Annotated in this window: 39 protein-coding genes and 4 pseudogenes (1 of these 43 only partly in view); 26 read left to right on the forward strand and 17 right to left on the reverse strand. The window is 71.2% G+C overall.

Annotated elements, in window-relative coordinates:
• Nucleotides 1–1574, reverse strand: partial view of an MFS transporter gene (locus tag ACFU8W_RS27120; RefSeq protein ID WP_384042169.1) — the 5' portion only. It extends 16 nt beyond the left edge of the window; the window shows 1574 of its 1590 coding nt (coding positions 1–1574); the start codon lies at nt 1572–1574; its stop codon lies off the left edge, out of view.
• Between the two features lie 342 nt (nt 1575–1916).
• Here ACFU8W_RS27120 and ACFU8W_RS27125 point away from each other — a divergent pair, with 342 nt between their 5' ends.
• Nucleotides 1917–2615, forward strand: a complete 699-nt coding sequence (locus tag ACFU8W_RS27125; RefSeq protein WP_384042172.1) for a TetR/AcrR family transcriptional regulator — start codon at nt 1917–1919, stop codon at nt 2613–2615.
• 28 nt (nt 2616–2643) lie between these two features.
• Here ACFU8W_RS27125 and ACFU8W_RS27130 read toward each other — a convergent pair.
• Nucleotides 2644–2724, reverse strand: a pseudogene (locus ACFU8W_RS27130) (transcriptional regulator); the annotation flags it as partial.
• A gap of 222 nt (nt 2725–2946) precedes the next feature.
• Here ACFU8W_RS27130 and ACFU8W_RS27135 point away from each other — a divergent pair.
• Nucleotides 2947–3930 (forward strand): NAD(P)/FAD-dependent oxidoreductase, encoded by a 984-nt coding sequence (locus ACFU8W_RS27135; RefSeq protein ID WP_384042175.1) that lies wholly within the window; start codon nt 2947–2949, stop codon nt 3928–3930.
• Nucleotides 3931–4053: 123 nt separating this feature from the next.
• Here the strand turns inward: ACFU8W_RS27135 and ACFU8W_RS27140 are convergent, their stop codons facing one another.
• Both ACFU8W_RS27140 and ACFU8W_RS27145 read right to left on the reverse strand, forming a co-directional pair.
• Entirely contained in the window at nt 4054–4653 is a 600-nt protein-coding gene (locus ACFU8W_RS27140; RefSeq protein WP_384042178.1) for a helix-turn-helix domain-containing protein, read from the reverse strand.
• 318 nt (nt 4654–4971) lie between these two features.
• Nucleotides 4972–5709: a glucose 1-dehydrogenase gene (locus tag ACFU8W_RS27145; RefSeq protein ID WP_384042181.1), complete on the reverse strand. Its 738-nt coding sequence runs from the start codon at nt 5707–5709 to the stop codon at nt 4972–4974.
• Nucleotides 5710–5907: 198 nt separating this feature from the next.
• On the opposite strand from ACFU8W_RS27145, the gene ACFU8W_RS27150 reads away from it, so the two are divergent.
• Nucleotides 5908–6672, forward strand: a complete 765-nt coding sequence (locus ACFU8W_RS27150; RefSeq protein WP_384042184.1) for a glucose 1-dehydrogenase — start codon at nt 5908–5910, stop codon at nt 6670–6672.
• The gene (locus ACFU8W_RS27155) at nt 6669–7583 is read left to right on the forward strand and encodes an alpha/beta hydrolase (RefSeq protein ID WP_384042187.1); all 915 of its coding nucleotides are present in this window, start codon (nt 6669–6671) and stop codon (nt 7581–7583) included. Before ACFU8W_RS27150 ends, ACFU8W_RS27155 begins: the two co-directional genes overlap by 4 nt.
• Nucleotides 7584–7662: 79 nt before the next feature.
• On the opposite strand, the gene ACFU8W_RS27160 is transcribed toward ACFU8W_RS27155, so the two are convergent.
• Both ACFU8W_RS27160 and ACFU8W_RS27165 read right to left on the reverse strand, forming a co-directional pair.
• Nucleotides 7663–9282, reverse strand: a complete 1620-nt coding sequence (locus ACFU8W_RS27160) for a flavin-containing monooxygenase (RefSeq protein WP_384042191.1) — start codon at nt 9280–9282, stop codon at nt 7663–7665.
• Nucleotides 9279–10859 carry a FadD3 family acyl-CoA ligase gene (locus ACFU8W_RS27165; protein WP_384042194.1) on the reverse strand — a complete coding sequence of 527 codons (1581 nt, stop codon included), beginning with the start codon at nt 10857–10859 and terminating at the stop codon, nt 9279–9281. Before ACFU8W_RS27165 ends, ACFU8W_RS27160 begins: the two co-directional genes overlap by 4 nt.
• A 301-nt stretch (nt 10860–11160) precedes the next feature.
• Here ACFU8W_RS27165 and ACFU8W_RS27170 point away from each other — a divergent pair.
• Nucleotides 11161–11790, forward strand: a pseudogene (locus ACFU8W_RS27170) (acetyl-CoA C-acyltransferase); the annotation flags it as partial.
• 236 nt (nt 11791–12026) lie between these two features.
• Here the strand turns inward: ACFU8W_RS27170 and ACFU8W_RS27175 are convergent.
• The 5 genes and pseudogenes from ACFU8W_RS27175 to ACFU8W_RS27195 all read right to left on the reverse strand — a co-directional run.
• Nucleotides 12027–12581: a VOC family protein gene (locus ACFU8W_RS27175; RefSeq protein ID WP_384042197.1), complete on the reverse strand. Its 555-nt coding sequence runs from the start codon at nt 12579–12581 to the stop codon at nt 12027–12029.
• Between the two features lie 122 nt (nt 12582–12703).
• Entirely contained in the window at nt 12704–13300 is a 597-nt protein-coding gene (locus tag ACFU8W_RS27180) for a Dabb family protein (protein WP_384042200.1), read from the reverse strand.
• On the reverse strand, nt 13297–13629 hold the full coding sequence (locus ACFU8W_RS27185) for an NIPSNAP family protein (RefSeq protein ID WP_345516967.1): 333 nt from the start codon (nt 13627–13629) through the stop codon (nt 13297–13299). Before ACFU8W_RS27185 ends, ACFU8W_RS27180 begins: the two co-directional genes overlap by 4 nt.
• Before the next feature lie 87 nt (nt 13630–13716).
• Nucleotides 13717–14649 (reverse strand): tyrosine-protein phosphatase, encoded by a 933-nt coding sequence (locus tag ACFU8W_RS27190; RefSeq protein ID WP_384042204.1) that lies wholly within the window; start codon nt 14647–14649, stop codon nt 13717–13719.
• Between the two features lie 61 nt (nt 14650–14710).
• A pseudogene (locus tag ACFU8W_RS27195) lies at nt 14711–15244 on the reverse strand (nitronate monooxygenase); the annotation flags it as partial.
• A gap of 324 nt (nt 15245–15568) precedes the next feature.
• Between ACFU8W_RS27195 and ACFU8W_RS27200 the strand changes: the two are divergent.
• From ACFU8W_RS27200 to ACFU8W_RS27235, 8 genes are all read left to right on the forward strand, one after another.
• On the forward strand, nt 15569–16351 hold the full coding sequence (locus ACFU8W_RS27200) for a 2-keto-4-pentenoate hydratase (protein WP_345516973.1): 783 nt from the start codon (nt 15569–15571) through the stop codon (nt 16349–16351).
• A gap of 7 nt (nt 16352–16358) precedes the next feature.
• Entirely contained in the window at nt 16359–17270 is a 912-nt protein-coding gene (locus ACFU8W_RS27205) for an acetaldehyde dehydrogenase (acetylating) (RefSeq protein ID WP_384042302.1), read from the forward strand.
• A 12-nt stretch (nt 17271–17282) separates the two neighbouring features.
• Nucleotides 17283–18305 (forward strand): 4-hydroxy-2-oxovalerate aldolase, encoded by a 1023-nt coding sequence (dmpG, locus tag ACFU8W_RS27210; protein WP_345516974.1) that lies wholly within the window; start codon nt 17283–17285, stop codon nt 18303–18305.
• A 38-nt stretch (nt 18306–18343) separates the two neighbouring features.
• Entirely contained in the window at nt 18344–19504 is a 1161-nt protein-coding gene (locus ACFU8W_RS27215; RefSeq protein WP_384042209.1) for a Rieske 2Fe-2S domain-containing protein, read from the forward strand.
• Between the two features lies 1 nt (nt 19505).
• Nucleotides 19506–19733, forward strand: coding sequence for a hypothetical protein (locus tag ACFU8W_RS27220; RefSeq protein ID WP_266991953.1), 228 nt, complete (start codon nt 19506–19508; stop codon nt 19731–19733).
• Nucleotides 19726–20796, forward strand: coding sequence for a 2Fe-2S iron-sulfur cluster-binding protein (locus ACFU8W_RS27225; protein WP_384042213.1), 1071 nt, complete (start codon nt 19726–19728; stop codon nt 20794–20796). Before ACFU8W_RS27220 ends, ACFU8W_RS27225 begins: the two co-directional genes overlap by 8 nt.
• A gap of 84 nt (nt 20797–20880) precedes the next feature.
• A complete protein-coding gene (locus ACFU8W_RS27230; protein ID WP_384042216.1) occupies nt 20881–21657 on the forward strand; it encodes an SDR family oxidoreductase in 777 nt (258 codons plus the stop codon).
• Nucleotides 21658–21680: 23 nt separating this feature from the next.
• Nucleotides 21681–22124, forward strand: a complete 444-nt coding sequence (locus ACFU8W_RS27235; protein ID WP_384042220.1) for an SRPBCC family protein — start codon at nt 21681–21683, stop codon at nt 22122–22124.
• An 84-nt stretch (nt 22125–22208) separates the two neighbouring features.
• On the opposite strand, the gene ACFU8W_RS27240 is transcribed toward ACFU8W_RS27235, so the two are convergent.
• A complete protein-coding gene (locus ACFU8W_RS27240; RefSeq protein ID WP_384042223.1) occupies nt 22209–23087 on the reverse strand; it encodes an IclR family transcriptional regulator in 879 nt (292 codons plus the stop codon).
• Between the two features lie 170 nt (nt 23088–23257).
• Between ACFU8W_RS27240 and hsaA (ACFU8W_RS27245) the strand changes: the two genes are divergently transcribed.
• Together hsaA (ACFU8W_RS27245) and ACFU8W_RS27250 are read left to right on the forward strand one after the other, a co-directional pair.
• Nucleotides 23258–24427, forward strand: coding sequence for a 3-hydroxy-9,10-secoandrosta-1,3,5(10)-triene-9,17-dione monooxygenase oxygenase subunit (gene hsaA / locus ACFU8W_RS27245; protein ID WP_384042226.1), 1170 nt, complete (start codon nt 23258–23260; stop codon nt 24425–24427).
• 373 nt (nt 24428–24800) lie between these two features.
• A complete protein-coding gene (locus tag ACFU8W_RS27250) occupies nt 24801–26366 on the forward strand; it encodes an FAD-binding protein (protein WP_384042229.1) in 1566 nt (521 codons plus the stop codon).
• 159 nt (nt 26367–26525) lie between these two features.
• Here the strand turns inward: ACFU8W_RS27250 and ACFU8W_RS27255 are convergent, their stop codons facing one another.
• Nucleotides 26526–27980 (reverse strand): FAD-dependent oxidoreductase, encoded by a 1455-nt coding sequence (locus ACFU8W_RS27255; protein ID WP_384042232.1) that lies wholly within the window; start codon nt 27978–27980, stop codon nt 26526–26528.
• A gap of 312 nt (nt 27981–28292) precedes the next feature.
• Between ACFU8W_RS27255 and hsaA (ACFU8W_RS27260) the strand changes: the two genes are divergently transcribed.
• From hsaA (ACFU8W_RS27260) to ACFU8W_RS27290, 7 genes are read left to right on the forward strand one after another with little or no spacing between them, the layout of a single operon-like run.
• Nucleotides 28293–29459 carry a 3-hydroxy-9,10-secoandrosta-1,3,5(10)-triene-9,17-dione monooxygenase oxygenase subunit gene (hsaA, locus tag ACFU8W_RS27260; protein ID WP_345516983.1) on the forward strand — a complete coding sequence of 389 codons (1167 nt, stop codon included), beginning with the start codon at nt 28293–28295 and terminating at the stop codon, nt 29457–29459.
• The gene (gene hsaD, locus ACFU8W_RS27265; protein WP_384042235.1) at nt 29459–30337 is read left to right on the forward strand and encodes a 4,5:9,10-diseco-3-hydroxy-5,9,17-trioxoandrosta-1(10),2-diene-4-oate hydrolase; all 879 of its coding nucleotides are present in this window, start codon (nt 29459–29461) and stop codon (nt 30335–30337) included. Before hsaA (ACFU8W_RS27260) ends, hsaD begins: the two co-directional genes overlap by 1 nt.
• A 50-nt stretch (nt 30338–30387) precedes the next feature.
• Nucleotides 30388–31281, forward strand: a complete 894-nt coding sequence (locus ACFU8W_RS27270; RefSeq protein WP_384042238.1) for a VOC family protein — start codon at nt 30388–30390, stop codon at nt 31279–31281.
• Nucleotides 31269–31769 carry a flavin reductase family protein gene (locus ACFU8W_RS27275; protein ID WP_384042241.1) on the forward strand — a complete coding sequence of 167 codons (501 nt, stop codon included), beginning with the start codon at nt 31269–31271 and terminating at the stop codon, nt 31767–31769. The genes ACFU8W_RS27270 and ACFU8W_RS27275 overlap by 13 nt, the downstream gene beginning before the upstream one ends.
• Before the next feature lie 39 nt (nt 31770–31808).
• Complete coding sequence (locus tag ACFU8W_RS27280) at nt 31809–32693, forward strand: MaoC/PaaZ C-terminal domain-containing protein (RefSeq protein ID WP_384042244.1); 885 nt, start codon at nt 31809–31811, stop codon at nt 32691–32693.
• Between the two features lie 34 nt (nt 32694–32727).
• Nucleotides 32728–34389, forward strand: coding sequence for an FAD-dependent oxidoreductase (locus ACFU8W_RS27285; RefSeq protein WP_384042246.1), 1662 nt, complete (start codon nt 32728–32730; stop codon nt 34387–34389).
• A gap of 39 nt (nt 34390–34428) precedes the next feature.
• Nucleotides 34429–35238, forward strand: a complete 810-nt coding sequence (locus ACFU8W_RS27290; protein WP_384042252.1) for an SDR family NAD(P)-dependent oxidoreductase — start codon at nt 34429–34431, stop codon at nt 35236–35238.
• A 276-nt stretch (nt 35239–35514) separates the two neighbouring features.
• Here the strand turns inward: ACFU8W_RS27290 and ACFU8W_RS27295 are convergent, their stop codons facing one another.
• A complete protein-coding gene (locus ACFU8W_RS27295; protein WP_384042256.1) occupies nt 35515–36591 on the reverse strand; it encodes an Lrp/AsnC family transcriptional regulator in 1077 nt (358 codons plus the stop codon).
• Between the two features lie 121 nt (nt 36592–36712).
• Here ACFU8W_RS27295 and ACFU8W_RS27300 point away from each other — a divergent pair, with 121 nt between their 5' ends.
• The gene (locus tag ACFU8W_RS27300; RefSeq protein ID WP_384042260.1) at nt 36713–37936 is read left to right on the forward strand and encodes a M20 family metallopeptidase; all 1224 of its coding nucleotides are present in this window, start codon (nt 36713–36715) and stop codon (nt 37934–37936) included.
• Nucleotides 37937–38081: 145 nt separating this feature from the next.
• Nucleotides 38082–39500, forward strand: coding sequence for an MFS transporter (locus ACFU8W_RS27305; RefSeq protein ID WP_384042263.1), 1419 nt, complete (start codon nt 38082–38084; stop codon nt 39498–39500).
• 143 nt (nt 39501–39643) lie between these two features.
• Here the strand turns inward: ACFU8W_RS27305 and ACFU8W_RS27310 are convergent, their stop codons facing one another.
• Nucleotides 39644–40294: a CGNR zinc finger domain-containing protein gene (locus ACFU8W_RS27310; RefSeq protein WP_384042266.1), complete on the reverse strand. Its 651-nt coding sequence runs from the start codon at nt 40292–40294 to the stop codon at nt 39644–39646.
• 94 nt (nt 40295–40388) lie between these two features.
• Here ACFU8W_RS27310 and ACFU8W_RS27315 point away from each other — a divergent pair, with 94 nt between their 5' ends.
• Together ACFU8W_RS27315 and ACFU8W_RS27320 are read left to right on the forward strand one after the other, a co-directional pair.
• Nucleotides 40389–41300: an arginase family protein gene (locus ACFU8W_RS27315; RefSeq protein WP_384042269.1), complete on the forward strand. Its 912-nt coding sequence runs from the start codon at nt 40389–40391 to the stop codon at nt 41298–41300.
• Entirely contained in the window at nt 41297–41806 is a 510-nt protein-coding gene (locus ACFU8W_RS27320; RefSeq protein ID WP_384042272.1) for a hypothetical protein, read from the forward strand. The genes ACFU8W_RS27315 and ACFU8W_RS27320 overlap by 4 nt, the downstream gene beginning before the upstream one ends.
• Before the next feature lie 393 nt (nt 41807–42199).
• On the opposite strand, the gene ACFU8W_RS27325 is transcribed toward ACFU8W_RS27320, so the two are convergent.
• Complete coding sequence (locus ACFU8W_RS27325) at nt 42200–43108, reverse strand: aminoglycoside phosphotransferase family protein (protein WP_384042275.1); 909 nt, start codon at nt 43106–43108, stop codon at nt 42200–42202.
• 19 nt (nt 43109–43127) lie between these two features.
• Nucleotides 43128–44519, reverse strand: a pseudogene (locus ACFU8W_RS27330) (transposase); the annotation flags it as partial.

Genomic DNA, 44519 nt, shown 5'->3' on the forward strand with positions numbered 1-44519 from the left:
GATTCCCCCGCCCGGTCCCCGTCGTGGTGCTCCGCTGCGGATCGGGGGGCCTCGGGTCCGGGTCGTGTGCGTGCGGTGCGGAGCAGGGTGGCGATGAGGACCGCTGCGCCCGTCATCAGGACGGCACTGACCACCGAGGCGATCCTGGCCTCCCGGGCGAAGGCGTCGAAGGCCGCGTTCCGCAGGGATTCGGCGGTGCCCCTCGGGAGGGCGGCGGCGGTCTCGACGGCGCCGCCGAGTGTGCTCCTGGCCGCCTCCAACTCCTTGGACGTCAGCTCGTCAGGAGCACTGACCGCCAGTTCCGAACGGTAGACGGCGGTGCCGATACTGCCCAGGAGCGCGATGCCCAGTGCCCCGCCGAACTCGGCAGAGGTCTCGGCCATGGCTGAGGCCGCCCCGGCCCGCTCCGGTGGTGCGGCAGAAAGGATCACCTCGGTGACGACCGCGGAGACGGCGCCGATGCCGATCGAGACGACGGTCATGCCGCTGACGAGGTGGACGATTCCCGAATCGGCTCGGAGCAGGGCCAGCATGACGTAGCCGGCAGTCGCCACGAGCAGCCCGGCGGCGATCACGTTGTGTTTACCGATGCGGGGGGCGAGCGCGGTGGCCAGCGCGATACCCAGGGGCATCACGAGGAAGGTGGGCAAGGACCACACGGCCGACTCCAACGGACCCATGCCCAGGACGAGTTGCATGAACTGCCAGTTGAACAGGCTGAAGCCGACCAGTCCGAACGTCGCCAGCGCGTCGATGAGAAGGGGCACGTTGAACCGGCGTGTGCGGAACAGCATCATGTCGATCACCGGGTTCGTGGCCCCGTGCTGGCGGCGGAGGAATGCCGCTCCCACAGCGAGTCCGGCGGCACAGCACATCAGGGGAATCCACCCGAAGCCGTGCTCCGCCATTGTCTTGATGCCGTAGATGACGCCGAGCACGGCCACGAGGGACATGGCGGCGCCGAGCAGGTCGAACCGGCCCGGCTCGGGGTCGCGGTATTCGGTGAGCAGCAGCGGGCCGAGGATCAGCAGCAGGACCATCACCGGCACGTTGACCAGGAAGACCGACCCCCACCAGAAGTGCTCCAGGAGCAGACCGCCGATGATCGGGCCGAGCACAGCGCCGCCCGCGAAGCCCGCTGTCCAGATGCCGACTGCGGTGGCCCGCTGTGCGGCGTTGTGGAACATGCTCCGGATCAGGGAAAGGGTGGAGGGGGCCAGTGTGGCTCCGGCAATGCCCAGGAGCACGCGGGCCGCGATGAGTGTCTCGGGGCTGGTCGAGCAGGCCGCCAGGACCGAGGCGGCGCCGAAGGCCGCGGCGCCCGTGAGCAGCACCCTCCGCCGCCCGAAGCGGTCACCGAGTGTGCCCATCGTGATGAGCAGACCGGCGAGGAGGAAGCCGTAGGCGTCCATGATCCACAGTTGCTCGGAACTGCTCGGGCCGAGGTCGGCCGACAGGGACGGGAGCGTGATGAACATGACGGACATGTCCATGGACGCCAGGAGGCAGGGCAGCACCAGGACGGCGAGACCGACCCATTCCCCGGCTCCGGCTCTTTTCTCTTCTTCAGTCATGCCCTCTCCTGGGCCGTGCAGGTCCGGATGGACTCAATCATCCGGATGCGTACTTTGTACGCAACGACGCGTGCAGAGTACGCATGCACGCCGAAGCGAGACAATGGCTTTTTTGACGTGCCTATTTATCTTCGTCTGCGCATGCGCTCGTGTCGGCGGGCTAGAATTTCGACACAACTCTGAGGTGTGACGAAAGGGAGTTCGTTGATGTCCGTCCAGCTGGCATGCGCGTCGTGCGGAAGGGCGCTGGAGCCCGCAGACCGGGGGCGGCCGAGGGTCTACTGTTCCCGTGCGTGCCAGGCGAGGGCCTATCGGGCACGCAGGGCGGAAACGCCGGCCCGCGTGCCGGAGGGCGACGACGGCGCGCGACATCTCACCGTCGAGCGCATCGTGCGGGCCGGGATCGTCGTCGCGGACGCGGAGGGGCTCGACGCGCTGTCGATGCGCCGGGTCGCCACGGAACTCGGCACCGGCACGATGTCCCTGTACCGCCATGTGGCGTCCAAGGACGATCTGGTGACCCTGATGGTGGAAGCCGCTATGGCCGACGTGCCGCTGCCCGACTTGCTGCCGCGGAACTGGCGTCACGGCCTCGAACGCGCCGCGTACCGCGACTGGGAGCTGTATCACCGCCACCCTTGGGTACTGCCGAGGGTCATGGTGACGACCCGCGCGTATTTCAGCCCGGCTCTCGCGGCGGACAGCGAAAGCGCCTTCTCCTCGTTCGACGGGCTCGACCTCGAACCCGCCGATGCCTTCCGGTACATGTTCATGTTCGCCTCCTACGTGCAAGGCGTGGCGCTGATCCTCGTCAGCGATGCGGAGGCGGAGCGGCAGTCGAAGATCGCCGCGAAGCAGGGGACGAAAGCCTCGGGCCACGCACAGGACCCGCTGTACGAACCCGGGGCGTATCCCCGGCTCGCCCGCGCGATGCGCGCGGGCGCCGACCCCTGGGACCTCGACGCCTTGTTCGCCTCAGGTCTTGCCGGTGTCCTGGACGGCATCGCAGCCGATCTCACGCGACGGGGCATCGACGCCTGAGCTTCGTGCTGCCCGGAGCCCGCAGGAATCGAGAGATTCCCAGCGTGTCGGCGAGGCCGAAGGGGCAAGCCGGAGCCTCGCGCAGCGCGAGCAGGAGGCGGAAACGGATCGGGTCGGCCGGCGCCCGGCCGAAGCCGCTCCCAGCTCGGGGGCCGGGAAGTACCCGGAAGCAACGCCGGCCGCACCCGGACCGGGCTCACCGCTTCCATGCCGATCCCGGACGGCCTCGCCGCCCTGCTCGGCGAGGCCGGCGTCGTGCCGTCCCGGAAATGGCAACAGAAGTTGCTCGTGGTGCGGCGCTGGAGCACTTTGGGGGCCGGAGGTGATCGTAGTGATCAAGACGACGGTGAATACGCGCGACGGCGCGGCGCCGACTGGTGACGAGGTCCATGACGTGGTGGTGATCGGTGCCGGAGCATCCGGCCTGAGTGCCGCGCTCCTGCTGGGGCGGGCCCGTCGCAGGGTGGTGGTGATCGATGCCGGCGAGCCGCGTAACGCGCCTGCCGCGCACATGCACGGTTTCCTGTCCCGTGACGGCCTGCCTCCGGCGACCCTGCTCGACCTGGGGCGGGCCGAGATCGACCGCTACGGAGTCGATGTCGTCCGAGGCCGGGTGGAACATGTCGAGCCGGGCTACGACGTGCGCCTGGAGGGCGGCCCCGTGATCAGGGCCCGCCGTCTTCTGGTCGCCACCGGGCTGCGCGACGAACTGCCCGACCTCCCCGGTGTCCGGGAGCGTTGGGGCAAGGACGTTCTGCACTGCCCGTACTGCCATGCCTACGAGGTCCGTGACCAGCCCCTTGCCGTCCTCGGCACACACCCGGGGGCTGTGCACCAGGCTCTGCTGCTGCGTCAGTGGAGCGAGGACATCGTCCTCCTCACGCACGCCCTCGAACTCTCCCTGCAGGAGCGGGAACAGCTGGAGGCGTTCGGCGTGAGGATCGTGGAGGGCAGGGCCGTGCGGCTCGTCGTCGACGACGACCGCCTGCGTGGTATCGAGCTCACCGACGGCAGGGTGATTCCCCGGACCGCGGTTTTCCTGTTTCCCCGGCCCGCGCCGCGCGACGACCTCCTGGCTCTGCTCGGCTGCGCCAAGGACGACCAGGGCTGGGTAGTGACGGACCGGACCGGCCGCACCAGCGTGCCCGGGGTGTGGGCTGTCGGAAATGTCGTCGACCCACGCGCCCAGGTCATCGCCGCCGCCGGCATGGGCTCCACCGCCGCGTTCGCCATCAACACGGACCTGCTCCACGAGGACGTGGAGCGCGCCGCCGTACGGCACCGCGCACACCGTGCCACGGCTGCCCTGACATGACGATTCGGCAGGCCATGGGCGATGTCGTCGTGGCAGCCCGTACTGCCCCCGCGAGGGGCCCGGCCGTCCAGCTGCCGTTCGCCGTGTCTTCCGAAGGGCGGCCCCGGAAGCGGGCCTTTCCGGTCAGGCCGACGGCTCCGCGCGGGACGTGGGCTTGGCCCGGACGTGCACGCGTTCCCCCTGGGGGCCGAACAGGTTGAGCACCTCCACGGGCGACTCGCCCGTGGAGCCGAACCAGTGCGGCAGGCGGGTGTCGAACTCGGCCGCCTCACCCGGCCCCATGATCAGGTCGTGGTCGGCCAGGATGAGCCGCACCCGTCCGGACAGCACGTACAGCCACTCGTGCCCCTCGTGCGTGACCGGATCAGGCCGGTTGTGTTCTGCAGGGATGACCGACTTCCAGGCTTGCAGGCGCCCCGGCTGCGTCGACAGCGGAATCACCGTACGACCGTGGTGGACGCGGGGCTTGCAGCGGACCCGCGGGTCGCCGACCTCCGGCGCCCCGACGAGTTCGTCCAGGGGCACCTGGTGGACCTGCGCGATGGGCAGCAACAGCTCCAGGCTCGGGCGGCGCTGCCCCGACTCCAGCCTCGACAGTGTGCTCTTGGAGATGCCAGTGGCCTCGGTCAGCGCCGACAGGGACATGCCGCGCTGGGCGCGGATGCGCCTGAGGCGGGAACCGACCTGGGCCAGCGTGGCGGCGATCGGTGATTGTTCGTCCATACCCCCATTCCACCTCTCGCGTCCCAGAAATGGCAACAGAAGTTGTCACTCCAGTGCCAGGCGCGCACTGTCGCGGCAGGAGGTCGGATGCGCGACGTCCACGCGGTGGGCGCCGAGACGGACGACTTCGAGACCTTCCTGCGGACCGGCGCCGAACCTCGATCGCGCGCAGAGTGGCCCTCCTGCGTCGCGACGGCGCCTACCCGAGCGCGGCGGCTCGTGCCTTCACCCGACTCGTGGGCCGTCCGGTGCGGGACCGCGGCTACGCGCCGGGCTGATCGTCCGCTCCGTCGAGGGGGCGTGCTGCCCGGCAGCCGCTCACTGGCTGGCGTATCCACCGTCCACCACGAACTCCGAGCCCGTCGAGTAGCTGGCCTCGTCCGACAGCAGGTACAGCACCATGTTCGAGATCTCGGCGGGCTGCGCCTCCCGCTGGATCGGCTGGCGCTTCACCGTCTCGTGCGAGCGCTCCGAGTCCGCCGTCATCTCGGTGGCCACGACGCCGGGGTGCACGGAGTTGACGCGGATGTTGTACGGGGCGAACTCCTGCGCCGCCGCCTTCGTCATGCCGCGCACCGCCCACTTGGAGGCCGTGTAGCTGAGGATGTACGGGAACGCGATGATCCCGCACAGCGAGGAGATGTTGACGATCGAGCCGCCGCCGGCCGCCCGCATCGACGGCAGCACGGCCTTCATGCCGAGGAAGACGCCGATCTCGTTGACGTCGATGACCCGCCGGTAGTCGGCCTCGGTGAGCTCCTCGATGGGGCAGCGGTGGACCAGGCCGGCGTTGTTCACCAGGCCCGTGACCTTGCCCCACACCTCTTCCGTGCGTGCGACGGCCGCCTGCCAGGACACCTCGCTGGTGACGTCCAGTTCCACGAACAGGGCGTTCTGGGCGCCCAGTTCCGCCGCGAGGGCCTCGCCCTCCTGCACGAGGACGTCGCCGATCACCACCTTCGCGCCCTCCGCGACCAGTCGGCGTGCGTGCGCGGCGCCCAGGCCGCGTGCCCCGCCCGTCACGACGACCACTTTGCCGTCCGCCCGTCCGCTCATGCCGGAACCTCCCGTATGCCGGTGTATGCAGGTGGCAGCGATGCTGGCAGCGGATCCGGCCCGGCGGCACGCGGAGCTTCCCACTCACCGGGAAACGACGCTGCCGCCGTAGGGCCTGGTACGGGCAGGCTCGACGGGTACCCCGTGTCGGCGCGACACGAGGCCCCTTCCGAGCATCCGCAACCAGGAGAACCGCTGATGTCCGTCGATCTGACAGGAAAGGTCGCGCTCGTCACCGGCGCGGCACGCGGCATGGGCGAGGCCGAGGCCCGCCTGCTCGCCGCCCGCGGGGCGAAGGTCGTCCTCACCGACGTACTGGAGACGGAGGGCGAGGCGACGGCCGCCTCCATCGGCTCCGCCGCCCGTTTCATACGGCACGACGTGACCGACGAGAAGGCATGGGAGGCGGCTGTGGCCGCCGCCGTGGACGGCTTCGGCCGGCTCGACGTACTCGTCAACAACGCCGCGATCTACACCACCTCGCCCATCCTCGAGGAGGACCCGGCCCGCCTGGAGGCGGTCCTCCGGGTCGACCTGATCGGCCCGTTCCTCGGCATCCGCGCCGTCGCCGGGGCGATGAAGGCGCACGGCGGCGGATCCATCGTCAACATCTCCTCGCAGGCCGGCCTGCAGGGCATGTGGGGACACGGCGCGTACGGGGCCGCGAAGTGGGGGCTGCGCGGCCTCACCAAGACGGCCGCCCTGGAGCTCGGCGCGGACGGCATCCGTGTCAACTCCGTCCACCCGGGGGCCATCGCCACGGCGATGACCGCCCACCTGGGGACCAAGGAGCACGCGGGCGCGCCCCTCGGACGGGTGGGGGAGCCGGAGGAGGTCGCCCGCCTCGTCGCGTTCCTCGCCTCCGACGACTCGTCGTACCTGTCCGGTGCCGAGCTCGCCGTGGACGGAGGGGCGTCGGCCGGACGGATGCCGGTCTTCCCCCAGAGGGGAGGCGACGCGTGACCAGGCCCGGCGCCGAGGTCCAGGCGGTCATCGACCTGGCCACCGCCAACTTCCCCCCGCTGGGAACGGAGATGACGGACATCGCCGAGGTGCGCGCCTTCTTCGCCGCCCGCCCCAGGGCGGCCGTCCCCGCGCTTCCCGTCGCCCGCGTCCGGGACGAGGACGCCGACGGCGTCCCCGTACGCGTCTACGACCGGGCAGTCCACGCGGACGCCCCGGTGGTCCTGTACTGCCACGGCGGCGGCTTCGTCCTGTGCGACCTCGACAGCCACGACGGCTTCTGCCGGTCGATCGCCGACGCCACGGGCGCGGTCGTCGTCTCCGTGGACTACCGCCGCGCCCCCGAGCACCCCTTCCCCGCCGCCCCCGAGGACGCGTACACGGCCCTGCTGTGGACCGCGAAGACGTACCCGGGCCGCCGGATCGCCGTCGCCGGGGACAGCGCGGGCGCCAACCTCGCCACCGTCCTCACCCTGCTCTCCCGCGACCGGGGCGGCCCCGAGATCGCCTACCAGGCGCTCTATTACCCGATGCTCGACCCCACCTGCTCCCGGCCCTCCCACCGCCGGAACGGCCAGGGGTACTTCCTCACCTCCGACCACCTGCGCTGGTACTGGGACAGCTACCTGCCGGACCTCGCGGACCGGGCCGACCCCTACGCCGCCCCCCTGGCCCGCACCGACCTGTCCGGCCTCCCGCCGGCATACGTCGTCACCGCCGGCCTCGACCCTCTGCGGGACGAGGGCCTGGCGTACGCGGAGGCCCTCACCACGGCCGGAGTCCCCGTGGAGGCCCACCACTACGCCGGGATGTTCCATGGCTTCCTGTCGATGGCCGCCGCCCTGCCCGAGGTGGCCGCGGCCCGCGAGACCGCGTTCGGCGCGCTGCGCGGGGCACTCGACGTGGACTGACTCCCCCGGCGACGGGCGCGTATGCGTGAGCCCCGGCCTCCCCGAGGAGGACGGGGCTCACACCCATGTCACGGACGCGTCAGCCAGGGAGCAGGTCGAACCCTTTGTACCCGGAATCCGCCACGTCCGCGATGATCTGTCCGTACACCCCGAAGCCACCGACGAACGGCATGAACACACGTGGCTTGCCGGGGATGTTGGCACCCAGGTACCAGGAGTTCGCCGACATCATCAGGGTGGCCGCCGCGCGGTCGTGGCACTCGGTGACCCAGCCCTCCACTGCCTGCTCGGTCGCCTCGATGGCCGTGTACCCGTGCTCGTCGAGGTGGCGCAGGCAGTCGGCCAGCCACTCGCCGTGCTGCTCGCCCGCCAGGACCACATTGGCCAGGACGGACGGACTGCCGGGGCCGGTGAGGTTGAAGAAGTTCGGGAAGCCGTTGACGCCGAGGCCGAGGTACGTGCGCGGGCCGCCTCTCCAGGCGTCCTTGAGGAGCCGCCCGCCCCGGCCGCGCACCTCGATGCGGTCGACCGCGCCGGTCATCGCGTCGAAGCCGGTCGCGAAGACGATCGCGTCCAGCCCGATGTGCTCACCGTCCGCCAGCCCGATCCCGCGCTCGTCGATCCGCTCGATCGCATTCCCGCGCAGGCCGACCAGGCGTACGTTGTCGCGGTTGTACGTCTCGTAGTAGTCCGAGTCGGTCACGATGCGCTTGGTGCCGATCGGATGGTCGGTGGGGACGAGGAGGTCGGCGACGGCCGCGTCGTCGATCCGTGCGCGGACCTTCTCCTCCCAGAACGCACGTGCCGCGTCGTTGGCCGCCCGGTCGGTGAGCTGGTCGGGGAACGTCTTGGAGTACAGGACGCCGCCCAGCTCCCAGCGCTTCTCGAAAGCGGCCCGTCGCTCCTCCTCGCTCACCTCCAGCGTCCTGTCGGGGTGCGCCATGTGCGGGGAGCCGCCGCCGCTGAGCCGCGCGAGACGGCGCCGCTCGGCGTACCCCGCCTTCTGCTCCCGGCGGGCCGCCTCGTCCAGCGGTTTGTTGCCTGCCGGGATGCTGTAGTTGGCGCTGCGCTGGAAGACGGTCAGATGCGCGGCCTGCCGGGCGATCAGCGGGATGGACTGGATGCCGGAGGAGCCGGTGCCGATCACGCCGACCCGCAGGCCGGTGAAGTCCACGCCCTCGTGCGGCCATTCACCGGTGTGGTACGTCGCCCCGGCGAATGTGTCGACGCCCGGTATCCCGGGGCGGTGGGTGCTGGAGAGGCAGCCGACCGCGAACACGCAGAACCGGGCCGACAGCACCTCGCCGCCGTCCGTGCGCACCGTCCAGCGCAGCGTCTCCTCGTCCAGTTCGGCCGAGGTCACCGAGGTGGAGAAGGTGTAGCTGCGGCGGATGTCGAAGCGGTCGGCGACATGGCACAGATAGCGCATGATCTCCGGCTGGGTGGCGTACTTCTCGCTCCAGTCCCATTCCTGCTGGAGGCTCTCGTCGAAGGAGTACGAGTAGTCCACGGACTCCACGTCGCAGCGGGCGCCCGGGTAGCGGTTCCAGTACCAGACGCCGCCCACGTCGTCCCCGCGCTCGAAGCCGCGCACGCTGTAGCCGAGGCCGCGCAGCCGGTGCACGGTGTACAGGCCGGTGACGCCCGCGCCGACGACCACGACGTCGACGGACTCGGGGGTGTTGCTGGTGTCGCTCATGTTCCGACTCCTGACTGGTGACCAAAGGAAGAGAGGGGTGTTCGTTCGCGTGCCAGCCTCCGCAGGGCGCCCTTGTCGACCTTGCCCGCCGCGTTGTGCGGGAGGTCCGTCACGGAATGGAAGGCGCGCGGGGCCTTGAAGTTGGCGAGCCGCTCACGCGTGTACGCGGTCAGCTCCGCCGCGTCGATCCGGGCCCCGGCCGCCGGCACGCAGTACGCGACGCCGACCTCCCCGAGTCTCCCGTCCGGCGCGCCCACGACCGCCGCGTCCACGACGGCCGGATGGCCGCGCAGCACCTGCTCCACCTCCGCCGGGTACACGTTGAACCCGCCCACCACGAACATGTCCTTCAGCCGGTCCGTGATCCGGAGGAACCCGCGCTCGTCCAGCACGCCGACGTCCCCGGTGTGCAGCCAGCCGTCCGCGTCGACGGCCTCGGCGGTGGCCTCGGGGTCGTCGAGGTAGCCGTGCATCACGTGGTAGCCGCGGGTGAGGATCTCGCCGGGTTCCCCGGGCGGTGCGTCGATGCGCAGCTCGGTGCCCTCGAGGGCGGTTCCGGAGGTGCGGGCCAGGGTCTCCGGGGACTCGTGCGGTTCGCAGATCGTGACCACGCCCGTCGACTCGGTCAGTCCGTACGCAGTGTTGATGTTCCGTGCGCCGATGAACTTCCGTATCTGCTCGATGAGTTCGGTGGGAATGTTCGCCGCGCCCGTGACCGCCATCCGCATCGAGGTCAGGTCGTACGCCGCGCGCTCGGGGTGGTGGATGAGCGAGGTGAAGACTGTGGGGGCGCCGGTCAGGACGGAGATCCGCTCGTCCTGCATCCGGGTGAGGACGGTCTCCGCGTCGAAGACCTGTTCCGGGACGATCGTGGCCCCGTACAGCAGGCAGGCGATGATGCCGGCCTTGTAGCCGAAGGTGTGGAAGAACGGGTTCACCAGGAGGTAGCGGTCACCGTGCCGGAGGGTGACCGCGCGGGCCCAGGCGTCGTAGACGCGCAGGTTCTGCCCGTGGGTGGTGGGGACGCCCTTGGGGCGGCCGGTGGTGCCGGAGGTGAAGAGGATGTCGGCGGTGTCGGTGGGGCGGATGGCGGCGGTGCGGGCGAGCCGCTCCTCCTCGGTCACCCGGTCCGCGCCCGACAGGAACCGGAACCACTCCGGGGAGTGGAGGGTCACCGTCCGTTCCAGCAGGGGGAGTTCCTCTCCCGAGTCCGTGAGCAGCGCCCGGTAGTCCGTGCCCAGGAAATCGTGCTCGGTGAAGAGGAGACGGGCGCGGGAGCGGCGCAGGATGTCGGCGGCCTCCGGCGCCCTGTAGCGGGTGTTCAGCGGGACCAGCACCGCGCCCGCCGCCACCGCTCCCAGCGCGGCCACCACCCAGCGGGCGCTGTTGGGCGCCCACACCGCGACCGAGTCGCCGGGGCGCACCCCCTGGGCCATCACCGCCCGTGCCGCCCGGGCGACCCGGTCGCGCAACTCCGCGAACGTCCAGCGGTCCTCGCCGAAGACGAGGGCCTCCTCATCCCCGTACCTCTCCGCCGCCCAGTCCGCGAGCCGGGCGATCGTCTGCGCGCCGCTCATGATCTGTCACGTCCTCCCTGCCGCCCTCCGCCCCTCGGGGCGCGGGCATGGAACTACGGCCGGTCGGAGAGTGGCAGGCCGAGGCGGTGCGGCGCAGGCGGCAATTCCCGGTCAGCGGGATTCCGTCCCCCTTCGCGTCCCGTGTCCTGGAGCTCACCGCCCGCGAGGACGGCACCCTGCTCCAGGGCCGGTGCGGACCCTGGAGTGCGGGGTGTGACGGAGGACGGGGCGAACAGCAGCCCACGGGGGGCCGGGATACGGGGCGACCGGTTCCCTCGCGACCAGTTGCGCGGTGCTCGGTCAGGCCGCGTTCGCGCTGTGCTCGCACCAGCGGGCGATCCGCGCCATCGATGAGGGCCGCTTCACCCGCGAGCTCGTCCCCTACGGCGATGTCAGCACCGACGAGGGCCCGCGGCGCGACACCACCCTGGAGAAGATGGCGGGCCTCAAACCGCTGGTCGAGGACGGGCGGCTGACCGCCGCGGTCTCCTCGCAGGTGTCCGACGGCGCCTCCGCGATGCTGCTCGCGAGCGAGCGGGCCGTACGGGAGCACGGGCTGACCCCGCGCGCCCGCATCCACCACCTCTCGGTGCGCGGCGAGGACCCGATCCGCATGCTGTCCGCGCCGATCCCGGCCACGGCGTACGCGCTGAAGAAGGCCGGGATGACGTTCGACGACATCGACCTGGTCGAGATCAACGAGGCGTTCGCGTCCCTGGTGCCGGCGTGGCTGAAGGGGACCGGGGCCGACCCGGAGAGGGGCAACGTCAACGGCGGCGCCATCGCCCTCGGCCACCCGCTCGGTGCCATCGGCACCAAGCTGATGACCACCCTGCTGAACGAACTGGAGCGCACGGGCGGCCGTTACGGCCTCCAGACGATGTGCGAGGGCGGCGGGCAGGCGAACGTGACGATCATCGAGCGGCTGTAACCGACGGACACCACCCACCCGGCGGCCGGAGGCCGGCGCAGGCTCCTGAAGCCCGGGAGGCCCCAAGGGCCGAGCGGTGCGAGGGGGCCGTCGGGGGTGGGGACGATGTGCGAGGGCGGCGGGCAGGCGAAGGTGACGATCATCGAGCGGCTGTGGCCGACGGTCACCCTCACCGAGCGCCTCCGACATGCGACGGCCTCCTGCGGTCGGCCGACAGGCCGGCCGCAGGAGGACTGTCAGCGGGAGCGCGGTCCGTCGGGCCGCGCCGCGGCGAAGACCGCTTGCCAGACGGCGTGATCGGTGCGAGGACCGCCCGGAGTGTCCGCACCGTACCTGGCGATCTCGGCCTCGAGGTCGAGGGGCAGGGTCGGGGCGGTCATGGCGGCGAGTTCCTCCGCCACCGCGTGGTCGGGGACCAGCCAGCACACCTCGAAGTCGAGGCCGTCAGGATCGCGCCCGTAGAGGGCCTTGGTGGAGGCATGGTTGCTCGCCCCGGACAGCGCCCCCGCCCGGTCCAGTCGGCTCCGCATCCGGCGGAGGTCGGCCAGGGTGTCCACCTCCCAGGCCAGGTGGTACAGGCCGACCTGTCCGGTGCGGGGCCCGGAGCCCGGCCGCGGGGACTGGAACAGGCCGAGGTCGTGGTCGTTGGCGGAGTCGGCCGCCTGAAGGAAGACAGCTCCGGGAATTGCCTGCGGCAGCGGCTTGAAACCGAGGACGTCGCGGTAGAAGGCGGTGCTGCGCTCCAGGTCGGAGACGAAGAGGACGGCGTGGTTCAGCCGGCGGATCGGCATCGGAAGGGTCCGTTCATGGTCGGTTCGGAAGGGGTCGTACGTCCCGCTGGTCTCGTCGACCGGCGGGACGTACGTGGTGAGGCACCCGGGTTTCCCTCGGACTCGGTGGTGCTGAAGGTTTATCAGCCCGACGTCAGTACGGGCCCGTCGCTCCAGCGGAAGACGTGGGCCGGCCGCGGTTCCACGATCCCGGCGCCCGGCACCTCACCGTCGAACCACCGGTCCACGCAGGTCCAGTGGTAGGGGTGGCCCAGGTACTCCCCGGTCAGGCCCTCGACGTCGGCGTACTCCTGCTCCCACACGTGGGTCCACCGGGACGGGGTGAGCGCCTGGTCCACGTGGCTGAGAGCCCACGAGCGGATCGTGGGGATGTGACCGGGCATGGCGAGGAGATCCCTCTCCAGGAGGGCGACGAGGCCGTCGGGTGTACCGGGCCGGACGGCGAGCAGCAGTGTCCGCTTCACGCGGGGGCCGGACAGTGCTGCGGTCCGGCTCCGTACGGGGACGAGCGCGACCGTGTCGAGGGGCTCCGGCAGGCCGGCTCCGGCGGCGATCTCGGCGGGCGACCGGTTCGACGTCAGGTCCCAGGTGGCGCCCGTGCCGCTGAGACCGCCGGGCAGATCGGGCCCCGCAGAGGACACCGACACGCCGGGGACCGAAGCGGCCGTGCCGTACGCCTCGGCCGCTTCGGCCGGCAGCAGTGCCACCCAGCGGGTCATGCCACCGGCCCTTCGTCGTCGGGGGCGATCGGTTCCAGCACCTGTCGGTCGCGGTCCAGTGCGATCTCGTCGGTGTGCGCCCAGAACGCGGCGACCCCGGGATCGCGGCCGGAGGCGCCGCGCGCGGCGTAGAACGCGTCGCTGTCCGGCAGCGACCACAGGATGCGGACGGCCGCGGTGTCCGGGCCGGTCCAGGTGCGCCAGACGCGCTCCGCGACCATGCCGCGGTCGCGGGCGCCCGGCAGATACTCGGTGCGCCAGCGCCGCAGCCATCCCGCGACCCGGGCGTCCGCGAGGACGACGGTGTCGAGGATCTGGACCCCGCTCATGACAGCCTGTCCGAGGCCTCGGTGCGGTGGCGGTCGATCCGGTCGCGCAATGCGCCCAGGCCCCGTCGCAGCATGTGGGTTCCTCCCTCACTTCACCAGGCGGGCGCGCAGCTTCGCCAGGGTCGGCGTGTCCAGGCCGAGGCCTTCGGTGAGGTAGCCGTGGAGGCTGCCGTAGTCGTGGTCGGCCTGGTCCAGGGCCGCCGCGAGGTAGTCCTCGCGGACTTCCTGGAGCGGGACGAGCAGGTCAGGGTTCTCCATCAGACCGGCCTTCCTGAGCCCCTCGCGGGACCTGCGGTCCGCTTCCGCGCGGAAGTCGTTGGACAGCAGGTAGTCCTTCTCGGCGGTTTCGTCCGGGACTCCGACGGCGCGCAGCAGGAGGTAGCTCATCCAGCCGGTGCGGTCCTTGCCCGAGGTGCAGTGGTAGAGCAGCGGGGTCTGCTTGTGGTTCGCGAGGTCCCGCAGGGTTTCGGCGAACCGGCGGCGGCTCTCCGGGCTGGTGACGAAGGTGCGGTAGATGTCCCGCATCAACTGCTCCGCCTTCCCGTCACCGAGCAGCGCCTGCTGCTCGACCGGGTCCTTGGAGCCGATGGCCTCCATGGTTCTGCCGTACAGGCCGAGGTCGTTCACGGACCGGGAGACCGCGGTGACCTCTGCCGGCAGGTGGTCGGTGCCGTCCCGCTGGGCCTCGAACGGGACGCGGAAGTCCACCACGGTGCGCAGGTCCAGCGCGGACAGCTTCGAGATGTCCGCGTCGGTCAGCCTGCCGAGCGCGTCGGCGCGGAAGACCTGGCCGTAGCGCACCTGGCGGCCCTTGTCGGTGCGGTAGCCGCCGAGGTCACGGACGTTGACCGCGCCCTGGAGGGCGATGTGGCGGACGGAGTCGGTGTGGTCGGCGGCGTTGAGGGAGCCTGTGGCGGCGGACTGCGCCGTGGCGTCGGTCGCGGCGCAGACGGGGAGACAGCCGAGAACGACAGCGGAGACCACCACTCCGGTCGCACGGCGGATGTGGACAGCACGCATGGGATCAACTCCAAGAAGGCGGAAGGGGACTTTTCCCGGCGGTGGAGCGCAACGCAGCCCGTCAGCCCGCGAGGGGCAGGGAGCGGAGGGTGGCGTGTGCTTCGGCCATGACGCGGGCGACGAGCTCGGCGCAGGACGGCAGATCGTCGATCAGTCCCGCGACCTGGCCGGCGGCCATTACTCCGAGGTCGGTGCGGCCCTCGACCATGGAGGCCTTGAGCAGCATGGGAGTGTTGGCGGCCAGCAGCACCTGACTCCAGGTCAGTTCCTTGCCGTGTTTCATCGCCAGGCCGTCGCGGATCATCTGCTGCCAGCTCATGCCGCTCTCGCGCCGGAAGGCCGCGGCGTGGCGGACGGCCCGCAGCAGCGCGGCGGCCCGTCCCGAGCGTTCCAGCGCGTCCACCATGTCGGTGCGCAGCATCCGGTGGGGGAGGCCGTCCACCTTGGTGGTGACGGTGACGTCCTTGACTGCCGCGGTCAGGTATTTCGCCTTGACCGCGTAGGGGACGGTGCTGTCGGAGGTGAGCAGGAAGCGGGTGCCCTCTTGCGGGGCGGAGGTGGATACACCCATGAGCAGATCAGCCACCTTTCCTCTCCACCAAACGTTTGTTGGGCGAAGGTAGCAGTGGATCCCTCGCTACGGGAGGTGTCAATTGGCAGCGATCATCGACCTGTCCGGTTCCGTCGCCGTCGTCACCGGCGGAACCCGGAGCGGGGATCACCCGCGCCCTGCTCGAAGCCGGTGCGCAGGTCGTGACCTGCGCGCGACGGGCTCCGGACAAGCCCGTCGAGGCGCGGCTCCCGGGGCCGCTCGCGTCTTCGCGTCGCACCTTTCCCGGTCAGCGGGAATTCACGCTCCCCGCCCGGAGGGCACCCCGCTTAGCCTCCCGGAACAGCCCAACGCACCGCAGAGGACCCCATGCTCACGGACCCCCAGAGGCATCACGCGGCGGAGATCCTGCGCTCCGCCGAGCACCGCCGTACGCCGGTCGCCCCGCTGACCGAGGCCTTCCCGGAGATCGGCACCGAGGACGCGTACGAGATCCAGCTCATCAACGTCCGGCACCGCGTCGGTGCCGGGGCCGAGGTGCGCGGTCACAAGGTCGGCCTGTCGTCCCCCGTCATGCAGCAGATGATGGGCGTGGACGAGCCGGACTACGGCCACCTGCTCGACGACATGGAGCTGAGCCCGGACCGTCCCGTTCCCGTCTCCCGCTACTGCTGCCCGCGCATCGAGGTCGAGGTCGGCTTCGTCCTCGGCGACGACCTGCCGGGCGAGAACTGCACCCCGGCGGATGTGCTTGCCGCCACCGAACGTGTCGTCCCCGCCCTGGAGTTGATCGACAGCAGGATCAGCGACTGGCGGATCTCCATCGCCGACACCATCGCGGACAACGCCTCCTCCGCCGGATACGTCATCGGCGAGGGCCGCCACCCGCGCGAACTGGACCTCAAGGCGATCGACGCGCGGCTCACACACGGCGGTGAGCTGCTGGCCGAGGGCCGCAGCGACGCCGTGCTCGGCGACCCGGCGGTCTCCGTCGCCTGGCTCGCCCGCACCGTGGCCCGCTTCGGCGTGCCCCTGAAGAAGGGGCACGTGGTGCTGCCCGGCTCGTGCACCCGGGCAGTCGACGTGGCTGCGGGAGCGACCTTCACCGCCGAGTTCACCGGGCTGGGCCCGGTCTCCCTTTCGTTCACCTGAGGTGATGATGACCAGCAAGACCAAGGCGACCGCCGCGATCGTCGGCTCCGGCAACATCGGCACCGATCTGCTCTACAAGCTGCAGCGCTCCGAACTCGTCGAACCGCGCTGGATGATCGGCGTCGACCCCGGCAGCGAGGGCCTCGCCCGCGCCCGCGACGCCGGCCTGGAGGCAAGCCACGAGGGCGTCGACCGGCTGCTCGCCCAGGACGAACTCCCCGACATCGTCTTCGAGGCCACCTCCGCCTACGTCCACCGGGCCAACGCCCCGCGCTACGCGGAGCTCGGCATCCGGTCCGTCGACCTCACCCCGGCGGCCGTCGGCCCCGCCGTCGTCCCGCCCGCCAATCTGCGCGAGCACCTCGACAAGCCCAACGTCAACATGATCACCTGCGGAGGACAGGCCACCATCCCCATGGTGTACGCGGTCTCCCGCATGGTCCCCGTGGCGTACGCGGAGATCGTCGCCTCGGTGGCCTCCGTCTCGGCCGGACCCGGAACCCGCGCCAACATCGACGAGTTCACCCGCACCACCTCCCTCGGCATCGAGACCATCGGCGGCGCCGAGCGCGGCAAGGCGATCATCATCCTCAACCCCGCCGAGCCACCCGTCGTCATGCGCGACACCGTCTTCTGCGCGATACCCGAGGACGCCGACCGCGACGCGATCACCCAGTCCGTGAAGGAGATCGCCGAGCAGGTCGCCGCCTACGTGCCGGGCTACCGGCTGCGCACCGAGCCGCAGTTCGACGATCCGCGCCCCGAGAACGGCGGGATGGCACGCGTCGCGATCTTCCTGGAGGTGGAGGGCGCGGGCGACTACCTGCCGCCGTACGCCGGAAACCTCGACATCATGACCGCCGCCGCCACCAAGGTGGGCGAGGAGTTCGCCAAGGCGCTCCTCGCCCAGGGCGCGTAAGGAGCACCCCGCATGCCCTACTCAGAAACTCTCGACATCCGGATCACCGACTCCTCGCTGCGCGACGGCTCGCACGCCAAGCGGCACCAGTTCACGGGCGAGGACGTACGGTCCGTCGTGGCGGCCCTCGACGGCGCCGGCGTCCCGGTGATCGAGGTGACGCACGGCGACGGGCTCGGCGGCTCGTCCTTCAACTACGGCTTCTCCAGGACCCCCGAGCAGCAGCTGATCAAGATCGCGGTGGACACCGCACAGCAGGCGAAGATCGCCTTCCTGATGCTCCCCGGACTCGGTGTCAAGGACGACATCCGGGCCGCCCACGAGCTCGGCGCGAGCATCTGCCGGATCGCCACCCACTGCACCGAGGCAGACATCGCGATCCAGCACTTCGGGCTCGCCCGTGAGATGGGCCTGGAGACCGTCGGCTTCCTGATGATGGCCCACTCGACCACGCCGGAGAACCTGGCACGGCAGGGCCGGATCATGGCCGACGCGGGCTGCCAGTGCGTGTACGTCGTCGACTCGGCCGGCGCCATGGTCATGGACGACGTCACCGTCCGGGTCGAGGCCCTGGTGGCCGAGCTCGCAGGCGACGCCCAGGTCGGCTTCCACGGACACGAGAACCTCGCCCTCGGCACGGGGAACTCCATCGCGGCCGTCAAGGCCGGCGCCCTGCAGATCGACGGATCCACCCGCCGCCTCGGCGCGGGCGCGGGCAACACCGCCGTCGAGGCGCTGGTCGCTGTCTGCGCCAAGATGGGCATCCGCACCGGCGTCGACGTACTGAAGATCATCGACGCGGCGGAGGACGTGGTCCGCCCGGTGATGGACGACGAGTGCCGACTCGACCGGCTCGCCCTGCTGATGGGCCACGCCGGGGTCTACTCCAGCTTCCTCAAGCACGCCTACCGGCAGGCCGAGCGCTACGGCGTCTCGGGCGCCGAAATCCTCCTGCGCGCGGGCGAGCGACGCCTCGTCGGCGGCCAGGAGGACCAGCTCATCGACATCGCAGTGGAACTCGCCGCACAGAACTGAGGCCGCCTGCCGCAGGCAGCCGACACTGGAGGGACAAGATGACTGCTCTCAACGACGAGGTCCGGGTCATCGAGGCGGGCAGGCCGCCCGCCCGCTTCGCCCGGGGCTGGCACTGCCTCGGCCTGGCCGATGGCTTCAAGGACGGCAAGCCGCACGAGATCGAGGCGTTCGGTACCAAGCTGGTGGTCTTCCAGGGCCAGGGCGACGGGCAACTGCACGTCCTGAACGCCTACTGCCCGCACATGGGCGGCAACCTCGCCCGCGGCACCGTCAAGGGCGATGCGGTGGCGTGCCCGTTCCACGACTGGCGCTGGTCGGGCAACGGCCGCTGCGCGGACATCCCGTACGCGCGCCGCGTGCCGCCGCGCGCCCGCACCCGCTCGTGGACCACCCTCGAGGAGAACAAGCAGCTCTTCGTCTGGCACGACCCACAGGGCAACCCGCCCCCGCCCGAGGTGACCATCCCGCGGATCGAGGGCGCCTTCCGCGACGAGTGGAGCGAGTGGACCTGGAAGACCGTGCGGGTCGAGGGCTCCAACTGCCGCGAGATCGTGGACAACGTCGTGGACATGGCGCACTTCTTCTACGTGCACTACTCGCTGCCCACGTACTTCAAGAACGTCTTCGAGGGGCACGTCGCCACCCAGTACCAGGAGACCGTGCCGCGGGAGGACTACGACCTGGGCACCCTGAGCACCACACTGCGCTCCGACGCCTCGTACTTCGGCCCCTCATACATGATCGACTACCTCTTCTCGCCCGTGGCCGAGGGAGTCGAGATGGAGATGGCCCTGATCAACTGCCATTACCCGATCGACGAGAACAGCTTCATGCTCCAGTACGGGGCCATCGTCAAGAAGCTGCCCGGGATGTCGGACGAGGAGGCCGCCGAAGCGGCCCGGCTCACCTCGGAAGGCCTCGCGGTCGGCTTCGAGCAGGACATCGAGATCTGGCGGAACAAGAGCCGGATCGACAACCCCCTGCTCTGCGAGGAGGACGGCCCCGTCTACCAACTGCGGCGCTGGTACGAGCAGTTCTACGTCGACGTCGAGGACGTCAAGGACGAGATGGTGCAGCGCTTCGAGTTCGAGATCGATGTCACCCGCGCCACCGCGGCGTGGCGGGCGGAGGTCAAGGAGAACCTCGCCCGCCTCGCGGCGGAGAAGAAGGCGGAGACGGAGAAGGAAACCGGATCCTGACATGCAGCCGGTGGAGTGCGTGACCTGCGGCAACCAGGTCCTGTGTGAGAAGTTCAGCATGGCCCACACCTCGGTGCAATGGACCGCCGAGGCGGCCGTCGTCTGCGCGGAGTTCCGCGGCCGGGTGGCCGAGGGCGGGAACACCGCCCGCATCCGGACCTGCCTGGCGCTGCGCGAGAGCATCGACCGTGCGGTCGAGGAAGGCACCCTGGAGGTCGCCGATGCCTGAGCCGATGCCCGGGCCGGCGACCGGGTCGCGTACGCACCGGCTGCGCGTCGTCGAAGTGATCGCCGAGACGGGCGACGCGTACTCCCTGGTGCTCCAGGCGCCGCCGGAGAGCACCGGTCGATTCTCCTACCGCCCCGGGCAGTTCCTCACCCTGAAGCTGCCCGGCGCGGACGGAGGAGCGGCCGCCCGCTGCTACTCCCTCGCCAGTTCACCGCACACCGGCGAGCCGCTGAAGGTCACCGTCAAGCGGGTGGCCGGCGGATACGGCTCCAACTGGGTGTGCGACCGGGTTGCGGTGGGGGACGAGTTGGAGGTGCTGCCGCCGGCCGGCACCTTCACCCCCTCCGATCTCGACGCGGACCTGCTGCTCGTCGCCGGGGGCAGCGGCATCACGCCGGTGCTGTCGATCGCCAAGTCGGCCCTGGCGACGGGGCACGGCCGGGTGGCGCTCCTGTACGCCAACCGCGACGAGTCCTCGGTCATCTTCCGCGACGAGCTGCGGGAGCTGACCGAGGGCCACCCGGACCGGCTGCTGGTGATCCACTGGCTGGAGTCGCTCCAAGGTCTGCCTGCCGCGCACCGGCTGGCCGCCGCGCTCGCACCGTACGCCGGACGCGAGGCGTTCGTCTGCGGCCCCGGGCCGATGATGGACGCCGCCGAGCAGTGCTTGCGCGCGCTCGGCGCGCCGGGCGAACGGATCCACCGCGAGCGGTTCTTCTCGCTGAGCGGGGACGTCTTCGACGTTCCGGCACCGGCACCCGCAGCAGGGGAGTGCGCGCCCGTCGAGGGAGGCAGCACGGCGGACGTGGAACTCGACGGCGAGACCCACACGGTCGTCTGGCCGTCGGGGATCCCGCTGCTCGACGTGCTCCTCGCCGCGGGGGTGGAGGCCCCCTACTCCTGTCGGGAGGGCGCGTGCAGCGCCTGCACCTGCAGGGTCGTGGCGGGTGAGGTGAAGATGCTCCGCAACGATGTCCTGGACGACCAGGACATCGGCGAGGGATACGTGCTGGCCTGCCAGGCCGTGCCCCTCACCGACCAGGTCGGGATCACTTATTCCTGACGCGAAAGACGCGAAAGCCGTCCCGTGACAGGCACCGCGGTTCCGCCCACCGCGACCGTCACACCGTCCCCGAAGGAACCCACCATGTCCCGCACTTACCTCATCACCGGAGCGGCCTCCGGCATCGGCAAGGCCACCGTGGCACTCCTGCGCTCGCAGGGGCACACCGTCATCGGGGCCGACCTCAAGGACAGCGACATCGCCGCCGACCTGTCCACCGCCGAAGGCCGGGCCGAACTCGTCGCCCGCGCCCGTGAGCTGACCGGCAGCCGCCTCGACGCCGTCATCTCCTGCGCGGGCATCGCGCACTTCGACCCGCTCACCATCAAGGTCAACCACTTCGGCGCCGTCGCCACCCTCGACGGCCTGCGCCCACTGCTGGCCGCCGGCACCGACCCCCGGGCCCTCGTCATCGGCTCGGTCGACTCCGTGCATCCGACCGACCCGGCGATCGTGGACGCCGCGCTCGCCGACGACGAGGAAGCGGCGGTGGAGGCTTCCCGGGCAGCCGTCGACCGAGGGGAGGGGCACCTCGTCTACTCCTCCTCCAAGGCCGCGATCTCCCGCTGGATCCGCCGCTGCGCCGTCACCGAGGACTGGGCCGGTGCGGGCATCCCGCTCAACGCCGTCGGCCCCGGCGTGATCATCACGCCGATGACCCAGCCCCTGCTGGACGACCCCGACATGCTGCGACTCGTCGAGCAGAGCGTGCCGATGCCGCTGCACGGCCACGCCCGCCCCCAACAGATCGCCCCGCTGATCGCCTGGCTGACATCCCCCGAGAACACTCATGTGACCGGGCAGGTCGTCTTCGTGGACGGCGGTGCCGACGCGGTCTTGCGCGGCGACCGCACCTGGTGAGCACACACATCGAGGAGACGTCCGTGAACACGCGCACGCTCGAGCGTTCCACCGTGCTGGCGGCCACCCCCGACCAGGTGTGGGCGGCCATCGGCGACTTCGGCGCTCTCGCCGACTGGCACCCGCACGTGCCGCCGTCCACCATCGAGGACGAAGCGAACCCCCAAGTCCCCGGTGCCGTACGGGTCTTCACGATCGACGGCAAGGTCGTCGCGCGCGAGCGCCTGCTGGAGCGCGACACCGACGCCCACTGGTACCGCTACGCCCTCCTCGACCCGGTGATCCTGCCGGTCGGCGACTATGTGGCGACGCTCGCCGTACTCCCGCACGCCGACGGTGCCGAGGTCCGGTGGTCCGCCACGTACCAGAGCCCTGACGAAGTGGTGGCGCAGGTGGAGTCACTCATCGGCGACGGCACCTACGGCACCGGCCTCGACGCTCTGCGGACGCGCTTCGCCCGAGGCTGATCCCGGCTCACCGGGGCGTGAGCGTGGCCCGCAGGGCGCGCTCACACCCCGGTGAGTGCTTCCCGGGGCGCCGTGAGCCCGCCGTCACATCCAGTCGCTGAAGCGCAGCCAGGCCATCATGTTGTCCATCGCGGGCTGCGGAACACCGGGCGCGGACGCCATCTCGGCCGTCTGCGCCGGCTTCCTCGTGTGCCGCCCCGGCCCGAACATCGCCTGCCACACCGCCCGCGCGCAGTTCTGCACGGCGGGCGCGATCCGCTCCAGCTCCCGGTGGGCGCCGTTGCCGCACACCGAGATCGCGGCGACCGCCCGGCCGGCCCCGCGCAGCGGTGCGGCCACGCAGAAGACCCCCCGGTACCCCTCCTCGTAGTCGAACGCCACCCCGCGCTCCCGTACCGTCGCCAGCTCCCCGCGGAAAGCCTCCGGGCGGGTGACGGTACGCAGCGTCCGTGGCCGCAGCCCATGCCCTATCACCTGCTCCACCAGCGCGCCGTCACTGAAGGCCAGGATCGCCTTGCCCGCCGCCGTGCAGTACGCCGGCTGCCGCCCGCCCACCCGTGACGGCACGCCGGAGTCGTCCGACCCGCCGATGCGCTCCAGATAGACCACCTCGGCACCGTCGAGCACCGTGAGGTGCACCAGATGGCCGGTGGTCTCGTGCAGCGCGTGGAGATGGGGCAGCGCCGCCCGGCGCAGCCGGTTGTGGTGCGAGGCCAGGGCGCCAAGCTCCAGCATGCTCATGCCCAGCCGGTAGTCGCGGCCCTCACGCTCCAGCCAGCGCAGCTGCACCAACTGGTCAAGGATGCGGTGCGCGGAGGACCGGGGGAGGCCGGAGCGCTGTACGACCTCGGTCAGTGTGAGCCGGGGCTGGGCGCCCTGGAAAGCACTCAGTACCTTCGCCGCCTTCTCCAGCAGGGACAGCGGCGGACATCCGGCCTCGACAGCGTGCGTTGTCAACGGCACCTCCCACACGGACAGCCGACGACCTCCGGGCCGCAGCCGTAATCTCCGATATTGCGTGGAGATTGCCAGTGGATTCCACCGCTGGGAAGAGGGTGTTCCGTTTCGGATCAGTAAAGCGTAGTTTCCCTCCCGTCCCCCCGGGACGACCTGAGGACCTGAGAGGGATGTGCATGCGTGACGACGACGTCCTCGCGGCGGTCCGCGAACTCGCCCCCACCCTGCGCGAGCGCGCGGCCGAGGCCGAGGCGCAGCGCCGCGTGCCCGACACCTCGGTCGAGGAGCTGGAGCAGGCCGGCTTCTTCCGGTTGCTCCAACCCAGGGCGTACGGCGGACTCGCCGCCGACCCGGCCGTCCACTATGCCGCGGTGAAGGAGATCGCCAAGGCCTGCGGCTCGACGGGCTGGGCCGTCTCGGTGATCGGCGTGCACCCCTGGCACGTCGCCCTGTACGACCCGCGGGCACAGGAGGAGGTGTGGGGTGGGGACAGCTCCACCCGGATCTGCTCCTCCTACGCCCCGACCGGGGCGGTCACTCCGGTGGACGGCGGCTTCCGGCTCTCCGGCCGCTGGCACTTCTCCTCCGGCTGCGACCACGCTCAATGGGCCCTGCTCGGTGGCCTCGTCACGGACGGAGGGGGACGGCCGGTGGACATGCGGACCTTCCTGGTGCCGCGCACCGACTACCGCGTCGACGATGTGTGGGACACCGTCGGCCTGCGCGGTACAGGTAGCAACGACATCGTCGTCGAGGACGCCTTCGTCCCCGACCACCGCGCCCTCGGCTACGGCCCCATGAGTGCACTGGCATGTCCAGGACAGGAGACCAATACGGAGCCGCTGTACCGGTTGCCGTACGCCGCCGTCTTCACCACCACCATCTCGACCGCTGTCGTCGGCATTGCCGAGGGCGCCTACGAGCACTACGTCGCGGCAGCCCGCGAGCGCTTCCGCGTCCCCTACGGGCAGAAGGTCGCCGAGGACCCCTTCGCGCAGGTGCGCACCGCCCGTGCGGCCAGCGACATCGACGCAGCCTGGCTGCAGCTCACCCGCAACATCGCCGACCTGTACGCGACCGCCCGGCGCGGCGAGCAACCGCCGATGTCCCTGCGCGCACGGGCCCGCCGGGACCAGGTGATCGCCACCGAACGCGCGGTCACCGCCGTGGACCTGCTGATGGAGAACGCCGGCGGCAGCGTCATGCGCAAGGACGACAGCGCCCTGCAGCGCGCCTGGCGGGACGTGCACACCGGCCGCGGCCAGGCAGCCAACGACCTGGAGCGGGCGCTCATCCTCTTCGGCCAGGACGCGCTCGGCATCGACATTCACGACCCCATGCTGTGACCTCCTTTTCCGGGGGGAGGTGCGGCGTGCGGCACAGGGGCGGCCGGCAGTTCTGACACCGGCCGGGGGAATCCCGCTCACCGGGAAACCGCGATGGCCGCTGCCCCTCTCCCCGCACATACTCGTCAACCACCTCGCCGAGGTGGCGGGGCACGCGGCGGCCGGCACCGGCTGCCGACTCGCCGCCACTGCACGGCCGGGTCCGGTGCGGCGGTGCCGACGAGGTGGTCCCCCTCCGCCACGAGGACACCTCCACGCGCACGGCCGCCGGCCGGCGCACCCGCGCCGTGCACCTGCTCCCGCACGAGCGCCGCGCCCTTCCGGCTGCAGGCGCCCGACCCACATCGGCAACCCACCACATCCGAGGGACGAGATGGCGAACACAGACGAGACATGGGACCAGGAGTGCGACGTGCTGGTGGTCGGCTCCGGCGGCGGCGCGCTCACCGGCGCGTACGGTGCGGCGGCCCGCGGGCTGGACACTCTGGTCATCGAGAAGACCGGGTACTTCGGCGGCACCACCGCGTACGCCGGCGCCGGCCTGTGGCTGCCCGGCAACCAGGCCCAGACACGGGGCGGCCTGGACGACTCCGCCGACCTCGGGCGCGCGTACTTCCGCGCGGTGGTCGGCGAGGCCAGCCCGCACGAGCTGCAGGACGCCTACCTCGACCACGCCGGAGAAACGGTCGCCTTCCTCGAGGACAATCCCCACCTCCGCTTCGAGTACCGGCCCTTCCCCGACTACTACGCCGCACCCGGCCGCTTCGAGGCCGGCCGCGCCGTCTTCCCCGTGGACCTGCCCGCGCCCGAGGCGCCGCACGCACTCCTCGACGCGGTACGCCCCCCGGCATGGGCCGAGCGGCTCGGCCTGCCGCCGGCCGAAGGCCCGCTCACCGACGGCCGCGCCCTGATCGGCCGGCTGCTCCTCGCCATGGAGTCCACCGGCAACGGCCGTACCCTGCTGCACACCGCCCTACGGCAGCTGATCACCGAAGACGGCCGCGTGGTCGGCGCAGAGGCCGGACAAGACGGTCGCACCCTGCGGATCCGCGCCCGCCACGGCGTGCTGCTCGCCGCCGGCGGCTTCGAGGGCAACGCCGAACTCCGCCGCAACTGGCAGGGCCTGCCCGGGGCGGACTGGACGATGGGCCCCCAGGGCGCCAACACCGGCCAGGCCCTGGTCGCGGCGGTCGAGGCGGGAGCCGCCACCGGCCTGCTCGACCAGTCCTGGTGGTGCCCCTCGCTGCGCTTCCCCGACGGCACGGCCGCGTTCACCCTGGGCCTGCACGGCGGCATCTTCGTGGACGGCACCGGCCGCCGGTTCGCCAACGAGTCGCTGCCCTACGACCGGATGGGCCGTCAGATGCTCGCGGCCAAGGCCGGGACCACCCCCGACAACCCCGTCTGGTGGATCTTCGACGGCCGGTTCGGCGACGAGCTGCCCGGCATCACCGTCGTCCCCGCCGACCGGAAGGCGTTCACCGAGGCCGGGCTGTGGCGCACCGCAGCCACCCTCGACGACCTCGCCCAGCGGATCGGCGTCGACACCGAGGTGCTGCGCACCACGGTGCGGACCTTCAACGGCTACACGGCCGACGGAACGGACGCGGACTTCCACCGCGGAGAGGACGCCTACGACCGCTTCTTCGCCCAGGGCGAGGGCGCCAACCCCTGCCTGGTGCCGATCGAGGAAGGGCCCTTCCACGCCGTGCAGATCGTGCTCGGCGACCTGGGCACCAAGGGCGGAGTACGGACCGACGCCCAGGCCCGGGTACTACGCGAGGACGGCAGCCCGATCCCCGGTCTGTACGCGGCGGGCAACACCACCGCCTCGGTGGCCGGCCCCACCTACCCCGGCCCCGGCGTGCCGATCGGCTCCGCCATGGTCTTCGGTCACATCGCCGCCTCCGACATGGCGGGGCAGTCGACGGGCGCCTGAGGCGGGCCGGTTCCGCGCGGCCGGTCTGCGCGGGCGCGGAACCGGCCGCGCACCGGCCCGGCGTGCCGGATCCGCGACCGGCGCGCGATCCGTGACCTGCGCGCTTTGCTGCGCCAACCGTGTGGGCGGGCCGCGACCTGCGGCCCGCCCACACCCGCGCTATCCGTTCAGCGCCGCGCTCCGCCCCGCCCTGCGGCCGAAGAAGCTGCCGTCGCCGAGCGACGCGCCGCTCGCGTACCCCCAGGCGGCGATGCCCGCCGTGGCCCGGCCCGCCGCGTACAGGCCGGGGATCGGCTCCCCGTTCACATGCAGCACCTCCGCGTCCGTGCCGGTGGTCAGCCCACCGAGGGCGAAGCCCGACGTCATGCCCCGGAGGTCCACGGCACCCAGCGGGCCGCGCAGCGGCCGCAGCCAGCGCGCGGCCTTGTGCAGCAGCGGGTCCCTGCCTTCCTCCGCGTGGCGGTTGTACACCTCCAGCGTCGCTTCCAGGGCGCCGGGTGGCAGCCCCGTTTCGGCGGCCAGCTCGGACGCCGTCTCGCACACCCATGCCGGCCGCAGCTGGAGGACGTCCAGCGCGGCGGAGACCCGGCCGGCCTCCTCGAAGCCCTCCTCGTCGAGAACGAGGAACGTCCGGTTGTCCTGCTGGAAGAGGGCGGCCTGACCGATCCGTCCGGGGTAGGTGTCCTCGTTGATGAACCGCTGGCCGCGGGCGTTGACCATGATCCCGCGGATCAGGTACTGCGGATCCATGTGGAGGGCGACCTCGCAGGCGTCCATGTGCGCGATCCCCGCGCCCAGCGCCTGCGCCAGCTTCACCGCGATGCCGTCGTGCTCCTCGATCGCCGAGCCCGGACGGTCCAGCAACAGTGGGGCGTGCGCCGCCAGCATCTCCTCGTTGTAGGTGAAGCTGCCCGTGGCGAGCACCACACCGCGCCGGGCCCGCACGGTGACCCGCTCTCCGTAGCTGCGCGCGACCACGCCGCACACCCTGCCGTCCCGCTCGACCACCAACCGCTCGATCCGCATGCCGTAGTGGGCTTTGACGCCGAGCCGTTCGGCGGTCTCCACCAGGGGCTTCATGAGCATGTAGCCGCCACCGCGCTCCCCGGTGCGCTTGTTCTCCATCTGCGGCAGGTGGCCGCGTGGCGCGGGCTCGGCGATCTCGTCGAACGGGTGGGCGTTCTCCCCGCCCGAGTACATCAGGCCTTCGTCGGCGGCGGGTTCCCAGGCGGGCTCGCCGTAGAAGACCGGCTTGAACGGTACGCCGCACTCGACCAGCCAGTCGAAGTGCGCGACGCTGCCCTCGCAGTACGCGGAGATCTTCGCCGCGTCGGCTCCGGGTCCCATCGCGGCCATCAGGAACGTGGCCATCGCCTCCGGCGAGTCGGCGAACCCGCAGGCCCGCTGCAGTGCGGTGCCCCCGCCCAGGTAGATGAAGCCGCCGGCCAGGGCGGCGGCCCCGCCCCAGCCGCCGGCCCGCTCCAGCACCAGCACCTCGGCTCCGGCTCGCGCGGCCTCCACGGCGGCCGCGGCTCCGGCCACTCCGTAGCCGGCGACCACCACGTCCGCGGTGAGGTCCCAGGTGTCGATGTCCGCTGCTGCGTACGGTCTCATGTCGGCGTCCCCTCGCCTCGTGGAAAGAGGGCAGGAGCGTAGGCGGCCGTGCCGCGCGGCACACGCCGAAGCTCCCGGTGACCGGGAAATCGGACGCGTGGGGCGAAAAGCACCGTTCACCGAGTGGTCGGCCCGAGGAGTGGCCGATCCACTGACGCGACGAGACAGAACGAAGGCCGGTCGCCCCGTCCCGTTCTCGCGCGTGCGGCCGCCGCACCTTCCCGCTCAGTGGGAGCAGCGCATGTCGTGTCGGAGCAGCGAAAGCGTACGGTCCTGCCACTTCCGCCACCACGACCCGAGAGGGGATCCTCCATGGCCGAAGATGTGCTGGCAGCGATCCGTGCCCTTGCCCCGACGCTGCGCGAGCGCGCGGCCGAGGCCGAGACGCTGCGCCGCGTGCCCGACACCTCCATCAAGGAGCTGGAGGACACCGGCTTCTTCCAGCTGCTGCAGCCCAAGGCCTTCGGCGGCCGGGCGGCCGACCCGCTGGTCTTCTACTCGGCGGTCAAGGAGATCGCCAAGGCGTGCGGCTCCACGGGCTGGGTCGCCTCGGTGGTCGGTGTCCACCCCTGGCATGTGGGCCTGTACGACCCGCGGGCCCAGCAGGAGGTGTGGGGCCAGGACCCCAAGACCCGCATCGCCTCCTCGTACGCCCCCACCGGCACGGCCACCCCGGCCGACGGCGGCTTCCGGCTCTCCGGCCGCTGGCACTTCTCCTCCGGTTGCGACCACGCCCAGTGGGTCCTGCTCGGCTGCCTCGTCCCGGACGCCGAGGGCAACCCGGTGGACATGCGGACCTTCCTGATCCCCCGTACCGAGTACCGCATCGACGACGTATGGGACACCGTCGGCCTGCGCGGCACCGGCAGCAACGACGTCGTGGTGGAGGACGTCTTCGTCCCCGACCACCGTGCTCTGAGCTTCGGTCCGGTCACCGCCCTGAAGACGCCCGGCCATGAACTCAACCACGAGCCGCTGTACCGGCTCCCGTACGCCGGCGTGTTCACCACCACCATCTCCACCCCGATCGTCGGCATCGCCGAGGGCGCCTACGACTCCTACGTCGAGGCCACCAAGCAGCGGTTCCGCGTCTCCTACGGGCAGAAGGTCGCCGAGGACCCCTTCGCGCAGGTGCGCATCGCCCGTGCGGCCAGCGACATCGACGCAGCGTGGCTGCAGCTGACCCGCAACATCGGCGCGATGTACGCCCTCGCCGAGCGCGGCGAGGAGCTCCCCACGGAGCTGCGCACCCGCACCCGCCGCGACCAGGTGATCGCCACCGAGCGTGCGGTCGCGGCACTCGACCTGTTGATGGAGAACGCCGGCGGCAACGCCATGCGTACCGGTCCCAACCCCGTCCAGCGCGCCTGGCGCGACGCGCACACCGGCCGCGGTCACGCGGCCAACGACCCCGAGCGCGCCCTGCTCCTCTTCGGTCAAGCGGCCCTCGGCCTCGTCTTCCAGGACACGATGTTCTGATGGGGGATCACGTGACAGACATCAGCTACGAGTCGAGCTCCCGCACCGTCAAGGCCGCCGGCCTCACCCTCCACTACCACGAGGCCGGGCCGGCGGACCCGGGAGTCCCGGTGGTCATCATGCTGCACGGCGGCGGCCCGGGCGCCTCCGGCTGGAGCAACTTCGGTCGCAACCTGCCGGTGTTCGCACGGACCTTCCGTACGCTGCTCGTCGACCAGCCCTGCTTCGGCCGCTCGGACAAGCCGGAGCTCGACAAGGACTACTTCAGTTACAGCGCTGACGCCGTCGCCGCGCTGATGGACGAACTGGGTATCACACAGGCGCGCTTCATCGGCAACTCGCTCGGCGGCGGGACCGCCGTACGGATGGCCCTGAACCACCCGGACAAGGTTGCCAAGCTGTTGCTGATGGGCCCCGGCGGGGTGTCGGTCAACCTCTTCGCCCCGGATCCGACCGAAGGCATCAAGCGGCTCTTCGAGTTCAACGCCGCGCCGGAGCCGACGAAGGAGCAGCTGCGCGCCTTCATCGGCGTCATGGCGTACGACCAGTCGATCGTCACCGACGAACTGGTCGAGGAACGCTGGGCGTCGGCCACCGACCCCGACAACAGGCTGGGCAGTGCCCGGATGGCAGCCGCCTTCGCCAACCCCGCCTGGGCCGAGGACTGGATGCTCTGGCGCGAAGCCCACCGGATCCCCCATCCGGTGCTGCTCACCTGGGGCCGCGAGGACCGCGTCAACCCGCTCGACGGCGCGCTGGTCGCCCTCAGGAACATCCCGGACGCCCGCCTTCACGTCTTCCCGCACTGCGGCCACTGGGCCCAGACCGAACAGGCCGACGAGTTCAACCGCCTCGCCATCGACTTCTTCTCCCACTGACCGGCTCACCGACCCAACCGCTACCGCCCCTGACGGAGAGGTGCTCAACCATGGACATTCGCGCTCTCGGCTACCTCCGCCTGGAGACCACCAAGTTGGAGGAGTGGCGCGCCTACACCCTCGACGTCCTCGGCATGGTGGAGGCCTCCGGCACCACCGAGGACACCCTCTACCTGCGCATGGACGACCGTTCGTACCGCATCGCCATCCAGAAGGGCGAGAGCGACCGGTTGCTGGCGGCCGGCTGGGAGGTGGCGAATGCCGCCGCCCTCGCCACGGCCACCCAGGAGCTGGAGACCGCCGGCTTCGCCGTCAAGGCGGCCGATGTCGCCGAGCTCGCCGAGCGCCGCGTCCAGGGCCTGATCCACGTGACGGACCCGGGCGGCAACCCGCTGGAGATCTACTGGGGCCAGGCGCAGGACCACACCGCGCTCGGCACCCCGTACGGCAACCGCTTTGTCACCGGCGACCTGGGTCTCGGCCATGTGGTGCTGCCGGTGCCCGACATCGAGGCCGCACTGGACTTCTACGAGAACCTGCTGGGTCTCCAGCTGCGCGACTCGATGAAGCTGCCGCCGCAGGCCGTCCCGACGGCCACGGAGCAGCGGGACTTCCACTGGATGCACTTCCTGAGCCCCAACCGCCGCCACCACAGCCTGGGCCTGTACCCCGGCGCGCTGCCCCCAGGCATCGTGCACTTCATGGTGGAACTGGAGACCCTCGACGACGTGGGCCGCGGACTGGACCGCATGAACGCAGCCGGCATTCCCATCGCCTCCAGCCTCGGTCGCCACACCAACGACCGCATGGTCTCCTTCTACGCCCAGGCCCCCGGCGGATTCCAGGTCGAGTACGGCTGGGACGGCCTGCTCGTCGACCCCGCCACCTGGGTCGCCAAGGAGATCACCGCGGACAGCTTCTGGGGCCACCAGTGGAACGGCTGACCGGCGGCCAGGTGGGCGCAGCCGTCTTCCGGGACGTCCTCGGCCGCTTCGCCAGTGGCATCACGGTGGTGGCGGCACTCGACGGCACGGAGCCCGTCGGGTTCGCCTGTCAGTCCTTCGCCTCTCTCTCCCTCGACCCGCCGCTGGTCATGCTGGCCGTCGGCAAGACGTCCACCAGCTGGCCGAGGATCGAACGGGCCGGCCGCTTCTGCGTCAACATCCTCGCCGAGGACCAGAAGCAGGTCTGCGCGGCACTCGGCGCCCGCGGCGGGCAGAAGTTCGACGCTGTTCCCTGGCACACCTCGGCGCACGGCACCGTGGTGATCGACGGCGCCCTGGCCACCGTGGACTGCCGCCTGGCGGCGGTCCACGAGGCCGGCGACCACTACATCGTCACCGGCGAGGTCGTCGACCTGGCGGCCCAGGAGAACGGGCGGCCGCTGCTGTACTTCCGGAGCCGCTACGCCGCAGGCACGTTCTCGAGCTGAGCACAGCCCCGCACCGACCGCAAAGGAACCCACACCCCCATGCCGATCGACGTCGAGAAGGTGACCTCCGCCCCGCCCGTGCGCGCCGCAGCGGTCTGGGACGACCGCGAAGTGCGGCTGTACCACCTGGCGCTGGGCGCGGGCGTCCCGGAGGCCGACCCGGCTGAACTGCGCTACGTCTACGAAGGGCACGAGCGGGGCCTGCACGTGTTGCCGACCTTCGGCGTGGTGGCCGGCGGCAGTGGGGGAGTGGGGTTCCAGGTCTTCGACCTGCCGGGAGTGGACATCGACCTGGCCGCGGTGCTGCACGGCGGCCAGGAGATCGTCGTGCACCGTCCGCTGCCTGCCGCCGCCCGGGGGACCACGGTCACCTGGGTGCCTGCGGTGTACGACAAGGGCAAGGCCGCTGTCATCGTGCAGGAGTCCACCCTCCTCGGCGAGGACGGCGAGCCGCTGATCACCCAGCGCAACCACATCTTCGTACGCGGGGAAGGCGGCTTCGGCGGGGAGCGCGGCCCCTCCGAGCGCCTCCGTGCGCCGGACCGGGAGCCCGACCTGGTGCTCGAGATTCCGACGCTCCGTCAGCAGGCGCTGCTCTACCGGCTCGCCGGGGACTGGAACCCGCTGCACGCCGACCCCGCCACCGCCCGCCGCGCGGGCTACGACCGGCCCATCCTGCACGGGCTGTGCTCCTTCGGGACGGCGGTCAAGGCCGTCACCGACCGTCTGCTGGACGGGGACGTCGCCCGCATCACGGAGTGCCGTACGCGCTTCGCCGGGGTGTTCTTCCCCGGTGAGACCCTGCGGCTGCGTGTGTGGGAGACGGGCGACGGCTACCGGCTCACGGCCACGGCCGCGGACCGCGACGACGCACCGGTCCTCACCGACGCCCGAATCTCCCCCGGCTCGCCGAGCCCCCGCTGAACCCCCGCCGAACCAGAGAGGACCGCACACCCGCATGAGCACTGAGTGGCACCACACCTACGACGTCGTGGTGGTCGGCTCCGGCGCCGCCGGGATGGCCGCGGCCATCACCGCCCGGCTGCGCGGACTGACCGCCCTCGTGGTCGAGAAGACCGAGGTCTACGGCGGTACGACCGCCCTGTCCGGCGGCGCGATCTGGGTGCCGAACAACTTCCACCTGGACGCCGCCGGGCTCGGGGACACCCCCGAGAAGGCCCGCGCCTACCTGGACGCCACCGTCGGCGATCGGGTCCCCGCCGCCCGCAAGGACGCCTACCTCGAGCACGGGCCGCGGATGGTACGGGAGTTCCATGACCGGACGGCCGTGAAGTTCGTCTACACCCCCGGCTACTCCGACTACTTCCCGGAGGAGCTCGGCGGCTACCCGCAGGGCCGCTCCGTCGAACCGCAGATCTTCGACTTCACCCGGCTCCCGCCCGAGCAGCGCGCCACCATGCGACGGGCCGGGCTCCCCACCTACGGGCTCACCATCACCTCCAAGGACTTCCGCCACCTGAACATGGCCGGGCGCACCTGGGCCGGCAGGCGGACCTCGGCCAGGGTCGGCGCCCGCGCGGTCAGGGCCCTGCTCTCCGGTCAGAAGCTGCTTTCCCTCGGCGAGGCGCTGATCGCCCGGATGCGGCAGTCGCTGGGGACGCTCGGAGGCGAGCTGTGGCTGTCCGCCCCGCTGACCCGACTGGTGGAGGAGAGCGGCCGGATCGCCGGCATTCGGGTCACCCGAGACGGCCGGGAGCTCGCGATCCGGGCGACCGGCGGTGTGGTCCTCGCCTCCGGCGGCTTCTCGCAGAACCAGCAACTGCGCGAGAAGTACCTGCCGGCACCGACCTCTGTCGAGTGGAGCGCCGCTCCCGAGGGCCAGAGCGGCGACGCCCTGGAGGCGGGCATGGCCGTCGGCGCCGCGGTCGACCTGATGGACCGGGTGTGGGGTGCACCGTCCGCGGTGCCTCCCGGAGGCAAGCCGTTCTTCCTCGTGGCCGACCGCGGTATCCCCGGGATGGTGATCGTCAACTCGGCGGGCGAGCGCTACGCCAACGAGGCCTCCCCCTACCACCAGTTCGTCGACGCGATGTACGCCAACGACCGGCCGGAGGCGACCACCGTCCCGTCCTGGCTGATCCTCGACGCCGTCTCCAAGTCCCGCTACTTCATCATGGGGCTCTTCCCGGGCCAGGCGTTCCCCAGGCCGTGGCTGGAGAACGGCTTCGTCAAAAAGGCCGGGACCGTCGAGGAGCTGGCCGGGCAGATCGGTGCTGCTCCGGAGCGGCTGCGCGCCACCGTGGACCGATTCAACGGCTTCGCCCGCGCCGGCCGTGACGAGGACTTCCATCGCGGCGACAGCGTCTACGACCGCTACTACGGCGACCCGACGCTGCCCAATCCCAATCTGGCGCCGCTGGAGAAGGGTCCGTTCTACGCCGTCCCGGTGCACCCCGGCGACATCGGTACCAAGGGCGGTCTGGTCACCGACGCCACAGCCCGGGTGCTGCGGGAGGACGGGACGGTGATCGAGGGCCTGTACGCCTGCGGCAACGTCTCCGCCGCGGTCATGGGCGGGACGTACCCGGGTCCCGGCGCGACCATCGGCCCCGCCATGACGTTCGGCTGGCTCGCGGCCGACCACATCGCGCGCACCTGACCCTGTGACATACAGCAGACCAAGAGAGGAAGTTGACCCATGAAGCGCTTCGAGGGACGGCGAGTCCTGATCACCGGTGGCGGATCGGGCATCGGCCGGGCGACCGTCCTGCGGCTCCTGCGGGAGGGCGCGGCCGTCGTTGCCGCCGATGTCTCCGAGCCCGGGCTCAAGGAGACGGCCGCCCTGGCCGCCGGCCACGCGGACCGGTTGCGCAGCCGGGTCATGGACATCGCGGACGAGTCCTCCGTACGGGAGGGCGTCGGCGGCGCGCTCGCCGACCTGGGCGGCCTGGACGTGCTGGTCAACGCGGCGGGCATCCTGCGGTCCGCGCACACCGAGCAGATGACGCTGGAGTTCTGGAACCGGATCGTCGCGGTGAACCTCACCGGCACCTTCCTGGTGACCCGGGAGGCGCTGCCCGCGCTGCTGGCCAACGGCCGGGGCGTGGTCGTCAACTTCAGCTCCACGTCGGCGTCCTTCGCCCACCCCTACATGGCCGCGTACGCGGCGAGCAAGGGCGGCATCCAGTCCTTCACCCACGCCATCGCACTGGAGTACGCCAAGCAGGGGCTGCGGGCGTTGTGCGTGGCGCCCGGAAGCATCTCCAGCGGCATGACCGACGGCTCCGGTGCCGGCGGCCGGAACAGCGGGCCCGGCCTGCCCGAGGACACCGACTGGGAGCTGTTCGGCAAACTGCGGCCGGCGCTGACAGGGGAGGGCTTCGCCGATCCGGCGACGGGCTTCGCCGGTCCGGAGTCCGTCGCGGGCGTCGTGGCGATGCTGGCCTCGGACGACGGTGCCTTCATCACCGGCACCGAACTCCGCATCGACGGCGGCACCCACATGTGACCGACGGAAGAAGTCAGCGGCGAGCAGGCCGGAGGCCTGGGCGCGCAGGAACTCGCGTCGGGCCGGCCCCGCGCCGGGGCTGTGTCGGGGTGCGGGGCCGAGTCCGGAGCTGCGCAGGATACGGCGGATGGCCGAGGCCTCCCACGCGACAACGACCTTCTCGTCGGCGGCCTCGACGAGCTCGTCGACGAGCTCGGTGGCCACCACGTACGTGACGGCGCTGCCGCGGCAAGGCGTGCGAGCCGTAGAGCCGTTTGGTCCCGTCGGCCCCGAACGTCAGGGTCCTTGCCCGGCTGGGGCTGCGGCGGCGTCGGTGTCCTCTGTGGCGTCCAGGGTGCTCCAGCCGTCGATGGGGATGGTTCCACGCCGGTAGCCCGCCTCGTCGAGCAGATGGCCGCTGAGTTTCATCGGCCACAGGGCCACCGCCCGGTCGCCGATGGTGCTGCCGGGTGCCTGTGTGGTGACGCGGGCTTCGAGTCGCTGGATGTCGTTGACCGAGCGGACCCATGCGACGACGAGCAGGTTGTGGCGCCCGGTGATGGCGGCGCACAGGCGTACGTCCGGCATGCCGGCGATGCGGCGGGCCGCGTCTTCGACGCTGCCGGAGGGGACCTGCGCCCACAGAACGGCTGCGACCGGCCGCTGGGACAGAGGGCGCGCGGTCTCGCAGCGGATGTGCACGGCGCCCGCATCGAGCAGGTGCCTGGTGCGTCGGCGGATCGTGTCGACTCCGGTGCCACAGGTCTCGGCGAGTGCCGTGTAGGGGGCGCGCCCGTCCTCGGACAGTGCCACCATGATGCGGCGGTCCAGGTCGGTTGGCGGGCCACCGGTGCGGCCGACCGGCGGCCGACGTTCCGTCAGCCGTGCCACCTGGTCGGCGCTGAGCGCGCGCAGCCGCCACCGGCTGCCCTCGGTGTAGATCGCCCCGGCCACATGGGTCCGGCTCGCGGTGACGCCGGGCAGCGAGCTCAAGGAGCGGGTCACCCAGCGGGACAGCGAGGCGAGGTCCGGTCGCATCACAGTGAGCAGCAGGTCCCGGTCCCCGGTGACGTGCTCGACGGTGGTGACCATCGGCTGCCGGCTGAGCCGGTCGGCGACTTCGAGGACCCGGCCGCCCGCGCAGTCGACTTCGACGAAGGCGAGACATCCCTGCCCGGACTCGGCCAGGGCGGGACCCGGGTAGCAGCTGATCCACGCGGCGCCGCGGTCGGTGAGCCGCTTCCAGCGGCGGGCGAGGGTGACCGCATCGTGGTCGAGCACGCTCGCCAGGCGGGACCAGGTCGCGCGGGGGCTGATCTGCAGAGCGTGGACGAGCGCCGAGTCCGCCTCGTTCAGCTGGCCGGAATCCTTCATCTGATCGAGGCTATCGCGATTTTCCGGCGCTTTCTGGTCAGTCATGGCGTGTGGCCTTCACGCTCGGTCCACTGCTCGCGAACCGCGGGCGGCTGGACCGTGTCGGGAAGGTGCAAGGAACATGTCGGTACTGGCGGATGCCGAGGAGCTGCGGGACGAGCTGGTGGCCCTGCGGCGCGCCCTGCACCGGGAGCCCGAGCTGGGGCTCGACCTGCCGCGCACGCAGGACAAGGTGCTCGCGGCACTGGACGGGTTGCCGTTGGAGATCACCACGGGCAAGGGCCTGACGTCGGTGACGGCGGTGCTGCGCGGGTCGCGTCCCGGAGGAGCCGTGCTGCTGCGCGGTGACATGGACGCCCTGCCGGTGCAGGAGGCGTCCGGGGTGGGCTACGCCTCCGAGGTGCCAGGCAGGATGCACGCCTGCGGGCACGATCTGCACACGGCCGGGCTGGTCGGCGCCGCGCGCCTGTTGAGCGCCCGGCGCGAACAGCTGCAGGGCGACGTGGTGTTCATGTTCCAGCCCGGCGAGGAGGGCTACAACGGGGCCGGGCGCATGATCGACGAAGGTGTTCTGGAGGCCGCCGGTCGCCCGCTGGACGCCGCGTACGCTGTCCATGTCTCCGCCAACCGGGTCCCGCAGGGCATGCTGGTGAGTCGGCCGGGCACCGTGATGACCGCGTCCGACGTGCTGCGGGTCACCGTGCGCGGGCGCGGCGGGCACGGCTCCGCGCCGCACTCCGCCCTGGACCCGGTCCCGGCGACCTGCGAGATGGTCACCGCGATCCACAGCTGGACCACCCGGACGTTCGACATCTTCGACCCGGTCGTGGTCACCGTCGGGAAGCTCCACGCCGGCACCCAGAACAATGTCATCCCCGAGACGGCCTCCTTCGAGGCCACCGTGCGCAGTTACTCCGTCGTCCATCACGAGCGGCTCGCTCAGGGGCTGCCCCGCCTGGTCCGCGGCATCGCCGCCGCGCACGGCCTCGACGTCGACGTCGACTACGAGGTGCAGTACCCGGTGACCGTCAACGAGCCCGGGGAGACCGCCTTCGCCATGGACGCGGCGCGGGAACTGCTCGGTGACGACCAGGTGTTCCTCTCGCCGATACCCGCCAGCGGGTCGGAGGACTTCTCCCTGGTTCTGGAGCGGGTTCCCGGCGCGATGCTGCTGCTCGGGGCCGTGCCCGAGGGACGCGATCCCGGGACGGCGCCCATGAACCACTCGCCGCAGGCGGTGTTCGACGACGCAGTCCTGCCGCGCCAGGCGGCGTTCCTCGCGGATTTGGCCACGAAGAGGCTGGCCCGCACGGCCGGCTCGTCGCTCACTACCCCTCGGACGTGAGACCGCCGCACGACGTGGACCCTACGGCCCGGACCAGCGGCCGCACCTCGGCCGGGCCCGCCCCGCTCCGGCCAGTCCCGTCATGGTCCACCCGTGTCGGCCAGGGCCCACGGTCTGTCCCGCTCGTGAACCGAAAGGTGTGTCAATGAGCGTCACCCAGCCCCGGCCGCAGTCGACGCCGTCCGGCCCCGCGCCCGGATCTGTTCGCGGCGTCGTCGGACTGCTCGTCCTGTTCGAGCTGACCAGCGGGTTCCTCCAGGGAGGGATCACACCCCTGATCCCCGCCATCCGGGACATGCTCGGCATCAGCCCGGGCACGGCCCAGTGGATCACCGCCGTGCAGTTCCTGTCCGCCGCCGTGTGCGTGCCCGCCTTCGGACGCCTCGGCGACCGGTACGGGCACCGGCTCATGCTGCGCGTCGCCCTGGCGTGCGTCGCCGCGGGCAGCACGCTGGTCGCGCTCGCCCCCGACGTGACGCTGCTGTTGGCCGGCCGCGTGCTCCTCGGTCCGCTGGCCGCGTTGCTGGCCCTGGAGATCGGGCTGTGCCGCGACCGTCTGGGACCGCAGGCAAGCCGTCGAGCCGTCGGCCTGCTCGTCTCCTCCCTCGTACTCGGATCGATGCTCGGCTCGTTCACGACCGGGCTTCTGGACCGTCTCCTCGGCGGTGTCCGCCCCACCCTGTGGTGCTTCGCCGTGCTGGCTGCCGCCTGCGTCCTGCTGTCGATCCGCGGTATTCCCGAGACCCGGCACAAGGCCTCCGGCCGAATGGACTGGGTGGGCGTGGGCCTGCTGAGCGTGGCCCTCGTCCTCTTCCTGGCCGCGGTCTCCCAGGGCGGCACACGGGGCTGGTCATCGCCCGGAACGCTCGCCGGCCTCGCCACAGCGCTCGTGCTGTTCGCCCTGTGGGTGCGCTGGGAACTCCGCCAGGAACACCCGCTGGTGGATGTGCGATCGGCGGCCGGACGGGCCGTGGCCCCGCACCTCGCCTCCGGCTTCGCGCTCGGCGTCGTGATGCTCGCCGAGCCGGTCGTCGCCGTCTCATACCTGGACGCCGCACCGGAGACCACGGGCTACGGCTTCGGGCTCGCCGCCTGGCAGATCGGCCTGTGGGGCGGCATTCCGCACCTGGCGGGCTTCCTGGCGGCCGCCACCAGTGCATCGGTCGCCGCACGGATCGGCCTGCGCCGCATGCTCGTACTCGCCTTCGGCCTCGTCGCCGCCGGAAACACCGCACTGGTCGCGGCCCACTCCTCGCTGCACGGGTTCGCCCTCGCCTACGCCGTCGCGGGAGCCGGGACGGGCCTGGCCAGCGGCGGACTGCCGACCGTGATCGTCGAAGCCAGCCCCGCGGACCGGTCCGCCAGCGCGGTGGCCGTCTACAACAACCTCAAGACACTCGGCGGCAGCATCGCCGGCGCCGCGTTCGCCGCGATCCTCGGCACCCTGCTGGCGGACGGCACCACGGCACCGGCCCTGTCCGCCTACCTCACCGTGTGGTCGCTGTGCGCGGTCGTGACCACGACGGCACTGCTCCTCACCCTGCTCGCCCCGCGCCGCGACTGACCCGCCCTCATGCGCCGCCTCGCCTCTCCCGAGGAGTACCTCATGCCCGACACCGAAACCTCGGCGGTCGCCCCGAGCCGCGCTGCGACTGGGCCGAGCGCTGTCGCCGAGGCTCACACGAACCGATTCCCGGAGAGCGCCCTTCAGGGCCCGCCCGGGCCCGTGCCGTCGGCTCGTTTCCGCTGGTAGTGGGTTCGGCCTTTGGCGGAGTTCCCGCAGGTGGCCATATCGCACCAGCGGCGGCGGCCGCCCCGGGAGCTGTCGATGAACACCCAGCCGCATCGCAGACCGGGGCAGACGCGGGTGCGTTCCAGCGGCAGCGCCCGAAGCAGGTCGAATGCCTGTAGGGCGAGTTCGTGGTTGAGGTACTCGAGCCCCGATGTCTCGACGCAGACCTGGAGTTGCGGCGTGTTCCCGCGGACGGTGAGACGCGTACTGGCGACGGCGTGCTTCCAATGGTTCTCAACCTGGTCGACCGCCTCCGCGGGAGCCGGAGCGCCTGGGTGGATCAGTGCCGTGACCAGATCGTGCAGAGCCTCGCGCAGCTCGCGAGTGCGGTCCAGGGCCAGCTCGGCCCTGCCGGGCTCGGTGTCGGCCAGCCGCCGCAGGTCCGTGAGGTCGGCGGGGGCGAAGTGACCGGTGAGGGCGGCCCATTCCAGCAGGCGCGGGTAGCCGTCGAGCCAGTCGGTCGGCTCCGCGTCACGTGCCGTGACCGTGTTCACCAGGTCGATGACGATGTGCCCGCCGATCAGGTCACGGCACCTGAAGGTGTGGGGCTGGATGGTTCCCGTCACGCGTGAGCCGCCTTTCATGGGCTTGCCTCATTCCATCCAACCAGTGTACTGATGTTATCCGGTTGGAAAACCTCCCGGCTGATAGGAGACGCCCATGGCTGCTGCCATCGAGCTCATCGCGGCCCCCTGGAACCTCGGCCTGCGACCGCCCGCGCCGAGGCGCGATCCCGGAACATGGCGGGCCCCGCAAGCGCTGCTGTCGGCGGGACTGGAAGCACGTCTGCGGCCCGCCCGAGTGACAGAGCTCGACCGCCCGCCCTACGAGTTCGACGCGCAGCCGGCGACCCGCATCCGCAACGGGGTAACCATCCGCGAGCACGCGCTGCGGCTCGGCGAGGCCGTCCAGGCCACGCTCGCCGCCTCCCGGTTCGCGGTCGTGCTGGGCGGCGACTGCAGCATCCTGCTGGGGTGCCTGCTGGGCGCCCGGCGCCACGGACGCTGCGGCCTGGTTCACCTCGACGGCCACAACGACTTCCGCCACCCCGGCAACCACGACGCCGGTTCCTCCCTCGGCTCGGCGGCCGGAATGGATCTGGCCCTGGCCACCGGCCGTGGCGAGCTGCTGCTCACCCACTGGCCGGTGGTGGGCCGACCCCTGGTCGCTGACGAGGACGTGATCCAGATCGGCGACCGGGAGGATGAGGGCGCACCCCCGGTCACCCGGTTCACCGCCCAGGAGATCCAGCAGATCGGCATCGCCGATCTGGGCCGGCAGGTCATCCGCCGCCTGGAGCGGCGCGAGCTGGACCGCGTCTGGCTCCACCTCGACCTCGATGTACTCGACGAACGCGTCCTGCCCGCGGTGGACTCCCCGGGCCGTCCCGGCCTGGACTTCTCCCAGCTCACCGAACTCGTCTCGACCCTGGCCGGCACAGGCCGGGTGGTGGGGCTCGACGTCGCCATCTACGATCCGGAACTCGACCCGGACGGTGCGTACGCCCCTCCCATCGTCGACTGCCTCGCCTCCGCCCTGACCCCGCTTGCGACCGTGGAGAGGCACCCATGAAGACGCTGCTCACCGACGGCCCCAGCAACCTGTACGCGACCGAGATGAAGCAGTTCGGACGCCTGACCGGACACTGGGCGACCCAGATCACCTACTACCCCACCAACGGCTCACCAGCCCGCCGCGTCAGCGGCGAATGGGAGTTCAGCTACGCGCTGGAGGGCAGAGCAGTCCTGGATGTCTGGCAATGGCCCGGGCACGAGGAACTCCTCGCCGCAGGCCGCGCTCCGGGCCAGGAGTGCGGCCTGTGCGTACGAATCTGGGATCCGCGCCTGCAACTGTGGCGGTTCACCTTCCACGGCACCGCCCGCGGCGACGTGGTGCACATGTACGCCCGCCAGATCGACGACGACATCGTCATGGAACGCGCCGCCGGCAGCGACCTCATCCGCTGGACCTTCACCGACATCACCGCCGACACCTTCCACTGGCGCAACGAACGATCGATCGACGGCGGACACACCTGGCGGCTCGACCAAGGGGTCAGCGCCCGCCGCCTACGGTGAGAGGCCTCGATACAACGGTCAGGCCCTCTACCGGCAAAGACACCACGATCGACGGTCTTCTCGGCGTTTCATGTGTGATGGCAGCTCCAGCACACGCACAGAGACGACGTGACCGCTCGTCCCCGGTGGATCGGCCGGATGAATCAGCTCGCCCAGCTCGTCTTCCACCACAGCCCCTCTGCACCGGCCTCGCACGCGGACGGCAGCGTCGCAACGCGATCGCCGCACTGCGCTCGCCGTCCGCTTCGCCAAGCAGCGCGGGCTGATCCTCGCCAACCCCACCACCCGCCTCAAAGCCGAGAACATCGAGCGCAGGTGTGTCTCATGAGACACGAAGTGACGTGATGGTGGGTGGCGTTGGGCGGTGGGAAAGTACGCCGGCGTCGGTCCGGGCTACGCGAAGCGTTCGTGGTCGGCCAGCACCGCGTCGATCACATCGAGATGGATGTCGACTCGCCCGTCCCTGGGATCGGAGCACTGGGTCAACGTCAGCAGAGACTTCCACAGCGCCCAGCCCCTGGCCCTGGCCCAGGTGCCGTCATCCTGGCCGACTGTGTGCCGGAATGCCTCGCGGCTTTCCTCGCGGAGCATCGTCCAGGCGATCACGAGATCGCAGGCGGGGTCGCCGATGCCCGAGGTGCCGAAGTCGATGACGGCCGACAACTTGCCGTCGGCGACAAGCAGGTTGTTGCCGCCGATGTCGCCGTGGAACCACACCGGCGTTCCACGCCATTGGGCCTCGAGTGCCGCTTGCCAGGTCTCGGTGGCCCTCACGGTGTCGATCCGGCTGCTCAGGGCGGTGATGCAGCGACGTGTCTCGTCGTCGTAGTGGGCGGGTGACGCGCCGCGATACCCGCTGTGCGCCCCGGCGAGAGGGCCGCCCTCGGAGTCACAGCGCTGAAGGGCGAGGATGAACCCGGCGACACTGGTGGCGAACTGGGTCATGTCGTCGATGCGTTCGGGAGAAGCCGTCTCACCGGGCAGCCAGCCACGCACGGACCAGGGGTAGGGGTATCCCGCGCCGGGGGCTCCCTTGGCCAGGACGGTGGGGACAGCCACCGGCAGCGCGGGGGCCAGGCGAGGCAGCCAGTCGCATTCCTTGTCGACCGCAGGGGCGTAGCCGGCCGCGGTGGGCAGACGGACCGTCATGTCGTCACCGAGGCGGTAGGTGCGGTTGTCCCAGCCGTCCACAGCCACCGGGACCACGGGCAGACGGCTCCACTGAGGGAACTGAGCGGTGATCAACCGCTTCACCAGGGCGGCGTTGATTCCCGCGCGCCCGTCCGACACAGCTGTAAGCACCCGCTGATCCTAAGAGTCATCACGTAATGCTGTGATGTCCGCCCGGTGTCTGCGCGGACCTGGCACGCCTGGGTGGTGTGCTGTCCGTGCAGCCGGCTGCTCCGACGTGGGCCTTGTGCCGCTTGGTTGCGGGTCGGGTCTCATTCGGGGTTTGTCCGGTACCGGGTGGTGGCGTTTCGCCGAGCAGAGGCCCACGGCCGGAATGTTCCGGCTTCTGGGCTGCCGCGTGGGTGCGGCCCCGGGTGGGGCGGGCACCGCGCTGCGGTTGACTCGACAGGGCTTCTTGCAGCCCTTCATGGAACAAGATCTGTGTGTGGCGCGCCTGGACTACGTCCAGGCGCGCGGTGCTGGGGGCGTCCGGGTCGGTGAGGCGGACGTGGGCGCCCAGAGCCGCGGAGACCTTGTCCCGGTCGCCGACGAGCCCGCACGAGGTGCAGACATGGATCCGGGCGGCGAGGGTTTTGATGACCTTCTCGCCGCAGAAGCAGGTCTGGGACAGCTTCGTGGTGAAGGTGGAGGCGCGAAGCATTCGCCCGCCGGATTTCTCGCACTCGCGGCCGATGGCGGCTATGAGCCTGCCTGGTGTGGTGGCTTGGAGGGCTTTGCCCCACCGGCGGTACCAGGTGCGGATGTCGCAGTCCTCAACGACGAGGTTCGCGCCGTGGTCGGTGATGATGTCTGCGGCGATGCGGCGGGCGCGGTGGTCTTTCGCCGCGGCCTGGGTGGCGGCGGCTTCGGCGAGGCGGGCCCGGTTGAGCCGGTAGCCGGCCGACAAGCTGTCGCGCCAGTATGCCTGCTTCGGCACCCCGGCCTTGTTCGCCGCCCTCGCACCGCGGGGCATGTCAACGGTCCGCTCGGGCAGGCCTGTTGCGGCCCGTCGTTCGGCGCGGACCTGCTGACGTTTCGACGGCCGGTACTGGTCAGGGTTGGACGCCCGGCGGGAACGGTCGAGCGCCCTCTTACGGCCGCGTTCCCTGCGGCGGGCCTTTGCCAGCGCGGCGAGCTCCTCGTCGGACGGCTCGATGCGGGTCGCTTCGACGTAGCCGTCGGCGGGGTCGAAGGTGGCCGGGAAGGAGACGATGGACAGGTTGGAGACGTTGCCGTCGACCCCGCCGGCCCGCTCCAGCTCATCCGCCGCTGCACGCCGGGTCTTCGTCGTGGGGGATGCGTAGCCGCCGGCCAGGACCATCAGGTGGGCCTCGTACGCCCACCCGCCGGGTACGGACGCATCCCGGCGGCGCACGAGGTCAATCTTGTGCCAGGTCTCCGGGTTGTTCAGGAAATGCAGCAGGTAGGGCCACCGTCCTGAGCCGGACGGCAGGCGCACGGGCAGGACCAGGTCGCCGCGGCCGCTGTCGGCGCCGCCGGTGAACACGACCGCCAGCGCTCCGGTGTGGTCCCACCAGGTCGC

The organism is Streptomyces sp. NPDC057565 (assembly GCF_042801455.1).
GTDB lineage: Bacteria > Actinomycetota > Actinomycetes > Streptomycetales > Streptomycetaceae > Streptomyces > Streptomyces yanii.

Bases quoted from the DNA above. Each gene is read 5' to 3' on its own strand.
- ACFU8W_RS27140 (WP_384042178.1), bottom strand. From the start codon at position 4,653: ATGGACGAACAATCACCGATCGCCGCCACGCTGGCCCAGGTCGGTTCC.
- ACFU8W_RS27145 (WP_384042181.1), bottom strand. From the start codon at position 5,709: ATGAGCGGACGGGCGGACGGCAAAGTGGTCGTCGTGACGGGCGGGGCA.
- ACFU8W_RS27150 (WP_384042184.1), top strand. From the start codon at position 5,908: ATGTCCGTCGATCTGACAGGAAAGGTCGCGCTCGTCACCGGCGCGGCA.
- ACFU8W_RS27160 (WP_384042191.1), bottom strand. From the start codon at position 9,282: ATGAGCGACACCAGCAACACCCCCGAGTCCGTCGACGTCGTGGTCGTC.
- ACFU8W_RS27165 (WP_384042194.1), bottom strand. From the start codon at position 10,859: ATGAGCGGCGCGCAGACGATCGCCCGGCTCGCGGACTGGGCGGCGGAG.
- ACFU8W_RS27175 (WP_384042197.1), bottom strand. From the start codon at position 12,581: ATGCCGATCCGCCGGCTGAACCACGCCGTCCTCTTCGTCTCCGACCTG.
- ACFU8W_RS27180 (WP_384042200.1), bottom strand. From the start codon at position 13,300: ATGACCCGCTGGGTGGCACTGCTGCCGGCCGAAGCGGCCGAGGCGTAC.
- ACFU8W_RS27185 (WP_345516967.1), bottom strand. From the start codon at position 13,629: ATGAGCGGGGTCCAGATCCTCGACACCGTCGTCCTCGCGGACGCCCGG.
- ACFU8W_RS27190 (WP_384042204.1), bottom strand. From the start codon at position 14,649: ATGCGTGCTGTCCACATCCGCCGTGCGACCGGAGTGGTGGTCTCCGCT.
- ACFU8W_RS27200 (WP_345516973.1), top strand. From the start codon at position 15,569: ATGCTCACGGACCCCCAGAGGCATCACGCGGCGGAGATCCTGCGCTCC.
- ACFU8W_RS27205 (WP_384042302.1), top strand. From the start codon at position 16,359: ATGACCAGCAAGACCAAGGCGACCGCCGCGATCGTCGGCTCCGGCAAC.
- dmpG (WP_345516974.1), top strand. From the start codon at position 17,283: ATGCCCTACTCAGAAACTCTCGACATCCGGATCACCGACTCCTCGCTG.
- ACFU8W_RS27215 (WP_384042209.1), top strand. From the start codon at position 18,344: ATGACTGCTCTCAACGACGAGGTCCGGGTCATCGAGGCGGGCAGGCCG.
- ACFU8W_RS27220 (WP_266991953.1), top strand. From the start codon at position 19,506: ATGCAGCCGGTGGAGTGCGTGACCTGCGGCAACCAGGTCCTGTGTGAG.
- ACFU8W_RS27225 (WP_384042213.1), top strand. From the start codon at position 19,726: ATGCCTGAGCCGATGCCCGGGCCGGCGACCGGGTCGCGTACGCACCGG.
- ACFU8W_RS27230 (WP_384042216.1), top strand. From the start codon at position 20,881: ATGTCCCGCACTTACCTCATCACCGGAGCGGCCTCCGGCATCGGCAAG.
- hsaA (WP_384042226.1), top strand. From the start codon at position 23,258: ATGCGTGACGACGACGTCCTCGCGGCGGTCCGCGAACTCGCCCCCACC.
- ACFU8W_RS27250 (WP_384042229.1), top strand. From the start codon at position 24,801: ATGGCGAACACAGACGAGACATGGGACCAGGAGTGCGACGTGCTGGTG.
- ACFU8W_RS27255 (WP_384042232.1), bottom strand. From the start codon at position 27,980: ATGAGACCGTACGCAGCAGCGGACATCGACACCTGGGACCTCACCGCG.
- hsaA (WP_345516983.1), top strand. From the start codon at position 28,293: ATGGCCGAAGATGTGCTGGCAGCGATCCGTGCCCTTGCCCCGACGCTG.
- hsaD (WP_384042235.1), top strand. From the start codon at position 29,459: ATGGGGGATCACGTGACAGACATCAGCTACGAGTCGAGCTCCCGCACC.
- ACFU8W_RS27270 (WP_384042238.1), top strand. From the start codon at position 30,388: ATGGACATTCGCGCTCTCGGCTACCTCCGCCTGGAGACCACCAAGTTG.
- ACFU8W_RS27280 (WP_384042244.1), top strand. From the start codon at position 31,809: ATGCCGATCGACGTCGAGAAGGTGACCTCCGCCCCGCCCGTGCGCGCC.
- ACFU8W_RS27285 (WP_384042246.1), top strand. From the start codon at position 32,728: ATGAGCACTGAGTGGCACCACACCTACGACGTCGTGGTGGTCGGCTCC.
- ACFU8W_RS27290 (WP_384042252.1), top strand. From the start codon at position 34,429: ATGAAGCGCTTCGAGGGACGGCGAGTCCTGATCACCGGTGGCGGATCG.
- ACFU8W_RS27295 (WP_384042256.1), bottom strand. From the start codon at position 36,591: ATGAAGGATTCCGGCCAGCTGAACGAGGCGGACTCGGCGCTCGTCCAC.
- ACFU8W_RS27300 (WP_384042260.1), top strand. From the start codon at position 36,713: ATGTCGGTACTGGCGGATGCCGAGGAGCTGCGGGACGAGCTGGTGGCC.
- ACFU8W_RS27305 (WP_384042263.1), top strand. From the start codon at position 38,082: ATGAGCGTCACCCAGCCCCGGCCGCAGTCGACGCCGTCCGGCCCCGCG.
- ACFU8W_RS27315 (WP_384042269.1), top strand. From the start codon at position 40,389: ATGGCTGCTGCCATCGAGCTCATCGCGGCCCCCTGGAACCTCGGCCTG.
- ACFU8W_RS27320 (WP_384042272.1), top strand. From the start codon at position 41,297: ATGAAGACGCTGCTCACCGACGGCCCCAGCAACCTGTACGCGACCGAG.